Genomic DNA, 53,167 nt, shown 5'->3' on the forward strand with positions numbered 1-53,167 from the left:
GCAAGTTTCATCGCGATCTCGCCGGAGCATCCGGTGAGCCGTGAACTGGCGAAGAACAATCCCGAACTGGAGGCGTTCATCGCGGAGACGCGCAAGATGGACACCACCGAGGCCGCGATGGAGAAGGCCGAGAAGAAGGGGATCGACACCGGGATCACGGTGCGGCACCCGGTCTGGCCGGAGCGGGAGCTGCCGGTCTGGGTCGGTAACTTCGTGTTGATGGATTACGGCACGGGTGCTGTCTTCGGTTGCCCGGCGCATGACCAGCGGGACCTGGACTTTGCGCGGAAATACGGCCTCGAGGTGCGAAACGCCTTCTACCTGCCCGGTCAGGACAAAGAGGTGGAGACCGAGGCGCTGGTGCCCGCCAAGACCGAGACGGTGATCTATATCGACCACTTCGCCGGCATCGGCGAGGCGACGAGCCAGGAAGGCATCGACGCCACGATCGACTGGTTCGAGGAGAAGGGGCTTGGCACCGGGCAGGTGAAGTATCGCCTGCGCGACTGGGGGTTGTCGCGGCAACGCTACTGGGGCTGTCCGATCCCGGTGGTGCATTGCGACACCTGCGGCGTGGTGCCCGAGAAAAAGGAAAACCTGCCGGTCGAACTGCCCTATGACGAGGGTGGCACGCCGATTGATTTCAGCATTCCCGGCAACCCGCTGGACCGGCATCCGACCTGGCGCGACTGCAAATGCCCGAGCTGCGGCGCGGATGCACGGCGCGAGACCGACACGATGGACACCTTCGTGGACAGCTCCTGGTATTTCGCACGGTTCACGGCCCCGGATGCGGAGACGCCGACGCGGATGGAGGACGCCCAGTACTGGATGAACGTCGACCAGTATATCGGCGGCATCGAGCACGCGATCCTGCACCTGCTCTACAGCCGGTTCTTTGCCCGGGCGATGCATATCTGCGGGCACCTGCCGGAAAAGGCGATCGAGCCGTTCGACGCGCTTTTCACCCAAGGCATGGTGACGCACGAGATCTACCAGACGCGCGACGCCAAGGGCCGCCCGGTCTATCACCTGCCCGAGGACGTGACCGACGGCAAGCTGGCCGATGGCACGCCCGTGCAGATCATCCCCTCGGCCAAGATGTCGAAATCGAAGAAGAACGTGGTGGACCCGGTGAACATCATCGACGCCTTCGGCGCCGACACCGCGCGCTGGTTCGTGCTGTCGGACAGCCCGCCGGAGCGGGACGTGGAATGGACCGCCGCGGGCGCAGAGGCGACCCACAAGCACCTTGCGCGGGTGCACCGCATCGTGTCGGAGATTGCCGGGGACGAGACACCGGCCAATGCCGCCGAGGATGAGGCGCTCGCGAAGGACATGCACCGGGCGATCAGGGACGTGACGGGCGGCGTGGAAAGTTTTGGATTCAACGCGGCGATTGCCAAGCTTTACGGGTTCACCAATGGGTTGGCCAAATCGGGCGCCGGAGCGGAAGCGAAAAAGGCAGCGGCGCAGGTTCTGGCTCAGTTGATGTCGCCCATGACGCCGCATCTGTCCGAAGAGCTTTGGTCGATGCTGGGCGGTGAGGGCCTTGTGGCGCAGGCGCCCTGGCCGGTGGCCGACGAGGCGATGCTGACCGACGACAGCGTGACCCTGCCGATCCAGGTCAACGGCAAGCGCCGGGCCGAAATCAGCGTGCCCAAGGACATGGACAAGGCAGAGGTTGAAAAACGCGCGCTGGCGCACGAAGCTGTGGCAAGGTCGCTGGATGGGGCCCAGCCCAAGAAGGTCATCGTCGTCCCCGGGCGGATCGTGAATGTCGTCGTTTAACCGTCGTTTCATCGTGCTGGGCCTGCCCGCGGGGCTGGCCGCCTGTGGATTCGCGCCGGCCTATGCGCCGGGCGGCGCGGCCCACAATTTGCAGGGCGCGGTGCTGGTGGAGGCGCCGAACAGCCGGCCAGGTTACCTGCTGACCCGCCATATCGAAGAGCGGCTGGGCCGCGGCGAGCGGCAGGTCTACGGGCTGGGCTATTCGATCATTCTGACGGAAGAGGCGGTCGCGATCTCGCGCGCCAACGTGAACACGCGCTACAACCTTCTGGGCAAGGTGACATACGCGCTGCGCGATCTGCGCAGCAACGCGGTCGTGCTGAGCGGACAGGCGGACAGCTTTACCTCATACTCGGCCTCGGGCACCACCGTGGCGACGCAGGCGGCGCAGCGCGACGCCGAGGCGCGGCTGATGGTGATCCTGGGGGACCAGATCCTGAACCGGCTGACCGCCGAGGCCGGCAAGCTGCCGGCATGAAGCTGTCGCCCCGCGATGCGCCGGCCTATTTCGCGCGGCCCGATCCCGACAAGACCGGCCTGTTGATCTATGGCACCGACGCGATGCGCGTAGCGCTGAAGCGGCAGGAGGTGATTGCCGCGCTGATCGGCCCGCAGGGCGAGGAGGAGATGCGGCTGACGCGGATCCCCGCGTCGGAGTTGCGCAAGGACCCCGCGATGCTGCTGGACGCGGTCAAGGCGCAGGGCTTCTTTCCGGGGCCGCGCGTGGCGTTTGTCGAGGATGCGAACGAGACCGTGGCGCCGGTGGTGACGGCGGCGCTGGAGGATTGGCAGCCGGGCGATGCGCAGGTGGTGGTGATCGCCGGCAGCCTGAAGGCGACGTCGAAGCTGCGCAAGCTCTTCGAGGGGCACAGGAATGCCTATGCCGCGGCGATCTATGACGAGCCGCCGGGGCGGGCCGAGATCGAGGCGATCCTGTCCAAGGCGGGGCTGCGCGATGTGCCGCGCGACGCGATGACGGACCTGAACGCGCTGGCGCGCGCGCTCGATCCGGGCGATTTCCGCCAGACGATGGACAAGCTGGCGCTGTACAAGCGGGGCGACGACACGCCCCTGAGCGCCGAGGATATCGCCGCCTGTGCGCCGGTGTCGGTGGAGGCGGACCTGGACGACGTGCTGCACCTGGTGGCCGAGGCCAAGCCGGGCGAGATCGGCCCGGTGATGAAGCGGCTGCGAGCGCAGGGCGTGCAGCCGGTGGGGCTTTGCATGGCGGCGAACCGGCATTTCCGCACGCTTTACGCGGCGGCCAGCGATCCGGGCGGGCCGGGGCAGGGTATTGCCCGCGTGCGCCCGCCGGTATTCGGCCCGCGCCGTGACCGGATGCAGCGGCAGGCGGCGCATTGGGGCGCGGCGAAGCTGGAAGAGGCGCTGGGTGTGTTGACCGACACCGACCTGCGCCTGCGCTCGGCGGGCCAGACCGCGCCGGACATGGCGCTGGTGGAACGCGCGCTGATCCGGCTGGCGACGCTGGCGCAGCGGTAGGGCGGCTCAGGAGATGTCGGCGAACATGGCCAGGGTCTCGGCCTCGGTCATGCGTTTGTGGGTGCCTGCCAGCGCGTAGGCGTCGGGCTTGCGGTCGACGAAGATTTCCTCGGTCAGGGTGATGCCGGAGGGATCGTCCAGCAGGCCAAGGCCTACATGCATGTCGCCCTGCATCGGACCCGGCGCGGTGACCCGGTAGAAGAGGTTGGTGCCGCAGGTGGCGCAGAAGCAGCGCTCGGCCCAGTCGGACGAGGTGTAGGCGGTGATGTTGTCCGCGCCGGTGATCGTGGCATCGCCGGCCCTGACGTGCAGTCCCAGATAGACGCCGCCGGACCATTTGCGACACATCCCGCAATGGCAGGCCCCGGTGCTGTCGGGGGCGTTGGCGATGTCGACGGTCACGGCGCCGCACAGGCAGGTTCCGGATTTGTGCATGATGGATCTCCGCTCCAGTTTGATCGGCAGGATAGGTGACGGGTATGACAGCAAATGTCAGTATGGAAGTGGAAAATCGTTGCGCTGTCGCCCGGGGCGGGCAAGCGTGAGGCGACATATCAGGGAGTTGTGCGATGTACGAAGTGATCGGATCGAAGGCCAGCCGGGCGTTCCGGGTGTTGTGGCTGCTGGAGGAGCTGGGCGTGGATTACGACCACACCCCCGCAGGGCCGCGCAGCGCCGAGGCGGTGGCGGCGAACCCGTCGGGCAAGATACCGGCGTTGCGGGTGGACGGGGCCGTGGTGACCGAGTCGGTGGCGATCATGAGCTTCCTGGCCGATCGGCACGGCGCGCTGACCCACAAGGCAGGCACGCTGGAGCGCGCGCGGCAGGATGCGCTGGCGCACCAGATTCTCGATGACGTGGATTGTGCCCTGTGGATGGCCGCGCGGCATACCTTCGTGCTGCCCGAGGACAAGCGGGTGCCCGAGGTCAAGGAGACGCTGAAATGGGAATACGAGGCCAATATCGCCCGGCTGTCGGAGGCGCTGGAAGGCCCGTTCCTGATGGGCGAGAAGATGACGGTGCCCGATATCCTGCTGGTGCACTGCCTGCGCTGGGCGGAGATCGCGAAGTTCCCCGAGCCTGGCAAGGTGCTGGCGGAGTACCGGGCGCGGCTGGAAGCACGCGAGGCGTTCCGCAAGGTCGCGGAGATGGGGTGAGACAGCCGCCGTTCGGGAGCGGTGGGTTTCACCCACCCTACGGGGGCCAGGGGCAGGGCGTGGCGGGTGCGAGACCCTGAACCGCCGCCTTGCAGCCCGGGGGGGATGGGCGTAAGTGCGGGACATGCCCGGTCAGGGAAACCCGCGCCATGCAACTTTATCTGCCCATCGCCGAGGTCTCGGTCAACGGCCCGCTGCTGCTGTCGGTCGGCCTTGTCGTCGGGTTGCTGTCGGGCATTTTCGGCGTCGGCGGCGGGTTTCTGATCACGCCGCTCCTGTTCTTCATCGGGATTCCGCCTGCCGTCGCCGTCGCGACATCGGCCAACCAGATCGTCGCCTCGTCGTTCTCGGGGATCTTCGCGCATCTGCGACGCCGCACCGTCGATTTCCGCATGGGCAGCGCCTTGATGGCCGGGGGCCTCGCGGGGTCGACCGTGGGGGTCTATGTTTTCAGCCTGCTGCGGCAGCTGGGGCAGGTCGATCTGCTGGTCAACCTGTTCTACGTGGTCTTTCTCGGGCTGATCGGGACGCTGATGTTCGTCGAAAGCCTGAAAGCCATTCGTCGTGCCAAGATGCAGGGACCGAAGCCACGCGCCCGCCGCACGCGGCGCGACTGGGTGCATTCGATGCCGCTGCGCGTGAGGTTCCGAACGTCGGGGCTGTACATCTCGGTCTTTCCGCCGCTGATCGTGGGGTTCTTCGTCGGCGTGCTGTCGGCGATCATGGGGGTCGGGGGTGGTTTCGTGGTGGTGCCGGCGATGATCTATATCCTTGGGATGCCGACGAAGGTGGTGATCGGCACGTCGCTGTTCCAGATCATCTTCGTGTCCGCCTACACGACGATGATGCACGCCTATACGACGCATACGGTGGATACGGTCCTGGCCGCGCTGCTGATTGTCGGCGGCGTGGTCGGCGCGCAATTCGGCAGCATGATCGGGCAGGTCCTGAAAGCGGAACAGTTGCGCATCCTGCTGGCCCTGCTGGTGCTGGCCGTCGGTCTGAAACTGGGGCTGGACCTGGTGCTGGAGCCGTCGAACGTGTTCTCGGTCGCCGGGGTGCGCGAGGGCTGAGCAATGTGCAGGCGCGGCTGGCCTAGGGGCTGGCGGCCACCGTCGCGAAGCGGGCGGCGGCACGACCGGCCCAGAGGCCGGAGGCCAGGCAGGCGGTCAACAGGTAACCGCCGGTTGGCGCCTCCCAGTCCAGCATTTCACCGGCGGCGAAGGTTCCGGGGCGGGATTTCAGCATCAGGTCGCCGGTGAGGGCATCGAAGCGCAGGCCGCCGGCGGTCGAGATCGCCTCGTCCATGGGGCGCGGCCCGGCGAGTGGGATTGGCAGCGCCTTGGTGACCGGGGCGAGGTCGTCGGGCAGGGGTCGGGCGCATTCGTTCAGCAGGGCTTGTTCCACGGGTGCGAGGCGCAGAGTCTTGCGCAGGTGGTTCGACAGGCTGGCCTTGCCGCGCGGACGCCCCAGGCGCTTTCGGATCGCATCGAGCGACAGGTCCGGGCGCAGGTCGAGCGTGAGCGCCGCGCCTTCGCGCAGGGGGCGGGAGAGGGCATAGATCCCCCCGCCTTCGATGCCCCTCGCGGACAGGACGATCTCGCCGCGCGAGATATGCGCACCGGCATGAAGCGCGATGTTCTTCAGCGGCCGGCCGAAATGGCGCTGCATGTGGTCGGACCAATCGACGGTGAAGCCCATGTTGGCGGGCTGGAACGGGGCGGTCTGGCCGGGCAGATGGGCCGCCCAGCTGCCGTCGGAGCCGAGACGCGCCCAGCTGGCGCCGCCACAGGCCAGCACGGTGACTGTGGGAGTCAGCTGGCGCGAGCCACCCGGCGTGTCGAACCCCGCGGCATCGCCGTCCCAGCCGGTCCAGCGCCAGCGGCGGTGCAGTGTCACCCCCAGCCCTTCGAGGCGGGAGAGCCAGGCGCGCAGGAGCGGCGAGGCTTTCATGGCGGTGGGAAAAACGCGTCCGGTGGAGCCGGTGAAGGTGGGCTGCCCCAGCCCCTCGGCCCAGCGGATGACATCGTCCGGCCCGAAGGCGGCAAGCATCGGGCGCAGGTGCGGCGCGGCCTCGGCATAGGCGGCGAGGCAGGTTTCGAGGTCTTCGGACTTGGTGAGGTTGAGGCCGGACTTTCCCGCCATGAGGAACTTGCGGGCCGGGGACGGCTTGGCCTCGGCCACGGTGACGGGCACGCCCGCCGAGGCCAGCGCGTCGGCGGCCATGAGGCCCGCCGGCCCTGCACCGATGACCAGCGCGCCCGTCATGGGGCGGGCGATGCCGCCGCGCCCGGGCTGCTGGGACGCATGACCTGCTGCGGAACGGGAATTTCGATCTCATGCGCCTTGAGCGCGTTCCGGGTGGCAAGGAGCGCTTGCGGAGTGTCGCGGGTCCTGGCGTCGCTGGTGGCGTGGCCCCGGTATTCGACGGCGATTTCGGCGGCGATTCGGCGCGTGGCCGGGCGCAGCACGTCCTGCGACCGGATATGAGTGGCGGATCGCTGGGACGGGCGCGGGCGCGGGCGCCGCGTGGCAAGCCCCGCCAGCGCGAACGCTGCCACGTGGATCGCGTGTTGCGACCAGGCTGCCGGGCTGAGCGCCCATGTCTGCGCGATATCCGGGCCCTGGTGCGCTTGGCCCATGCCTTGCGCGACGATCTCGGGCGGGTTGTCCCAATCCATGGCAGCCCCCTTGCCATTCTTCGTGGTGCGTCCATCCTCTTGCCTGTCGTGGACGAAAGATCAAGGGAAAGCCATGGACGACCCGGTGTGTCCGCTGTGCGGGCGGCCCATTCCGCCCGAGGCCAGGCAGAGCCTGCACCACCTTGTGCCCAAGCTGAAAGGCGGCAAGGGCGGGCCGGTCGTGCTGTTGCACCAGATCTGTCACAATGAGATCCACGCCACGCTGACCGAGGCCGAGCTGGCGCGAAGCTATGCCACGGTCGAGGCGTTGCGGGCGCATCCGCGGCTGGAGAAGTTCATTCGCTGGGTGGCCAGGCGTCCGCCGGGATTTCATTCGAAAACGCCCGGACGGCGTCGGCTGCGTTGATCCTGCGCAATGCGAGGCGTGCCGGAATACGGTATGCTTGGCGCGGGAGGATCGCATCATGACCGTTGAGTACGAAGAAGACGCCGAAACGAAAACTGTCGAGCTGACCGTGGCGGGAAAGGTCACGCGGGAGGATTACGACAGGATCGTGGACCGGATGCAGGGCTTTATCGACGCCCAGGGCACGGTGAAGCTGATCGAGGTGATCGAGAGCCTCGACGGGTTCGCGCCATCGGTGATCTGGCCGGGAATCAAGTTCGATTTCAAAAACCTGCGCCATATCAGCCATGTGGCGGTGGTGTCGGATATCGGCTGGATCGGGCCGGTGGCCAAGGCGGCGGGCGCGCTGGTGTCGACCAAGCTGCGGACGTATGACCTGGACGACCTGGATGCGGCGCGGGAGTGGATCGCGTCAGAGTGACTTGACCATGTGCCGGGATGGGCCACTCTTGCGGGCGTGGCAAGATGCGAGGGCAAGATGGATCCGACGCGGCGGGACGTGATGGCGCTGGCCGGCGGGCTGGCCGGGGCGCAGGTGGTACCGGGGTTGGCATGGGCCGGTGCGCCGGGGCACCGCCTGACCGCCGCGCCCGCCGAGGTGCAGCTGGCGCCCGGGGACTACCCGAAGACGCGGGTCTGGGCCTATGACGGGCGGGTGCCGGGTTCGGTGCTGCGCCGGCGGCAGGGCGAGACGTTCGAGGCGCGGCTGGTCAACGGGCTGGACCAGCCGACGACGGTGCATTGGCACGGCCTGCGCCTGCCCAACGCCATGGACGGCGTGCCGGGCATGACGCAGGCGGCGGTGCGCCCCGGCGAGAGTTTCGACTATCGCTTTGTGCTGCGCGATGCGGGCACGTTCTGGTATCACCCGCATGCCAATTCGCTGGAGCAGATCTCGCGCGGGCTGGCCGGGGTGCTGGTGGTGGACGAGGCCGAGCCGCCCGAGGTGGATGCCGAGGAGATCCTGGTGCTGGACGACTGGCGGTTGACCGAGGACGCGCAGCTGCATCCCGAGTTCGGCAACCGGCACGACATGTCCCATGCCGGGCGGCTGGGCAATTACATCACGGTCAATGGCGCGGGCGAGCTGCGGCGAAGCTATCCGCGGGGCACGCGGCTGCGGGTGCGGCTGGTGAACGCGGCGACGGCGCGTATCTTCCGGCTGGTGTTCCGGGGGATGGATGCGTGGGTGGTGGCGCTGGACGCGATGCCGCTTGAGGCGCCGGAGCGGATCGAGCAGGTCGAGATCGGACCGGCGCAGCGCGTCGATCTGATCGTAAATGTCAGCGCCGGGACCGGGGAGGAGGCGATCATCGGATCGGTGGAGCGGGACGGCACCTATGCGACGGTGTCCGTGTCGGTCGCGGGCCAAGAGCAGGCGATGCGGGCCGCGCCGCACGCCCTGCCGCCCAACGACCTGCCGACGCTGGCGCTGAAGGATGCGCGACAGGTGCCGCTGGTCATGGAAGGCGGCGCGATGCGGGGCCTGCCGGAGCGCGTCCGGTGGCAGGGCAGCAAGCGCGAGGCGCGGGCGCTCTACGAGGCGGGGCAGTTCTGGGCCTTCAACGGGCAGGCGGGGATGGACGGGGCGCCGCTGATCGAGGCAGGCATGGGCGAGACGGTTCGGGTGCCGATGGAGAACCGGACCGCGTTTTCCCACGCGATGCACCTGCACGGGCAGCATTTCCGCGAAGTTCTGCCCGAGGGGCGTCTTGGGCCGTGGCGCGATACGCTGGTGGTCCATCCCGACGAGACACGCGAGATTGCCTTTGTCGCCGAGAACCCCGGCGACTGGATGTTTCATTGCCACATGGCTGCGCACCAGATGTCGGGCATGATGAACTGGATACGGATCACGTAGGCGCCGTTTTCCGCGCGGAAAACGGGATAGAAAATGCGTATTTTCAATCCCGGAATTTACGTAAATTCCGGCGCGCTCAGGGGCGGCAGACGTGCTTGATGCCTGCTGCGTGGTCGGGCGCAGCTCCGAGCGCGTCGGTGGCCAGCGTGCGCGCGGTGTCGAGCAGCCCGTCAGGTTCCACAATCTGGTCGATCAGGCCCCAGTGATGTGCGGTGTCGGTGTCGATCTTCTGGCCTGCCATCAGGATCATCTTCGTCCGCGACGGGCCGATCAGCCGCGTCAGGCGCCCCGGATCGGAGGGTTGTGGCAGGAAGCCCAATTTCATCACGGGATAAAAGATCTTGGTGCCGGGCACCGCGATGCGCAGGTCGCAGGCCAGCACCATACCCATCGCACCGCCCGCCACAGTGCCGTTGAGCGCGGCAATCGTCAGGCAGGGAAGGACCGAAAGCGCGCCCGACAAGCGCTCCCACACCGGGTCGGTCGGCAGGCCGGACCTGGCGGCCTCGAGGTCCATGCCTGCCGAGAACGCCTTGCCGCGGCCGGTCAGAACCAGCGCGCGGGCCTCGGTGGCGGCCTCGGCGATGTCGGCCAGCTCGGTCAGCATCGCGTGCGTGAGGGAATTGGCCTTGTCGGGCCGGTTGAGGGTGACGGTCCAGAGGCCGTCATCGGATTTGTCGAGGTCGATCATTCGAGGCCCACCGCGAGGCGGATGTCCTCGTTGCGCAGGCTGATGTCCTGGCCGAGCCAGCCATCGGCGTCCGCCGTGCACATCCACGCCAGCGCCCGCGCGGGCCAGTCCGGCGGGATATGGTCGGACCAGTCGAGCTGGGCCACGGGGTTCATGCCGCTGGCCTTGATCTGGTGCTGCATGTCGGTGGCCACGGTGCCGGGCGAGAGGCCCAGAACGCGGATGCCGTGATCGCGGTTTTCCTTGTCGGCGGCGCGGGTCAGCATCAGCGCGGCGGCCTTGGAGGCGCAATAGTGGCTCCAGCCTTCGAGCGCGCTGGTGGCGGCGCCGGAACTGATGGTGATGATGGTGCCGGAGCCGGCCTGTTTCATCACCGGCAAGGCCGCGCGCATTCCGTGAAAGACGCCCTTGAGGTTGATGTCGATGACCTTGTCCCATTCGTCCGGGTCGACGTCGGAGAGATGCGCGATGGGCTCGATCACGCCGGCGTTGCCGATCAGAACGTCCAGCCCGCCGAAGCGTTCCGTGGCGGCGGTGACGGCGGCCTTGACGTCATCGTAGCGGCTGACGTCGCAGGACACCGCGAGGGCGCGGTCGCCGATACCCGATGCGATCTCCTCGACTGCGTCGGTACTGCGGGCGGCGAGCACCACGTTGGCGCCGAGCGCGGCGAAATGACGGGCGGTGGCCGCGCCGATGCCGCGACTGGCGCCGGTGATGAGAACGGTCGTGTCTTTCATGGATTGAACCTTTCGCGCCGATATGGGTACAGATGCTCAAACGAGAGCTATCGCGCGGTGCGACCGAGGTCCAGCGCAAGACGGGAATAACCCCCCTTGACCACGCTTTCGCGAGGGCGGAAGCTGCGTGGGATCAAGGATTTCAACACGAAAGGATTCTTCATGAAACTGCTCGATATGACGGACCGGGCCAGGTTCGGAATGACGACGGCGATCGGCCTTGTCTTATCGGCGGGCGCGGCACAGGCGGATGTGACCGCGGCGGATGTCTGGGCGGACTGGAAAGGGTATCTTTCGTCGTCCGGCTACGAGGTGGCGGGCGACGAGAGCCAGTCGGGCGACACGCTGACCGTATCCGACGTGACGATGACGATGGCGATCCCCGAAGAGGACACGACCGTGTCGGTCAACCTGGGTGAGATGACCTTTACCGAGAACGGCGACGGCACGGTGTCGGTGGGCATGCCGGCGGAAATGCCGATGCAGGTGCAGGTTGAGTCGCCTGACGCCGAGGAGGTCTCGGTCGGCCTGCAATACAACACGTCCGATTTCGACATGACCGCGTCGGGCGAGCCGAACGACCTGCTTTACAACTACAGCGCCAGCGAGATCGCGGTGATCGTAGATGACGTGACCGTCGAAGGCAAAAGCGTCGACCTGGGGACCGTGGAATTCCGCATCGCGGACGTCACCGGGACGACCACGATGCAAGTGGGCGAGTTGCGGAAATCGGACCAGAAGATGAGCACCGGCCCGGTGAACTACACGATCGACGTGGCCGACCCCGAGGGCGGCACCGGCCAGTTCATGATGAAGGGCCAGTTCGCCGGCATGACGGTCGCGGCCGAGGGCGCCATGCCGCTGGAGATGGACCCCGCCGATTTCGCGGCGTCGATCAATGACGGTTTTTCCGCGGATCTGACGATGACCTATTCCGAGGGCTCGTCGGAGTTCAAGGTCGTCGATCCGCCGCAGACCACGGAAGGCACGACCAAATCGGACGGTGGCGAGTTCACCGTCGCGATGGGCGCCGAGGGCCTGACCTATGACGTGTCGTCGAAGAACATGCAGCTCAACATGGCCGGCGGTGATATCCCGCTGCCGATCGAAGTGGCATTCGGCACGGCCGCGTTCAACCTGACCACCCCCATCGCCAAGAGCGAGGAGGCGCAGGATTTCGCCATGGGCGTGACGCTGGGCGATTTCACGATGTCGGACATCATCTGGGGCATTTTCGACCCGGCGGGCGAACTGCCGCATGATCCTGCGACGATCGACGTGGACCTGACGGGGACGGCCAAGCTGTTCTTCGATCTTTTCGACCCCGAACAGATGGAAGCGGCGGAAACCGGCGAGCTTGGTGTGCCGGGCGAGTTGAACACGCTGGACATCAACACCCTGACGGTCAGTGCCGCCGGAGCCGAGCTGACCGGGGACGGCGCGTTCACCTTCGACAATACCGATCTGGAAACCTTCAACGGGATGCCCGCGCCGGACGGTTCGGTCGACCTCAAGCTGACGGGCGCCAACGGTCTTCTGGATTCGCTGATCGCGATGGGGCTGGTGCCCGAAGAACAGGCCATGGGCGTGCGCATGATGATGGGCATGTTCGCGGTTCCCGGCGAGGGCGAGGATGCGCTGACCTCGAAGATCGAGGTCAAGAGCGACGGCCAGGTCCTGGCCAACGGACAGCGTCTGCGCTGATCCGGGCGACGCCTGAATACCATGCGGGGGGCCGGGCGATCCGGCCCTTTCGCGTTCGATCCATACCGTTTGATGAAAGGTGATGCGATGCATGCCATCCGTATAGTTCCCGTTTTCCTTGGTGCCGCCGCGTGGCTGCCCACCGCGGCGCAGGCCGATGTGACCGCCGACGACGTGGTGACCAACATGCTGGCCCCGGCCCGCGCATTCGGTTTCGAGGTGACCGCAGAGCCGGTGCGCGACGGCGACACGGTGCGCATCGACAGCGTGGTGATGACCTATGCCCTGCCGCTGGAGCTGGGCGAGGCACGGTTGACGACCAACGGCATGACCCTGACCGAGCAGGGCGACGGCAGCGTGGCGTTGCGGTATACCGACGCGATGGAGATGCAGGTCGCGTTCTCGACGCCCGAAGAGGGCGAGGTGTTTTCCGCAACCGTGGTCTACGAGGGGTTCGACACGCCGACCATCGCCACGGGCACGCCGGGGCAGGTGGTCTACGAGGGCGCTTTTGACGGGGCGCGGTTCTCTTTGAGCGATTTTTCGGTAGAGGACGAAGACGAGGAATTCGACATCGCGGTCAGCGGAAGCGTCAGCGGGACGAGCCGCTACGAGATCACCGAGGGCGATATCGTGACAGTGGCGCTGTCGACCACCTCGGACAGCATGCAGTTCGACACAACGTTTTCGGATGCCACCGGAGCGGGATCCGAAGGGCGGCAGACGATGACGGGCGGCACTTCGGAACTGGAGTTGGCCATTCCGGCGGGCCAGGTGGACCTTCTGAACCTCGACGATGCGCTGCGGGCGGGGTTGAAGATGGTGGCGAAGACCGGCGGCATGCAGGTCGAGGGCACGACGGTCACGACCGCCGAGGAGGTCGAGATGCGCCAGACCACCAGCTACATGATGGAAAGCAACGACCTGACGCTCGGGGCTGACGGCTTGTCCCTGGCCGGTGCCTACACCGATTTTGCGTTCGAGTTGCAGATGCCGTCCGAGCTGCCGTTTCCCATCGCCGGCCAGATCGCGCGCAGCGAGGGTCACTTGAATTTTCCGGTCACCGAAACGGACGGCGCGGTGCCGGTCGCGCTGCGGATGACGCTCGAGGACCTGACGATGGCCGAGGAGATCTGGGCGCTCTTCGATCCGGAGACGCAACTGCCGCGGGATCCGATGACATTGGTGGTGGACATGTCGGGCGATGCGGCGCTGGCGCGCGAGCCGCTGGATATCATGCGGATGATGGAGGTCGGCCCGGACGAAGAGTCCCTGGGTCGCTTCGAGAGCTTGACGCTGAATGACTTCCTGCTGAACGCCGTGGGCGCGCAGGTCACGGGCGAGGGCGCGTTCGAGATCGACAACGAGGATCACGAGACTTTCCCGGGCATGCCGGCCCCGTCGGGCAGCATCGACCTGCAGGTGACCGGCGCCAACGGATTGCTGGACACGCTGGTGGCGATGGGCCTTTTGCCCGAGGAACAGGCGATGGGAACCCGGATGATGATGGGCATGTTCGGCACGCCGGGCGAGGGTGAGGACGTGATCAACTCGACCATCGAGGTGACCGAGGACGGGCAGGTGCTGGCCAACGGCCAGCGGATCCGCTGAGCGGATGGCCCTGCGCCCGATACTGCTTGCTGCGGCGCTTTCGGCGCCGCAGGTTGCGCTGGCGGACCTGACCGTCGAGGCCGCCTGGGATGTCTGGACCACGCAGTTCGAGGCGCTGGGCCTTGAGTGGCAGGCCGAGACGAAGCGGGACGGCGCGGCGCTGGCGGTCGGGCCGATCTTCCTGACCCTGCGGGTTCCGGGCACGGCGCTGGATGTGAACCTGCAACTGCCCGGCCCGCGTTTCGTGCCGGACGGTCCGGAGATCGACGTTCGGTTACCCGTGTCCGAGGCGATGCCGTTCAGCATGTCCACCGTCGAGGACGGCGCGGCAGGGTTCACCTCCTCCGGCGCGTTCGCGTGGCGGATGGAGGATGTCACCGTGCGGATGCGCGAGACGGAGGCCGGCATCGAAACGCGCTGGCGGGGACAAAGCTTCGAGATCGCCCTGACCGAGTTCGGTCTGTTCGGAACGCCCTATCCCGCCGCGTACCGCTATCTGCAATCGGGATTCGACATCACGCAGACGAGCGATGTCGGCGATGGCTGGCTGGACTTCACGCGCCGGGGCGAGGCCGAGCAGGTTCTGGTCGAATACGGTTATGGGGACGAGACCACCGCCGAGGGCCTGGAGGGCGTGCTGGACCGGCACGCGGTGGAGACCGTGACCGAACTGCGCCTGCCGCCGGAAGGTCCGGTGTTGCAGAGCCTGTCCGAGCAGGCGGCGGACGGCATGGCGTTTCGGCATACCATGGCTGCCGAGCGCGGGATCGACCGCGACAAGGATTGGCTGAACGGCGCGCTGATTGCCACCAGCCAGACCGACTGGAGCGAGATCAAGGGCGACTTCGCGCTGGACCGGGAGGGGCTGCGCATCGTCTCCGGTGCGCAGCAGACGGCGATGCAGCTGTCCGACGAAATGCTTGGTGTGCATTTCGATGTCGAGGCGTCGCGGGTTCTGCTGGACCTGGCCCTGCCGGTATTGCGGAACGTCGCTCCGCAGGACTTCGCGCTGCGGTTCGAACTGGACGGGTTGACCATGTCCGAAGAGAGCTGGGCGCAGTTCTTCATGGCCGAGGATTTTCCGCGCCAGGCCGCGGATGTTGAGTTCGACCTGGGCGGTGAGGTGATCCTGGTGGAAACCCTGTTCGACCTGGACGCGATGAGTGCCGCGTTCGGCGGCGCCCTGCCGTTTTTTGTCGAAACGCTCGATCTTCGGTCGCTGGGGCTGCGCTTGCCGGAGGCCGAGGTGACGGGCAGCGGCGTGTTCCGCTTCGATCACATGGATTACGAGACGCTGGACGGGATTCCGGCGACGGAGGGCCGTGCCGTCTTCGACGTGACCGGGGCGCAGGCGCTGCTTGACAGGCTGGTGTCGGCAAAGGTGCTGACGACCGAGGATGCGATGTCGGCGCGGATGATGCTGGGAATGTTCACGCGCCCCGTCGAAGGGCAGGATGAAACCGCCCGTTCGGAGGTCGAGATCACCGCCGAAGGCCAGGTTCTGGTGAACGGGCAGCGGATGCGCTGAACCGGGGCTTGCCTTGCGCCTGTTCCGGCGTCGCAGTACATCGAACCCGTGCCGATCCCCGACGCCGCGCCTTGCGATGCCTGACCAGGAGAACTTCATGCCTCTCGACCCCCAGACCCTGACCGAAGTGCTGCTCTCTGCCGCCCGCAAGGCCGGGGCCGAGGCGGCGGATGCCGTGGCGGTGGAAACGCGCGCCCAGAGCATCAATGTCCGGGCGGGCACGCTGGAACAGGCGGAGCGGTCTGAAAGTATCGAGGTCGGGCTGCGGGTTTTCATCGGCCAGCGGCAGGCCTGTGTGGGCGCGTCGGACACGCGCGAGGAGACGCTGGCGATGCTGGCGGAACGCGCGGTGGCGATGGCCCGGGAAGCGCCCGAAGACGCCTATGCCGGGCTTGCCGCGCCCGAGCAACTGGCGCGGGACTGGGATGTGGCGGCGCTGGAGCTGCACGATCCCGGGCCCGAACCCGCGGCGCCCGACATGCAGGAGGCGGCGCTTGCGCTGGAGGCGGCGGCGATGGGCGTCAATGGTGTGAGCCAGGTGCAGGCGGCGGCCGATCACGAGGTCGAGCGGATGCACATGGCGGCCACCAACGGGTTTTCCGGCGGGTTCACCAGCAGCGCCCGAAGCCTGAGCGCCGTGGCGATTGCCGGGCAGGGCACGGGGATGCAGCGCGATTACGATGCGGATACGCGTGTCTTTGCCGCCGATCTGCGCACGCCCGAGGAGATCGGGACGCGGGCGGGGGAACGCGCCGCGTCGATGCTGGACGCGAAGAAGCCCTATACCGGCTCCTATCCGGTGCTGTTCGACGAGCGCGTGGCGTCGACGCTGATCGGGCACCTTCTGTCTGCGATCAACGGCGGGTCGGTGTCGCGGGGGGCGTCGTGGCTGATGAATCGGATGGGCGAGCCCGTGCTTCCCGAGGCGCTGTCGCTGATCGACGATCCGCTGCGCCCCCGCGCGCTGGGGTCCCAGCCTTTCGATGCCGAGGGCCTGCCGGTGGCAAAGCGTGCCCTGGTCGAGAACGGTGTGCTGACGTCGTGGATCCTGGACCTTTCCACGGGGCGCAAGCTGGGCCTGCCGTCCACGGGACATGCAAGGCGGGCGCCGTCCTCGGTGCCGTCGCCTTTGTCGACGAACGTGGCGCTGACGCAGGGCGACAAGAGCCGCGAGGAACTGATGGCCGAGATGGGCACGGGCCTCTTGGTGACCTCGATGATCGGCTCGACGATCAACCCCAATACGGGCGACTATTCGCGGGGCGCGTCGGGGTTCTGGATCGAGAACGGCGAGATTGCCTTTCCGGTGAACGAATGCACCATCGCGGGCAGCCTGCCGGAGATGCTGCGGGGGATCGTCCCGGCCAATGACGCGCGTCCCTGGAAGTCGCGCGTCGTGCCGTCGCTGCTGGTCGAGGGGCTGACCCTTGCCGGCAACTGAGCTGGACCTTCTGATCTCGGCGGCAAGGGCGGCGGGCGAGGTGGCCTGCCGCTATACCGGGCCCGAGGCGCGGGTCTGGGACAAGCCGGGCGGCGCAGGACCGGTGACCGAGGCCGACCTGGCGGTGAACGAGGTTCTGTTCGAGCATCTGCGCGGCGCGCGGCCCGACTATGGCTGGCTGTCGGAGGAAAGCGCCGACACGCCCGAGCGGCTGTCGCGCGACCGGGTGTTCATCGTCGACCCCATCGACGGCACGCGCAGTTTCATCGAAGGCACGCGGACCTGGGCGCACGCGCTGGCGGTGGTCGAGCGGGGCGAGGTGGTGGCGGGCGTGGTCTACCTGCCGATGCGCGACATGATGTATGCCGCCGCCGCCGGGCAGGGGGCGACGCTGAACGGCGACCGCCTGGGTGTAAGCGATGCGGCGGTACTGGACGGCAGCAGCATGTTGGCGGCGAAACCGAATTTCGACGCGCGGCACTGGCGGGCCGGGCGGCCGCCAGCGATGGATCGGGGGTTTCGCCCGTCGCTGGCCTATCGGCTGGCGCTGGTGGCCGAGGGGCGGTTCGACGCGATGATGACCCTGCGCGGCGCGTGGGAGTGGGACATCGCGGCGGGAGATCTAATCCTGCGGGAGGCCGGCGCGGTGACCTCGGACCGCGAGGGGCGTCCGCTGCGGTTCAACAACCCGATGCCAAAGCTGGACGGTGTACTGGCCGCGAATCCGGCAGTGCATGGCGCGCTTCTGGAGGCGCTGGCGCCCGGGGCTGCGATCTGATCCGGTTGTGCGGCTGCGCCGCGCAGGTTTGGTTTGTTCGAGTATTTACCGAACGATGAAACTCGGGTTCGAGCGACAGATTGGCGCGTCTTGTCCGGGGCGGTAGAAGCGCGCGCAGCGCCGCCTAGATAACCGTTTCCAGAAGGGAGACGGGATATGGACGGACAGACGATAGAACAGGATGCGCGCAGTGCGGAATACCTGCGTCAGAGGGAGATCTTCGAGCGCAGCATGGCAGAGTTGCAGACGGAGCGGCGCAGGCGGGAGGCCAGCGGATACGCGGTGATGGCAATGGCCTACAGCCTTGAAGGGGCCACGCGGAAAGAGACCCGGTTGGGCAAGGTCGTGACCTTCGCGACATACGCGCTTGTCACCTTTGTGGCGGTTCTGCCGAACCTGGCGATGATCCTGATGCTGGCGGGCTGACGCGCTTGCCGCTTGTACCGGGTGCGGCGCCGGTCTAGAGCCGGGGCATGACCCGTTCCGACAACCTGACCGGCGCCCTGCTGATGATGGCGTCAATGGCGTGTTTCACGTTCAACGACACCGCGATGAAGGCGATGGCGGGGGACGTGCCGCTGTTCCAGTTGCTGCTGCTGCGGGGATTGATCACGACGGTCCTGGTGGCTGCAATCGCCTGGCGCATGGGCGCGTTGCGCGCGCGCCTGCCGCGGCGGGATTGGGGGCTGATGGCGCTGCGCACGGCGGCCGAGGTGGGCGCGGCGTATTTCTTTCTGACGGCGCTCTTCAACATGCCGCTGGCCAACGTGACGGCAATCCTTCAGGCCCTGCCGCTGACCATCACGCTGGCCGCGGCACTGTTCCTGCGCGAGCCGGTGGGCTGGCGGCGGATGGTGGCGATCCTTGTGGGCTTTGCCGGCGTGCTGCTGATCGTGCGGCCCGGGACGGATGACTTCAACTTCTACGCGGTCTATGCGCTGTTGGCGGTGGGCTGCGTCACGGTGCGGGACCTGTCGACGCGGCGGTTGTCGAAGGACACACCGTCGATGTTCGTCACGCTGCTGACATCCATCGCGACGATGACGATTTTCGGGCTCCTGAGCCTCGGCGTGGACTGGGCGCCGATGGGCGTACGAGAGGCCGGACTGGTGGGAACCGCCTCGCTGCTCATCATCGGCGGGTATCTGTTTTCCATCATGGTGATGCGGGTGGGCGAGATCAGTTTCATCGCGCCGTTCCGCTATACCGGCCTGCTGTGGGCGATGCTGCTGGGCTTCGTGGTGTTTGGCGAGTGGCCCGCGACACTGACATTGCTGGGCGCTGCGATCGTGGTCGGCAGCGGTCTGTTCACGCTTTACCGGGAGTCGCAATTGGGGCGGAAAAGGCCGCTTGCACAGCCGCCTCGTCGACATTGAAACGCTCCTTGAAAAAGGCGCGCTGATCGTCGGTCAGGGGGGCGAGGCCCTTGGTGCTGGTGCGCGCGTGGCTGTCGTTATCGTCGTGCAGGGCGCGCAGGTACATGTGGGTCTCGGGTTCGATCAGGGTCGGCATGGTGTGATGCAGCTTGTGATGGCCGTAGTTCATCACCGTCCTGGGGTCGCCGGGGCGGAAGAGCACCGCCAGGCCGCAGGCCAGGAACTGTCCTTGGATTTCCCGCGCTTGGATGCCGTCGGGCATCAGCTTGACGGAGTAGCCACGGGAATATTCGATCACCATGTTGCGCCATCCGGCGCTGAGTTTGCCGGCCAGCCGCGCGGTGCGGCGGATGCCGCGGATGAAGTTGATGCCCACGGCGTCGTCATCGTCAAGCCGGAACTGGAGGGACATATCGTCGTCGCCCTGTGCAAGCTCGTGCTGGATGGCCAGTTGCATGGCCGTGCGGTGCTTCATCGGTTCGGCGGTGACGATCTTGATGGCCTCGACCGGGGCGCAGATGTCGTTGAGCCGGTCCCAGAAAGGCCTGGGCATCCGCTCTCCGGTGAGGACGATGAAGGTGAAGCGCTTGTCCTTCTGTGCGGCGATGGAGGGCAGGGTGAGCGTTTCGAAATGCCGGAAGCGCAATTCCATGCGCTCGCGGGCATAGAGATAGGCCTCGCGTTCCTCGACCGTGTCGTGCATTCGCTTGAAGCCGCCAAGCGCGGGGTAGGAAAAGCGGCATATACCGATTGCGCGCATGGGGCGGGTACCTTTGGACCAAAATCAGCGCGAGAATTACAAATGAGCATGGCGCGAACAAGGCCAAAGAAAGAGAGGTGCTGATGGGACCGGACGCGAGAGGAAACATGGTGCGCTATCATTTCGCAGACCCGACCGCGCCTGTCGCGCTGCCCCGGATTGCGCCGCCCTACAAATGCGTGGTGCTGATCGAGCGGCAGGTTTCTGCGGAGGCGCGGTGGCAGGTCAGCAAGGACCTGGTGGCGACGGGGTGTCAGTACATGCTTGCCTGGGGGCTGGATTGCAGCCTTTGGGACGACAGCGTGGACATGGCCAGCCTGGAGCAATTCGGGTACGACGACGTCCTTCCCGAGCATTTCGTGATGACGACATGGCACAGCGACGAGACATTGCGCGAGGTGTTGCACTTTGCCAGGTGGCATGCCACGCAGTCCTACGACGATGTCGCACTGGACCGCTGCCTGATCCTCGATTTCTGCGCCGCCCCGCGCGAGCCGGAAATTCGCGCTCTCTATGCCGCGGACCAGCCCTGAGGAAACCCGGCGCTTGGCGGTGCTCAACCTATATCCGCGGGGCTGTTGACAGCCGTCCCGACTCCCCCTATACGCCGCTCATCTCGACGTCGGGGGTCGCCCCGTGTGTCGAACTCAAAATTCTAGTGGACAAGATCCGGGCCGTTTGAGTGCCCCGATCCTCTGGGAACCCGCCGCGTCGTTTACCTCGGAATGGAAACGATTGCGGTATTTGCGCATTGCGGACGCGTGATGTGCGGAAAGAACTGAAACCGCGCGGGGGTGACCCGGTGCAAACACATGTGTTGAAAGACGGGAAAGAGACCCTATGCCAACGATCCAACAGCTGATCCGCAAGCCGCGGCAGCCGAAAACAAGAAGCCAGAAGTCGATGCACCTGCAAGGGTGCCCGCAGAAGCGCGGCGTTTGCACGCGCGTCTACACCACCACGCCCAAGAAGCCGAACTCGGCCATGCGGAAGGTTGCCAAGGTGCGCCTGACCAATGGCTTCGAGGTCATCAGCTATATCCCCGGCGAAAGCCACAACCTGCAGGAACACTCGGTGGTCCTGATCCGTGGCGGCCGTGTGAAAGACCTTCCCGGTGTGCGTTACCACATCCTGCGCGGTGTCCTGGATACCCAAGGCGTCAAGGACCGCAAGCAGCGTCGTTCGAAATACGGCGCCAAGCGTCCCAAGTAAGAGGAATTCGAGATGTCTCGTCGTCACGCCGCTGAAAAACGTGAAATCCTGCCCGACGCCAAGTATGGCGACCGGGTTCTGACCAAGTTCATGAACAACCTGATGATCGACGGCAAGAAGTCGGTCGCGGAGAAAATCGTCTACAACGCGCTGGATCGCGTCGAAGACAAGGTCAAGCGCGCCCCCGTGGAGATCTTCCACGAAGCGCTGGACAACATCAAACCGTCGGTCGAAGTCCGCTCGCGCCGTGTCGGTGGTGCCACTTACCAGGTTCCGGTCGAGGTTCGCCCCGAGCGCCGCGAGGCGCTGGCGATCCGCTGGCTGATCACCGCCTGCCGTGGCCGCAACGAGAACACGATGGAAGAACGCCTGGCCGGCGAGCTTCTGGACGCCGTGAACTCGCGCGGGACCGCCGTCAAGAAACGTGAAGACACCCACAAGATGGCCGAGGCGAACAAAGCCTTCAGCCATTACCGCTGGTAAAACCCTAGAGGCATTTGCATCATGGCACGCGATTATCCGCTCGAACGCTACCGCAACTTCGGCATCATGGCCCATATCGACGCAGGCAAGACCACCTGCTCGGAACGGATCCTGTTTTACACCGGCAAGTCCCACAACATCGGCGAGGTGCACGATGGTGCGGCCACGATGGACTGGATGGAGCAGGAGCAGGAACGCGGCATCACCATCACGTCGGCGGCCACCACCACCTTCTGGCAGTGGCAGGAAGACCCGACGAAAGAGGGCACCGACGACACCAAGTTCCGCATGAACATCATCGACACGCCCGGCCACGTCGACTTCACCATCGAAGTCGAGCGTTCGCTGGCCGTGCTTGACGGTGCCATCTGCGTGCTGGATGCAAACGCTGGCGTCGAGCCCCAGACCGAGACCGTCTGGCGCCAGGCCGACCGCTACAAGGTGCCGCGCATCGTGTTCGTCAACAAGATGGACAAGATCGGTGCCGACTTCTTCAACTGCGTCGAGATGATCGAGGCCCGGACCGGCGCGAAGGCCGTTCCGATCGCCATGCCGATCGGTGCCGAGAACGAGCTGGAAGGCATCATCGACCTGGTGACCATGGAAGAGTGGACCTGGAAAGGCGAGGATCTGGGCGCGTCCTGGACCCGTCAGCCCATTCGCGATGACCTCAAGCAACTGGCCGACGACTGGCGCGCCAAACTGATCGAGAACGCCGTCGAAATGGACGACGACGCGATGATGGAATACCTGGAAGGCAACGAGCCCGACATCCCGACCCTGCGGAAACTGATCCGCAAGGGCACCCTGTCGCTGAGCTTCGTGCCGGTTCTGGGCGGTTCCGCGTTCAAGAACAAGGGTGTGCAGCCGCTGCTGAACGCGGTGGTCGACTACCTGCCGAGCCCGCTCGACGTTGTCGATTACATGGGCTTTGCCCCCGATGACGAGACCGAGACCCGCAACATCGCCCGCCGCGCGGACGATTCCATGCCGTTCTCGGGCCTGGCGTTCAAGATCATGAACGACCCGTTCGTCGGCTCGCTGACCTTCACGCGCATCTACTCGGGCGTGCTGAACAAGGGCGACACAGTCCAGAACTCGACCAAGGGCAAGAAAGAGCGCATCGGCCGCATGATGATGATGCACTCGAACAACCGCGAAGAGATCGAAGAGGCATTCGCCGGCGACATCATCGCGCTGGCCGGTCTGAAGGACACCACCACGGGTGACACGCTGTGCGACCCAAAAGAGCAGGTGGTTCTGGAAACCATGACCTTCCCCGATCCGGTGATCGAGATCGCGGTCGAGCCGAAGACCAAGAACGACCAGGAGAAGATGAGCCAGGGTCTGGCCCGTCTGGCCGCCGAGGACCCGTCCTTCCGCGTCGAGACCGACATCGAGTCCGGTCAGACCATCATGAAGGGCATGGGCGAACTTCACCTCGACATCCTGGTCGACCGTCTGAAGCGCGAGTTCAAGGTCGAAGCCAATATCGGTGCGCCGCAGGTGGCCTATCGCGAGACCATCAGCCACGAGATCGAACACACCTACACCCACAAGAAACAGTCGGGTGGGTCGGGTCAGTTCGCCGAAGTGAAGCTGATCATCTCGCCGACCGAGCCGGGCGAAGGCTACTCGTTCGAGAGCCGCATCGTCGGTGGTGCCGTGCCGAAGGAATACATTCCCGGCGTCGAGAAAGGCATCGAGAGCGTGATGGACAGCGGCCCGCTGGCCGGCTTCCCGGTGATCGACTTCAAGGTCGCTCTGATCGACGGCAAGTTCCACGACGTGGACTCGTCGGTCATGGCGTTCGAAATCGCGGCACGGATGGGGATGCGCGAAGGTCTGCGCAAGGCCGGCGCGAAACTGCTGGAACCCGTCATGAAGGTCGAAGTGATCTCGCCGGAAGAATACACCGGCAACGTGATCGGCGATTTGACCTCGCGTCGCGGGCAGGTGTCGGGCCAGGAGCCGCGCGGCAACGCCATCGCGATCGCCGCGAACGTGCCGCTGGCCAACATGTTCGGCTACATCAACACGCTGCGTTCGATGTCGTCGGGCCGCGCCCAGTTCACGATGCAGTTCTCGCATTACGAGCCCGTCCCGTCGAACATCTCGGAAGAGATTCAGGCGAAATACGCATAACCCGGGTGGCGGGGTGAACCCCGCCCTACCCACCACCGTAGGGTGGGGTTTCACCCCACCATCCGACAAGAAAAAGAGGAGCCAAACCCATGGCAAAGGAAAAGTTTGACCGTTCGAAACCGCACGTGAACATCGGGACCGTTGGTCACGTTGACCACGGCAAGACGACGCTGACGGCGGCGATCACGAAGTATTTCGGTGACTTCCGCGCGTATGACCAGATCGACGGCGCACCGGAAGAGAAAGCGCGCGGGATCACGATCTCGACCGCGCACGTGGAATACGAGACCGAGAACCGTCACTACGCTCACGTCGACTGCCCCGGCCACGCCGACTACGTGAAGAACATGATCACGGGTGCGGCGCAGATGGACGGCGCGATCCTGGTGGTGAACGCCGCCGACGGCCCGATGCCGCAGACCCGCGAGCACATCCTGCTGGCGCGCCAGGTGGGCGTGCCCGCGCTGGTGGTGTTCCTCAACAAGGTCGATCAGGTCGACGACGAGGAACTGCTGGAACTGGTGGAGATGGAAGTGCGCGAGCTCCTGAGCTCGTACGAGTTCCCCGGCGACGACATTCCGATCGTCGCGGGCTCGGCGCTTGCGGCGATGGAAGGGCGTGACCCGGAGATCGGCGAGAACAAGATCCGCGAGCTGATGGCGGCGGTGGACGACTACATCCCGACGCCGGAGCGCGCCGTGGACCAGCCGTTCCTGATGCCGGTCGAGGACGTGTTCTCGATCTCGGGCCGCGGCACGGTTGCCACCGGCCGGATCGAGCGTGGCCTGATCAAGGTCGGCGAAGAGATGGAGATCGTGGGCCTGAACAAGAACAAGAAGACGACCTGCACGGGCGTCGAGATGTTCCGCAAGCTTCTGGATCAGGGCGAGGCCGGCGATAACGTGGGTCTGCTGCTGCGCGGTATCGAGCGTGACGGTGTGGAGCGTGGCCAGGTGCTGTGCAAGCCGGGGTCTGTGAACCCGCACACCAAGTTCGAGGCCGAGGCGTATATCCTGACCAAGGAAGAGGGTGGCCGTCACACGCCGTTCTTCGCCAACTACCGTCCGCAGTTCTACTTCCGCACGACGGACGTGACGGGCACGGTGACGCTGCCGTCGGGCACCGAGATGGTGATGCCGGGCGACAACCTGAAGTTCGAGGTCGAGCTGATCGCGCCGATCGCGATGGAAGACGGCCTGCGTTTCGCCATCCGCGAAGGCGGCCGCACCGTCGGCGCCGGCGTTGTGTCCAAGATCCTCGAGTGATCTGACGCGGCGCGTCATCCCGGGCCGCGGTCCGGGGTGATCCAGAATTTCCGGGTGCTGACTGCGGTCGGCACCCGGCCCCACTTTGGGCGCGATGAAGGGCGGCAATTCCGCTTCTCTTCCTCTCCGCTGGAACCCTGTTAGGGATAATAAAAATGGCCGTAGCTAGCCAAAACATCCGTATCCGCCTGAAGGCGTTCGATTATCGCGTGCTGGACGCCAGCACGCAGGAGATCGTGAACACCGCCAAGCGGACCGGCGCAGACGTGCGCGGGCCCATCCCGCTGCCGAACAAGATCGAGAAGTTCACCGTTCTGCGTGGCCCCCACGTGAACAAGAAATCGCGCGATCAGTTCGAGATCCGGACGCACAAGCGTCTCTTGGACATCGTTGATCCCACGCCCCAGACCGTCGACGCGCTGATGAAGCTCGACCTGGCTGCCGGCGTGGACGTGCAAATCTCGGTTTAAGGAGGGCAGGATATGTTGCGCTCTGGTGTAATCGCAAAGAAAGTCGGCATGACCCGGCTTTTCATGGAAGACGGCAAGCAGATCCCTGTGACCGTTCTTCAACTGGACAAACTGCAGGTCGTCGCCCAACGCACGCCCGAAGAGCACGGCTATGCCGCTGTTCAGCTGGGCGCAGGGACCGCCAAGGCGAAACGCACGTCGAAAGCCATGCGTGGCCATTTCGCCGTCGCCAAGGTGGAACCCAAGCGCAAGGTCGCGGAATTCCGCGTGGCGCCCGAGAACATGATCGACGTGGGCGAGGAAATCACCGCGAACCACTATTTCGAAGGTCAGTTCGTGGACGTTTCCGGCACCTCGATCGGTAAGGGCTTTGCCGGTGCGATGAAACGGCACAACTTCGGCGGTCTGCGGGCCAGCCATGGTGTGTCGATCAGCCACCGCTCGCACGGCTCCACCGGCCAGTGTCAGGACCCCGGCAAGGTGTTCAAGGGCAAGAAGATGGCCGGTCACATGGGCGCCGCCCGCGTGACGACGCAGAACCTGCAAGTGGTGAAAACCGACGCCGACCGTGGCCTGATCATGGTCAAGGGCGCGGTTCCCGGCTCCAAGGGTGGCTGGGTGACGATCAAAGATGCGGTCAAGAAGCCGTTCCCCGAGAGCGCCATTCTGCCCGCCGCTCTGAAGTCGGCCGCCGCCGAAGCGGAGAAAGCCGCGGAAGAAGCCGCAGCCGCCGCAGCCGCAGAGGCCGAGGCCGAAGCACAGCGCCTGGCCGAAGAGCAGGCCGCCCAGGAAGCTGCCGCGCTGAAAGAGGCCGAAGCCGAAATCGAGGCTGAAAAGTCCGATGATGCCGGCGAAGAGAAGAAGGACGGTGAGGAATGAAACTCGACGTGATCAAACTCGACGGCGGCAAGGCCGGTTCGGTCGAGCTCTCGGGCGAGATCTTCGATCTCGATCCGCGTGCCGACATCCTGCACCGTGTCGTCCGCTGGCAGCGCAACAAGGCGCAGCAGGGCACCCACAAGGTGAAAACCCGGTCCGAGGTCAGCTATTCGACCAAGAAGATCTACCGCCAAAAGGGCACCGGTGGCGCACGTCACGGCGACCGCGGCGCGCCGATCTTCCGCAAGGGCGGCATCTACAAGGGTCCGGTCCCGCGCAGCCACGCGCATGACCTGCCCAAGAAGGTGCGCCAGCTGGGCCTGAAGCACGCGCTGTCGGCCAAGGCCAAGGCGGGTGAACTGGTCGTGATCGAGGCCGCCGAAGGTGCCGCCAAGACCAAGGAACTGGCCAAGCAGGTCAAGGACTTGGGCTGGAAGCGCGCGCTGATCATCGACGGCGCCGAGGTGAACGAGGGCTTTGCCCGCGCCGCGGCCAACATCGACGGTCTGGACGTGCTGCCCAGCATGGGCGCGAACGTATACGACATCCTCAAGCGCGACACGCTCGTGCTGACCAAGGCGGGTGTCGAAGCACTGGAGGCTCGGTTGAAATGAGCGCGAAAGCAGAACATTACGATGTGATCCGCAAGCCGGTGATCACCGAGAAGGCCACGATGGCGTCGGAAGCGAACGCCGTTGTCTTCGAGGTGGCCATGGACGCCGCGAAACCCCAGATCAAGGAGGCCGTCGAGGCGCTCTTCGGTGTGAAGGTGAAAGCGGTCAACACGTCCATCACCAAGGGCAAGCAGAAGCGGTTCCGTGGCATCATGGGCCGCCGCAAGGACGTCAAGAAAGCCTACGTGACGCTTGAAGAGGGCAACACGATCGACGTGACGACCGGCCTTTGAGGCGTGGTGGGGTGAAACCCCACCCTACGAGATTGAGACCCCCGTCGAGAGATCGGCGGGGGTTTTTCTTTTGGCGCGCCCCGGCATTTTGTCGCCCGAAATCAACGGCTGGGAGGGAGCCCCCGCTAATTTTCATTGACGGGAATCACCTGAACGCCCATATGGGCGGTGCACGTTACTACCTATCGACCCTTTCTCCTTTACGGCGACTGGCTTTCGATCTTGTCATGACGCCGCCAAGCTGCCGCATACTGCGGGCAGCAACATCTAAAGGAGACACGGGAAAATGGCCAACGGCACCGTGAAATGGTTCAACACCACCAAAGGCTACGGCTTTATCGCACCGGAATCGGGCGGCAAGGACGTTTTCGTTCACATCTCGGCCGTCGAGCGTTCGGGCCTGACCGGCCTGGCCGACGATCAGAAGGTCACCTATGACCTGGAATCCGGCCGTGACGGACGCGAAAGCGCCGTCAACATCGCGCTGGCATAAGGCGCTCAGGCGGTATTTCCGCCGGCCTTTGAAAATCGTGAACCCCGGGCGCAGGCGTGGCCGGGGTTTTTCTTTGGGAGAAAGGCTTGACCCCAAGGGTGGTCTTTCGTAAACGACCCCATCCGCAAGGCCCCGGATTCGTCCGGGGCTTTGCCGTTGCGGCGCGGGCGCCGTCCCGGACCTGATCCGGGATCTCGTGGAAACGAGGCCCAGACCGTACCTGAACCGGGCACCTAAGGGGGCCTATAACCATGGTGGGTTTTTACCCACCCTACATAGGCGGAACTGGACATTCCGGTTTCGCCGTTTGCTAAACGGAAGACAGAAAGCATGGCACTCAAGTCGTACAAGCCGACGACGCCGGGCCAGCGCGGGCTGGTGCTGATCGACCGTTCGGAGCTGTGGAAAGGACGTCCCGTCAAAGCCCTCACCGAGGGTCTGACGAAATCGGGCGGCCGGAACAACACCGGGCGGATTACCTCGCGTCGTCGCGGGGGTGGCGCCAAACGCCTTTACCGGATCGTTGATTTCAAACGCAACAAGATCGACGTGGCCGCAACCGTCGAGCGGATCGAATACGACCCGAACCGGACGGCCTTTATCGCGCTGATCAAATACGAAGATGGCGAGCAAGCCTACATCCTGGCGCCGCAGCGCCTGGCCGTGGGCGACAGCGTCATCGCCTCGCCCAAGGCCGACATCAAGCCCGGCAACGCGATGCCGTTTCAGGGTATGCCGATCGGCACGATCGTTCACAACATCGAGCTGAAACCCGGCAAGGGCGGCCAGATCGCACGTGCTGCCGGCACCTACGCCCAGTTTGTGGGTCGCGACGGTGGTTATGCCCAGATCCGCCTGTCCTCGGGCGAGCTGCGCATGGTGCGTCAGGAGTGCATGGCGACCGTGGGTGCCGTCAGCAACCCCGACAACAGCAACCAGAACTACGGCAAGGCCGGCCGGATGCGTCACAAGGGCATTCGCCCGTCGGTGCGCGGCGTGGTCATGAACCCGATCGATCACCCCCATGGTGGTGGCGAGGGCCGGACCTCGGGTGGTCGTCACCCGGTGACGCCCTGGGGCAAGCCGACGAAGGGTGCGCGCACCCGTAACAAGAACAAGGCGTCGCAGAAGCTGATTATCCGCTCGCGTCACGCCAGGAAGAAGGGCCGTTAACACATGAGCCGCTCTGTATGGAAAGGCCCCTTCGTCGATGCCTACGTGCTGAAAAAAGCCGAAGCATCGCGCGAGTCGGGGCGCAACGAAGTCATCAAGATCTGGTCGCGCCGTTCGACGATCCTGCCCCAGTTCGTGGGCCTGACGTTTGGCGTGTACAATGGTCACAAGCATATCCCCGTCAACGTGTCGGAAGATATGATCGGTCAGAAATTCGGTGAATACGCGCCGACCCGTACCTATTACGGGCACGCCGCCGACAAAAAAGCGAAGCGGAAGTAAGTCATGGGCAAGGAAAAGAACCCCCGCCGCGTGGCTGACAACGAAGCGATGGCAAAACTGCGCATGCTTCGCACCAGCCCGCAGAAACTCAACCTGGTGGCCGCGTTGATCCGTGGCAAGAAGGTGGACAAGGCGCTGAACGATCTGACCTTCTCGAAGAAGCGGATCGCGCAGGACGTGAAGAAATGCCTTCAGTCCGCCGTGGCCAACGCCGAGAACAACCACAACCTCGATGTCGACGATCTGATCGTGGCAGAGGCCTATGTGGGCAAGAACCTCGTGATGAAACGCGGCCGTCCGCGTGCCCGTGGCCGGTTTGGCCGGATCATGAAGCCGTTCTCAGAAATCACCATCAAGGTGCGTGAAGTCGAGGAGCAAGCCTAATGGGTAACAAAGTCAATCCGATCGGCATGCGCCTGCAGGTGAACCGCACCTGGGACAGCCGCTGGTACGCCGACACGAAGGATTACGGTGATCTTCTGCTGGAAGACATCGCGATCCGTGATTTCATCAAGAAAGAGTGCAAGCAGGCCGGCATCAGCCGCGTGATCATCGAGCGTCCGCACAAGAAGTGCCGCGTCACGGTGCATACCGCGCGCCCCGGCGTGATCATCGGCAAGAAAGGCGCCGATATCGAGACCCTGCGCAAGAAGCTGGCGGCAATGACCGACAGCGAACTGCACCTCAACATCGTCGAGGTTCGCAAGCCGGAACTGGACGCGGCCCTGGTGGGGGAAAGCATCGCCCAGCAGCTTGAGCGTCGTGTGTCGTTCCGCCGCGCGATGAAACGTGCCGTGCAGAACGCCATGCGCATGGGGGCCCTGGGTATCCGGGTCAACGTCGCGGGCCGCCTGGGCGGTGCCGAGATCGCACGGACCGAATGGTACCGCGAGGGCCGGGTTCCGCTGCACACGCTGCGTGCCGACATCGATTACGCCAATATCGAGGCCAGCACGCCCTACGGGATCATCGGCATCAAGGTCTGGATCTTCAAGGGCGAGATCATGGAACATGATCCGGCAGCCCGGGATCGCAAGGCGCAGGAACTTCAGGACGGCCCGGCACCTCGTGGTGCTGGTGGCGGCCGCCGCTGAGGAGGGATGAGAAATGCTTCAACCAAAGCGCACTAAATTCCGCAAGATGTTCAAAGGCCGGATCAAGGGCGAGGCCAAGGGCGGCTCTGATCTGAACTTTGGCACTTACGGCCTGAAAGCGACCACGCCCGAGCGCGTGACCGCCCGTCAGATCGAAGCGGCACGTCGTGCCATGACGCGTCACATGAAGCGTCAGGGCCGCGTCTGGATCCGGATTTTCCCGGACACGCCCGTGACCTCTAAGCCCGTCGAAGTTCGGATGGGTAAAGGTAAGGGCTCGGTCGATTTCTGGGCCTGCAAGGTCAAGCCCGGCCGCGTGATGTTCGAGATCGACGGCGTCGGCGAGGCGGTTGCCATGGAGGCCCTGCGCCTCGCGGCGATGAAACTGCCGGTCAAGACCCGCGTCGTCGTACGTGAGGATTGGTAACGTCATTCGCTCGCGAATGACGCCGGTGAAGAAAAAAGAACCCCCGTCGAGAATTCGGCGGGGGTTTTTCTTTGCTCCGGTGCGCGTGGGTTTTCACCCACCCTACGGGAGGTCCCGGGGCAAGCCCGGGACGGGTGGAGCGATGCGATGTCAGCCGCCCAGGATGCCCCGCACCTGCCGCGCGTAGGCCTCATACGTCATCGTTGCCTTGTTGCCGGCGACCCCGTGGTAATAGCTGCGGCCCGAGGGGATCGGCAGGCCGGCCCAGATTCTGGCGAGGTTCAGCATGAATGTGTCCACGCTCATTTCGCCCGCCTTGACCTTCATCAGGCCTGCGTCGCCCAGCAACAGGTCGGCAAGTCGGTCCTGCACCGCAGGGCTGAACCGGGTGTTGGCGGGCAGGTCGAGGCGCGCGGCGGAGTGGCGCAGCGTGGGCGGGATGAACTGGTAGCGCCCGATGGCGTGGGGCTGGCCGGGGGTGGCCTCGATCCAGTCGTAGATCTCCTGAAGGGTCATATCGGTGGGGCGGCGGGGTGGTTTCACCCGCGCGCCATGCTGGACGGCGTCATAGCCCGCGCGTCCGGCCTCGGCCCGGGCGATCAGGTCGCGCAGTCGGGCGGCCTTGGTGCCGCCGTGGCGCAGAGGCGCATCGAGGCGGCCGGGCAGGGCGGCGAATAGTCCGCCCTCGGCCCTGCCCACGAAGAGGCTGGCGGAGGACACGGCGTCACGGGGTCTCGACTGCATCGAGAAAAGCGGCTGACGCGCGGCGAAGAGGCTGCCGGTGGCCGGGTCCGCCGTAACGGGGCCGGCAAGGGCCAGGCCGACGCAGAGGCCGGACGCCGCGATGGTTCGGATCATGCTTGCCCCCTTCTGGTCCAAGGGGCGTTATGCGGCACAGGCATGAAGAAATCCTTGCCTTCGGCCCATCGCGCGGTAAGACGCGGGGCATGGCTGATATCAAATCCCTCTTCGTGACCCGCCTTTACCGTGCTGCCCTGTCGGAGCATGGCCCCAAGATCGACTCTGACGAGATGGAGGCGTCCTGTTACGCCATCGCCGAGGATGACGAGGCGGGGCAGGAGTGGTGCGAGGAAAACGGGTATCCGGGCTATACCTCCTATGCCTCGCTGACCGACCTGCCGTGGCGGTTTCCGATATTCGCGGACCTCGTCAAATCGCTGGATGCGCATGTGGCGGCTTTTGCCGAAGACCTGGAGTTCGACCTGGACGGGCGGGAGCTGAAGCTGGAGGATATCTGGATCAACATCCTGCCCGAAGGCGGCACGCATTCATCGCATCTGCATCCGCATTCGGTGATTTCCGGCACGACCTACGTGGCGATGCCGGATGGCGCCAGCGCGCTGAAGCTGGAGGACCCGCGCTCGGCCCGGATGATGGCGGCGCCGGGGCGCAAGAAGGACGCGCGGGAAGAATTGCGGACCTTCATCTATGCCACGCCCGCGGTGGGCGACGTGCTGCTGTGGGAAAGCTGGCTGCGGCACGAGGTGCCGATGAACATGTCCGAGGACGAACGGATCAGCGTAAGCTTCAACTACGCCTGGGGCTGAGCGGTCAGACCACCGGTTCGGGGGGCAGCAGCACCGTTACGTATGACAAAACGTCGGTGCCGACGGCGGCGGATCCGAGGGCGATGCTGCGCTCGAAATCCTCGCCGTCCTTGTTCAGCAGGATCTTGAGTTGCGTTTCGCTGCTGTCGGGGGCGTCTTCGGTCTCGACGCCGCGGATGACCGTGCCGGGGTCGATATCCGTCAGGTCCAGGACCAGTTCGTCCTCGGCGGGATCGAAGTCGTCCATGCGGACGACTTCGTCCGTATCCTCGAAGGGAGCGCCGCCAAAGCCCGGGGACTCGCCGGTCGGCCCGTTGAAGTCCAACGTGAAGGAGTCCGCGCCGTCGCCGCCTCTCAGGAACGCGCCGCCGCCTTCGCTGTAATATTCGATGTCGCTGATATGGGTTATCGTATCGTCGCCATTGCCGCCCTCAACGATACTGGTATTGTCCACCGGGGTGCGCTGCACCGTGATGTCGTCATCGCCAGCGCCACCGATGAGGTTATAGCTGTTCACGCCGCTCAACACGTCGTCACCGGCGCCGCCCAGAATGTAGCCGTATTCGCCTTCGTGGTTGATGGTGTCGTTACCGTCCTCGCCCTGGATCAGCAGGCCATCCTGATCCAGCTGGGCAAGGTCGTCGCCGTCACCGGCCAGAACCTGCAGCACGCCCGTGCCGGTTTCCGCGGCCGCATCGACATGCACATCTTTGATCGTGTCGTCGCCTTCGGTGCCGATCAGGTTTATGAAGGGCCGCAAGTCACCGCGTGGTTCTTCCTCGACGGTGAAGCCGGCTTCGGTCAGGATATCCTCGGGCTGGTCGCCCGGATCCGGCGTGCCCGGGTCTTCTTCTTCCGGGTCGGCGATGTCGGGCGTGTCCTCTTCGGTCGCTGTGCCGGAGTCACTGTCGTCGTCGACGAATTCATCGATCAGGAAGGCGGTCGCGCCAATACCCAGGAGTGAAAGAAGTGCTATGGTCAACATTGAAGCGCGCCCCCCGGCAACTCAACTATACGCCTATTGGATAGCAGGTTCTTCCCTGCGGGCAGAAGAAATGCGGGAAATTGACTGTTTCATCATGACCCATGCTGTGCCCCGCCGGTTTTTCCGACGGGGCCAGAGCGTCAGGCGGCAGGCTGGGGCCAGCTGAAGTCGGGGCGCAGGCCCTCATACACCGGGCGGCCGTCATCGGGCTTGGCGTAACCTTTGCTTTCGTCCCAGAACGCGTGATACGTCGCATCGGGGAACGCGGCGTCGTCATAGCCCATGACGTTGGGCACGGCCACGCGGATACGTTTCTGCTTGTCGTCCAGCATCAGCGCGGCGCCGCAATCGGCGCAGGTGCAGAGCTCGAGCGGGCCGTCGGGATTGTCGGCATTGAAGGGCTGGCGGTTCATCGATCCGCCCTCGGCCTTGAGGTCGTCATGGTTGAAGAAGGCCACGTGGGTCGTGTGCTGGCCGGTGACGTTCTTGCAGACGTTGCAGTGGCACTCGTGATTGTCGATCGGTTCGGCGCTGGCGGTCACCTTGACGTGATCGCAGCCGCCGGAATACGGGCTGGACATGGGGTTCTCCTCCTCTTTCGTCGGGTGCTGATTGAGCGCACCCGATGCTTATCTGACGCGGGCGGAGCGGGGTCTGGCAAGATAGACCTTGGTGTTGCGGTGCCTTGTGTAGGGGGTGTTATGGTGTCACTTTCATGCCGGTCGGAAACGCTTGGTAAAGGGACACGTGCGATGCTGGATGATCATTACGTCGGCCCGGCGCGGGCGGGGTCGACCGCGCGGTGGCGGCGCCCATGAGCTGGGAAGAAAACAAGGACGTTCTTGCCGCACAAAACGACTGGATCAATGCACAACTGAAGGCATGGCAGGTCGCATGGCACGACGCTTTCGATCGGGACGCCGCGCTGCTGGCGACCAGGGAGTTCGACCGGGACGATGTGTTGCCCGAAGACCTGTGTGCGGACGTTCGCCTGACCTTCGGTTTCTCGCAAGCGTCGGTCGAAACGCGAGCGCGCTGTTTTGCCCTGCTGCCCGAGGGGGCCGAGATGCACCGCCGGTTCGAGCATTACATGAGCGGCGCGCGTGAAACATTGGACGAGCCGGCCGCGCGGGACCTTCTGGTCGAGCTTGGCCGTGCCGCCGAGGCCTGCGAGCCGAACGAGGTGGTGAACTGGGGCGAGGTCGTGGTTATGGATCTCTCGGAGTTTCAGGCGAGCGATACATGGCGCAAGACGTCCAATATTGGGTGGCTCTTTGAGCGGTCGCTGTTCGATCCGCTTTCCGATGAGATGCTGCCGCGCGTGGCCGCGGAACTGTTCCTGGGCGAGCCGCTTTACGCTAGCTGTGGGAACCAGTTCGAGCTGCGTGACTGGGTGACCGGCGCGATGTTCCGGCCCGAACTGGACCGGGTGCGGACATTGTGCTTTCGCCTGTGGGACGGCGGCTGGCAGCCGCTTTTGTTCGGGGACGGCGTCATGTTGGTGCGCGATGACAGGCGTTGAGATCGGCTAACGCAATTTCCCCAAACTTTCCCTTGCCCTGAACCCGCACCTCCCTTATACGGCCCCAATCCAAGGGGTCCCCGCGTTTCGCGGGGATTCGTTTTTGAAATTCATCCACCGGGGAAACCGTGTGACCCTGAGCCATCGAGCAGGGGCCGGCCGGTGTTTTGAGAAGGGACGATGGCCATGAACGCCACCGAATTGCGTGACAAGACGCCGGACCAGCTTCGCGAGGAGCTGTCCAACCTGAAGAAAGAGCAGTTCAACCTGCGCTTTCAGGCAGCGACCGGGTCGCTGGAAAACCCTGCGCGGATCAAGTCGGTCCGTCGCGACGTGGCGCGGATCAAGACCGTGCTGAACGAAAAAGCCGCCTCGGCTGCTGAATAAGGAGAGCCTCGAATGCCCAAGCGTATCCTGCAAGGCGTCGTGACCTCCGACGCAAACGCCCAGACCGTCACCGTTTCGGTCGAGCGTCGCTTCAAGCACCCGGTGCTGCAGAAGACCATTCGTAAGTCCAAGAAATACCGGGCTCACGATGAAAAGAACGCTTTCAAGGTCGGCGACCAAGTTCGCATCATCGAATGCGCGCCGAAATCGAAAACGAAACGCTGGGAGGTTCTTGAGGCCTAGGCCAAAGAACCTTTCGGTTTGATCGAAACCATGGGGCCAACACGCCGGAAAGGCTGACCCCTTAGGTCGGGAGAAACCTAATGATCCAGATGCAGACCAATCTGGATGTTGCTGACAACTCCGGCGCACGCCGGGTGCAGTGCATCAAGGTCCTGGGTGGTTCCAAGCGCAAATATGCGTCCGTGGGCGACATCATCGTCGTCTCGGTGAAGGAAGCCATCCCGCGCGGCCGCGTGAAGAAAGGTGACGTCCGCAAGGCCGTCGTCGTGCGCACCGCCAAAGAGATCCGCCGTGAAGACGGCACCGCCATCCGCTTTGACCGCAACGCTGCCGTGATCCTGAACAACGCAGGTGAGCCGGTGGGTACGCGTATCTTCGGGCCGGTGGTTCGTGAACTTCGCGCGAAGAACTTCATGAAGATCATCTCGCTCGCCCCGGAGGTGCTGTGACATGGCTGCCAAACTGAAAAAAGGCGACAAGGTCGTCGTCCTGTCCGGCAAGGACAAGGGCAAGGAAGGCACGATCACGTCTGTCGATCCCAAGGCCGGCAAGGCCGTGGTCGACGGTGTGAACATGGCCATCCGCCACACCCGCCAGAGCCAGCAAAGCCAGGGCGGACGCTTGCCCAAGGCGCTGCCGATCGACATTAGCAACCTGGCCTTTGTCGACGCCAACGGCAAACCCACCCGCGTCGGCTTCAAGATGGAAGGCGACAAGAAGGTGCGTTACGCCAAGACCACGGGGGACGTGATCGATGCTTGATACTGAAAATTACACCCCGCGTCTGCGCCAACAGTTCCGCGACACGATCAAGGCGGCGCTGAAGGAAGAGTTCGGCTATACCAACGACATGCAGATCCCGCGCCTGGACAAGATCGTCCTGAACATCGGCTGCGGTGCCGAGGCGGTGAAGGATTCCAAGAAGGCCAAGTCGGCCCAGGAAGACCTGTCCACCATCGCCGGCCAGCATGCCGTGATCACGTCGGCCAAGAACTCTATCGCCGGCTTCCGTGTTCGTGAAGGCATGCCGCTGGGCGCCAAGGTGACCCTGCGCGGCAACCGCATGTACGAATTCCTTGACCGTCTGATCACCGTGGCCATGCCGCGGATCCGCGACTTCCGCGGTGTGTCGGGCAAGTCGTTCGATGGCCGCGGCAACTATGCCATGGGCATCAAGGAGCACATCGTTTTCCCCGAAATCAACTTCGACAAGGTCGACGAAGTCTGGGGGATCGACGTCATCATCGCAACCACGGCGCCGACCGACGCTGAAGCCAAGGCGCTGTTGAAGCATTTCAACATGCCTTTCACCAGCTAATCGCGAGGAATTTGAAACATGGCTAAGAAAGCAATGATCGAACGCGAGAAGAAGCGTCAGCGCCTGGTGAAGCAATACGCTGCCAAGCGGGCGTCTTTGAAAGCGATCATCAACGACCAGGAAAAGCCGATGGAAGAACGCTTCCGGGCCTCCCTGAAACTGGCGCAACTGCCGCGCAACAGCTCGGCCACCCGCCTTCATAACCGCTGCCAGCTGACCGGCCGGCCGCATGCCTATTACCGCAAGCTGAAGATCAGCCGGATCGCCCTGCGCGACCTTGGTTCGAGCGGTCAGCTGCCCGGTATGGTCAAGTCGAGCTGGTAAGGAGGGATATGAGATGAACGATCCTATCGGCGATATGCTCACCCGCCTGCGGAACGCGGGCATGCGTGGCAAATCCACCGTCATGGTCCCCGCCTCCAAGATGCGCGTGCGCGTTCTGGAAGTGCTGGCCGACGAAGGCTACATCCGCGGGTTTGAGGACACCAAGGACGAGCGTGGCCACCCGGCCATCGAAGTGAGCCTGAAGTATTTCGAAGGCGCCCCCGTGATCCGCGAGATGAAGCGGGTCTCCAAGCCCGGCCGCCGGGTTTACATGGGCGTCAATGACATCCCCAGCGTCCGTCAGGGCCTGGGCGTGTCGATTGTCTCCACCTCCAAGGGTGTGATGTCGGACGCGAACGCGCGCAGCCAGAACGTTGGCGGCGAAGTGCTTTGCACGGTATTCTAAGGAGGCCCCTGTAATGTCTCGTATCGGTAAACAACCCGTGGCCCTGCCCGATGGCGTCACCGCCAGCGTGTCGGGCCAGACCATCGAGGTCAAAGGCCCCAAGGCGACCAAGAGCTTCACCGCGACCGACGACGTGTCGATCGAAGTGGGCGACGGCGCCATCACCGTGACGCCGCGCGGCAAGTCCAAGCGCGCGCGTCAGCAGTGGGGCATGACCCGCACCATCGTGGCGAACCTCGTGCACGGCTCGCGCGAGCCCTTCAAGCAAGAGCTCGAGATCCGCGGCGTGGGCTATCGTGCCCAGGTGCAGGGCAACATCCTGAAGCTGAACCTGGGCCTGAGCCACGACGTCGATTTTCAGGTTCCGGAAGGTGTGACTGTCACGGCGCCCAAGCCCACGGAACTGATCGTGGAAGGCCATGACAAGCAGCTCGTCGGACAGGTCGCGGCCAATATCCGCGACTGGCGGCGCCCTGAGCCCTACAAGGGCAAGGGCATCCGTTACAAGGACGAGTACATCTTCCAGAAGGAAGGCAAGAAGAAGTAAGGACGCGAGAAAATGGCAAACAGCAAGAGACAACTGTTCCAGAAACGCCGTATGCGCGTCCGGAGCAAACTTCGCAAGGTCAATGCCGGCCGTCCCCGTCTTTCGGTGCACCGTTCGTCCAAGAACATGAGCGTGCAGCTGATCGACGACGTGAACGGCACGACACTGGCCTCGGCCTCGACCCTGGAAAAGGATCTGGGCTTTGTCGGCAAGAACACGTTGGAAGCGGCGGCCAAGATCGGCGCGACCATCGCGGAACGCGCCAAGAAGGCAGGCGTGACCGAGGCGCAGTTCGACCGTGGTGGGTTCCTCTACCACGGCCGGATCAAGGCGCTGGCCGATGCCGCCCGCGAGGGTGGCCTGAAGATCTAGGTGGGATGAAATCCCACCCTACGCGACCTGCGTAGGGTGGGGCTTCGACCCACCCTGACGTTGCAGGCGGGTGATCCGCCTCGATGATCCGGACGCCGGTTGGCGGACTTGGATTGGGAAAATCAAAGGGCAGATGCCCGCAGAAAGGACGCCGCGTATGGCAAGAGATGACAACCGCCGTGGGGGTCGCGACCGCGACGAAACCCCGGAATTCGCCGATCGCCTGGTTGCGATCAACCGTGTTTCGAAAACCGTGAAGGGTGGTAAGCGCTTCGGCTTTGCCGCGCTGGTCGTCGTGGGCGACCAGAAGGGCCGCGTCGGGTTCGGCAAGGGCAAGGCCAAGGAGGTCCCCGAGGCCATCCGCAAGGCCACCGAGCAGGCCAAGCGCCAGATGATCCGCGTGCCGCTGCGCGAAGGCCGCACGCTGCACCACGACATGGAAGGCCGCTGGGGCGCCGGCAAGGTCGTCATGCGTACCGCGCCCACCGGTACCGGTATCATCGCCGGTGGTCCGATGCGGGCCGTGTTCGAGATGCTGGGCGTGCAGGACGTTGTTGCGAAGTCCACGGGCTCGCAGAACCCCTACAACATGATCCGCGCCACCCTGAACGGCCTGCAAAAGGAAAGCAGCCCGCGCATGGTCGCGCAGCGTCGCGGCAAGAAGGTCGCCGACATTCTGCCCAAGCGTGACGAGGCCCCGGCCGAGTCGTCCCACGTCGCAGAGGAGGCGTAAACCATGGCAAAGACCATCGTCGTCAAGCAGGTGGGAAGCCCCATCCGCCGCCCCGAGATCCAGCGCAAGACGCTGATCGGCCTGGGCCTGAACAAGATGCACAAGACCCGCGAGCTGGAAGACACGCCGTCGGTCCGCGGCATGATCAACAAGATCCCGCACCTCGTGGAGATCGTTGAAGAGAAGGGCTGAGGCCCCGGTGGGTTTTCACCCACCCTACGAACCCGGTGGGGTGTAACCCCACCCTACGGAATTGACGCCCCGGTCAGAGATGGCCGGGGTGTTTTCGTTTTGGCGCTGTTAACCTTTGTTGGGCAAAGGTTAACGGGTGTCGTTTTTTGCGCCTTGCTGCGCGGAACCGTTTTCTTGAAAAGAAAACGGAGCGGAAACTTTTGAAGTTTCCGAAAGCGCGGTCAGGGGGGCGGACCCGACTACGCTTTTCCGGGAGATTGAAACACCAGCGGGTTTGCGGAACTGTTAACGCTGCGGTCCGTGCTAGCCGATCAGCGCACAGCCCAGCGTCTGGCGCAGCGCCTCGGTCAACTCGTCCACCGTGTCGGTCGCCACGTACATGCCGCCTGTCTGGTCCGAGATGCAACGGGCGATGGAGGAGCCGTCGGTGTAGATCCCGGCCTCGGGGCTGTCCCAGGCGAAAGGGTCGGCCACCACGCGGAAGCCGATCACATGGACCGTGAGATTGGCGGAGGTGGCGGCGAGGTCGGCCCCCAAAGCACAGGGACGGCCGCCGCAGGTCTCGTTGCCGTCGGTGACCAGCACGATGATGCCCGGTGTGGTGGTGTGGTTCAGCACGCGGGCGGCCTCGGCCACGGCCTCTGTCAGGGGGGTGAGGCCGATCGGGTCCATCAGGTCGATGGCGTCGATGATGGGTTGGGCGGCGTCCGCGACGGGGGGAAACTTGAGGTTGATGCCGTCGCAGGAGCCTTCGGGGCCGGGGCCGTAGGTCAAGAGGCCCACGCGACGCACCGGCGCGATCTCCGGCAGGGCGCGGCGCAGGGCGGTGCGGGCGTCCTCGATCCGGGTGGGGGCGGTCTGGTCGAAGCCGAGCTCGGCCATGGAGGCCGAGCCGTCGAAAACCAGCATCGCGTCGCGGCTGCACTCCTGCGCCACGGCACGCGGCGCCACCGGCAGCGCAGAGGCCAGTACGGTTAACGTTGTCAGCAGGGCGCGTTTCATATTCAGATGAGATATCGCGGCGGGTTCGAAATCAAGCCTGACCCTTTTGAGGAGACAAAGGATGTTCGTTAAAACGTTGGAAGACGTGATTGGTACAGAGGACCACGCCAAGGGCGAGACCTTTGAAAGCAGGCGGCTTTTGCTGGCCCGCGACGACCTGGGTTATTCGTTTCACGACACGATCGTGAAGGCCGGGACGGTGCAGCTCCTGGAATACAAGGAGCACATCGAGGTCAATTACTGCATTGAGGGCAAAGGCGAGGTGGAGAACGAGACCACGGGCGAGATCTGGCCGCTGGAGCCTGGCGTGATGTACGTGCTGGACCAGAACGATCCGCATATCGTGCGGGCGGAGACGAATCTGCGGTTCATCTGCATCTTCACGCCTGCGCTGACGGGGCGCGAGGATCAGAACAAGGCCGAGACGGCGCCCGACCCGGAGTGACCGATGACGTCAGTCACAGAGGCGCGTATAGCTTTCGCGGGCGTAGTCGTAGCGCGGAGCGATGCCGTAGGGCGAGGTGTAACCGTCTGATTTGTCACGCGGTTCGCAGGTGTCGTCGCCCAAGGGGCAATTCGGCGTGATCTCGGTGCGGGACACCTGGCAGTAGACCTGTTCGCGCACCTGTGGCGCAAGGGCGGTGTCCTGGCCCAGGTTCATGTCCGTCAGGTCGACCAGGTGCCCCGCCTTGCGACCGATACCACGGGTTTCGAAGGTGAGCGGCTTCGTCAGGCGAAAGCTCCGCTGGCCTGCGAACTGCTCTTCTTCGCTGTCCCAGGCGGTGCCGTAATCGAAGCGGAGCCGGAAGGTGCCGGGGGGCACGAGCACGCGAAAGAACGTGCCGCCGCGGATGTAGGCGGCAAGGGCCGGCTCATCGGTCTCCATGTTTGTGAGGGTGACGACAAAATCCGCGCCGGACGCGGTTTTTACTTGCAGGGGAAAGACCAGGGGCAGGCCCGTGCGGTTCCACATCAGGCCCGGGGCGGGACGGTCGGAGGCCAGTGCGGCCAGGGGCAACAGGGCCAGAAGGGCGAGAACGAGACGCATGGGGGTAATGTAGTCCCGGCCGGCGCGCAGGGCAAAGGCAAGCCGCGCGCCAAGGGTTAAGGAGGCCGCGACTCGCCAAAACGGCACGTCGGTCTCGCGTCGGTATCCGGGCGGTATCGCGACGGTGCGACTTTCGCGGAATGCGGGCGTTAAGGCATCGTGCGCCGGCCCGCCCGAGGGGTGAACGCGGCGTTAGGGCATCGTGCGCTGGTCCGCCGGAGGGGTGAACGCGGCGTTGACGCATCGTGCGCGCAACACCGCCCGCGCCCGCGCCTGCGTCACCGGCCCGGTGTCGGCTTTTCGCCGATGTCCCAGAACACGCCCGCCATCACCCGCAGCGCATCCTGGCAGACGGATTTCAGGACGTGTTCGTTGGGCGCATGTTGCGAGCAGCCGCGATAGGAGTGCGGCACCCAGATCGTGGGCACCTCGAGGATATCGGTGAAGCTGTCGTTGGGTAGGGAGCCGGCGAGGTTGGGCAGGACGTGCAGCTGGCCCGAGGTCTCGCGGATCGACTGGCCGACGAACTGCGCCCAGGGGTGGGTGGGATCGAGCCGGGTGGCGGCGAAGAAGCCACGGTCATGCGGGCGGATCTGGACCCGGTCGAAGCCGTGCGCGTCGAGATGGCGGCGCAGGGCGGGGACCACATCCTGAGGATCGGTGCCGACGACGAAGCGCAGCTGGCAGGTGGCCCGCGCCCAGCCCGAGATCGCGTTGACCGGCGCGTCGGGCACGCCCGAGACCATGGCGAGCACGGCAAAGCTGTTCCAGCCGAAGACGCGCTCGGCGGGGGTCAGGCTTTCCTCGCCCCAGTCGGGGTCGACATCGGGGCCTTCGCCGCCTTGCACGGGCAAGTCGCGCAGGGCCTCGCGAACGGTGTCGGTCAGGCTGTCGGGGCGCCATTCGGGCACCTTGATCTGGCCGCGCGCATCGGTGATGCAGGCCAGCGCGTGGGCGAGGATCATCGCCGGGTCCGCCAGCAGGCCGCCCCAGTTGCCGGAATGGTGCGCCCCTTCGTGGGTTTCGACCACGAGGTCGAAGGTGGTGCCGCCGCGCGAGCCCATGAACATGGTGGGCACCTCGGGTTGCAGGCGCGGCCCGTCCGAGGCGATCAGCACATCCGCCGTCAGCCGGTCCTTGTAGGTGCGGAAGATCTCGGGCAGGCCGACCGAGCCGACTTCCTCGCTCATCTCGATGACGATGCGGGTGTTGAAGCCGAGGCTGCCGCGCGCGGCGAGAACGGATTCAAGCGCGGCGATGTTGATCAGGTGCTGGCTTTTGTTGTCGGCGGTGCCGCGCCCGTAGAGGCGGTCGCCTTCTTCGGTGATCTTCCAGGGCTGTAGCCCGTCGCGCCACATGCCCTCTTGTCCCAGCACGGTATCGCCGTGGCCATAGGTCAAGACCGTGGGCAGGTCGTCGCCCTCGACCCGTTCGCCCAGCAAGAGCGGCCCGCCCTTGGGGTTGGGGTTGGCGACGATCTCGCAGGCAAAGCCCATGGCCTCCAGCCGGGGTTGCATCGCCTCGACCAGGTAGCGCTGCGCCTCGGCGCGGGCCTCGGGGGCGGGGTTCTGGCTTTCGCTGCGGAAGGCCACGAGGGTCGCCAGGTCGGACTGGAACGTGCCGGCGTTGAAATACTCGGTGGCGTTGGAGATGGCGGTGTCGCGGGTCATTCAGGGTCTTCCAGGACTGCGTCACCCCAGGGTGACATGATTTCGGTACATCCCGTGTTCACGGCATCATCACGCATGACGCCGGCGGGACAGGCAAAGGCATAGGGCAGGACGGTGCGCCGGGTGGTCTGCACCGGCATCACCTGTTCGATGGCCGACAGAACCGAGGCGGGCAGCGTGTCGTCGGCGATGGCGGTGCCGCCGCCCGAGACGTCGATGCGGGGCGCGTGGAACGCGGCCCCGATATCCATGCCGCGATCGGTGATGAAGGAGGCCATCTGCGAGACCGCCGAGACGATCTTGCGCCCGCCAGAGGCGCCGAGCGCGAAGTGGCGCGGGCCCTGGTGGCCGAGGATGGGACAGACGTTCATCAGGCAGGCCTTGTCCGGGGCCAGCGAGTTGGGTTTGCCCTGCTCTGGATCGAACCACATGATGCCGTTGTTCATCAAAAGGCCGGTCGAGGGCGAGACCACGCGGCTGCCGAAGATCGACAGCAGGGTCTGGGTGTTGGCGACCATGTTGCCGGCACGGTCGACGACCGAGAAATGCGTGGTGCAGCCGGGCGCCTCGGGCACTTCGCCGGTGTCGCCCATCTTGCCCAGACGCTCGGCATAGGCGCGGTCAAGGGCGCTTGCATAGGCCGGGAAGGCGCGCTCGGGGGTCGAAAGGTCCTGATCCGTGAGTTGCTCCATCACGCGGGCGAAAGTGGGACCGGCCGTTAGGCCGGGCATGACGTGAAAGAGCGCGTCGCGGTAGGGCACGCGTTGCGCCTCCCCCATCCAGGCGCGGTAGCCCGCAAGGTCGCCCGTGGCGAGGCTGCCGCCCTTGGCCTGAACGTCGCCCGCAAGGGCCTGCGCGATATCGCCGTCGTAAAAGCTGCGCGGGCCGCCGCGGGCCAGCGCCTCCAGCATGTCGGCCATGGCGGTCTGGTCGAGCCGGTTGTCGGGGATCGCGGTCCAGCCCGAGCCCTTGGGCCAGGTGCCGTCATCGAGAAAGAGCGCGGCGGCGTCGGGGTCGGCGGCGAGGTTGCGGGCGACGGACGCAATCACGAGCGCGGCGTACCAGTCGACCAGCATCCCCTCGCGGGCGTGGGCGATGGCGGGGGCCAGGAGATCGGCCCAGGGCAAGCGGCCCCATCTTTCATGGGCCTGGCCGATGCCGTCCACGACGCCGGGCACGGCGATTGCTTTGGGGCCTTCGACATTGCGGTCCTCGACGACCCGTTCCCAGGGGAAAAGGTCGCCGGCCTTGCCTTCGCCGGACAGGGGATAGTCGGCCACATCGAGCGCCTTTGGAGAGCGCATCCCGAAATTGATCGCCACCGCCTCGCCGGTGTCGGCGCGCCAGTGGAGCGCCGCGCCGCCGCCGGCGGGGCCGCTCATCCACGGTTCCAGCACGCCGATGGCGAACGAAGTGGCCACGGCGGCATCGACCGCGTCGCCGCCCGCGCGCAGGGCTTCGGCGCCCGCCTCGGCCGCCAGGCGGTGCTGGGCGGCGACCACGCCGCCGGGCGTTTCGATGACGTGCTTGGCGACCGTCTGGGTTCTGGACAGTGCGCTCATGCCGCGCCTTTCTGGTACATCGGGCTTTCGGGGTCGTGCAGGTGGCATTCGACCAGCCCGGTTTCGGTTTGCAGTGGCCGGGGCGCCTGGGCCGCGCAATGTTCCGTGGCGTGCGGGCAGCGCGGGTGAAAGGCGCAGCCCGAGGGCGGGTCAATCGGGTTGGGATAGGCCGTGCCGAGCGAGGTTTCGGGCACGCCCTGCGTCGGGTCGGGCGTCAGGACCGAGCTGAGAAGCGCCTGGGTGTAGGGGTGGCGCGGACGCTCGAAAAGGTCGGCCACAGGGGCCTCCTCGACGATGCGGCCAAGATACATCACCGCAACGCGGGTGGCGAGGTGTTCGACCACCGCAAGGTCGTGCGAGATGAAGAGATAGGTCAGCCCGAAGTCACGGCGCAGATCGGCCAGCAGGTTGAGGATCTGGCTTTGCACCGACACGTCCAGCGCCGAAGTGGGCTCGTCACAGATGACGATCTCGGGCTTCATCACCAGCGCGCGGGCGATGGCCACGCGCTGACGCTGGCCGCCCGACATCTGGCTGGGATAGGTGTTGATGACGCGGGCGGGCAGGCCCACGATGTCGAGGATCTCCTCGACCGCCTTGCGCTGGCTGGCGGAGTCGCCGATGCGGTGGACCCGCAAGGGCAGCGAGATCAGGTCGTAGATCGACTTGCGCGGGTTGAGCGAGGAGTAGGGATCCTGGAAGATCGGCTGAAGCCGTCCGGCCAACGCGCGCCGGTCAAGATCCTGCATGTTCTCGCCTTCGACCAGTACCTCGCCATCGGTCGGTTTTTCGAGACCGAGCAACAGCTTGGCCAGGGTGGACTTGCCGCAGCCGGATTCGCCGACGAGGCCCAGCACCTCGCCCTTGCGGATCGAAAGCGTGACGTCGTTGACCGCCGAGAGCGGCTTGCGCTTGCCGAAAAGGCCCTGCTTGACGCTGTAGGTCTTCTTGACGTGGTCGAGGGTGAGGATATCGCTCATGCGGCGTCTCCTTCCTTGGAGAGGGCGCCATCGGCATGGACGCAGCGAAAGTCGTGGTTGTCGGTGCCGCGCAGGGGAATCGCCTCGCGGCAGGCGGGCACGGCATGGGGACAGCGGGTGCGGAAGGCGCAGCCGGTGACGTCGCCCACCAGCGAGGGCACGATGCCGGGAATTGTGCCGAGCGCCGCACCGCGTTCGGTCTTGCCCGGTTGCGGGATGCAGCGCAGCAGGCCGCGTGTATAGGGGTGGCTGGGCGTGGCGAAGACGGCCTCGGCCGGGCCGGTTTCGACCAGTTCGCCGGCATACATCACCGCCACCTTGTCGGCCACGCGCGCCACGACGCCAAGATCGTGGGTGATCAGGATCATCGCCATGTTCATCTCGCGCGTGAGGTCGACCAGAAGGCGCAGGATCTGGGCCTGGATGGTCACGTCGAGCGCGGTGGTGGGCTCGTCCGCGATCAGGAGGTCGGGTTCGCACATCAGGGCCATCGCGATCATCACGCGTTGCCGCAAGCCGCCGGACAGCTGGTGCGGATATTGCGACAGGCGGCTTTCGGCGGCGGTGATGCCGACCTTTTCCAAAAGTTCCACGGCACGGGCGCGGGCCTTGGCCTTGCTGACATCGCGGTGCAGCAGCAGAGTTTCCATAAGCTGGTCACCGATGGTGTAGGCCGGGTTGAGCGAGGTCATCGGCTCCTGGAAGATCATGGCGATGCGATTGCCGCGCAGGTCGCGCATGACGCGGTTGTTCGCGTTCAGAAGGTCGATGCCGTCATAGCGGATCTCGTCCGCCGCGCGTTTGATCGACTTGCCCAGAAGGCCCATCACTGCCAACGAGGTCAGCGACTTGCCCGAGCCGCTTTCGCCGACGATCGACAGCGTCTCGCCGCGCTTCATCTCGAAGTCGATGCCGCGCACCGCGTGCAGCGTGCCGCTGCCGGTGGGGATGTCGAGCGTGAGGTTCTTTACGGAAAGCAATGTCTCGGACATGTCGTCAGCTCCGTCCTTCGGGGGCGGTGACGTCGCGCAGGCCGTCGCCCATCAGGTTGATCGCCAGCACGAGCGCAAAGAGCACGGCGCCGGGGATCAGCACCAGCCACGGCTCGAACAGCATCATGTTCTTGCCCTCGGACACCATCAGGCCCCAGGAGGGGATCGGCGGCTGGACGCCCAGGCCGAGGAAGCTTAGCGCGGCTTCCAGCAGGATGGCGTGGGCCATTTCCAGCGTCACGATGACGATAAGGTTGTTGAACACGTTGGGCATGATCTCGGTCAGGACGATGCGCGGGGTCGAGGCGCCGATCACCTGTGCGGCGGCCACGTAATCGCGCCGGCTGATCTGCAGCGTCGAGGCGCGCATGACCACCGCGAAACGGTCCCACAGCAGGAGGCCCAGCACGCAGATCACCACGGTGAGCGAGCCGCCCAGGATGGCCACCACCGCCAGCGCCACCAGCACGACCGGCATGGCGAGGCGCACGTTGATCAGGAAGGTCACGACGGTGTCGACCTTGCCGCCGAAATAGCCGGCGGCGACGCCCATCGCGGTGCCGATGAAGCCCGAGATCAGCGCCGCGACCGCGCCGATCAGCAGCGACACGCGGGCGCCGTAGATCAGCCGCGACAGGTAGTCCCGGCCCAGGTGGTCTGTGCCCAGCGGATGTTCCCACGTGCCGCCCATGAAGACCGGGGGGACCATGCGTTTCATCAGGCTTTGGGCGTAGGGATCGTGCGGGGCCAGCAGCGGCGCGAAGATCGCCACCAGCACCAGCAGGCCCACCACGACCAGGCCGAAGATCAGCCCCCGGTGCGACAGGGCGCGGGCCTTGAGCATCTGGCGGGGGGAGGGCCCCTGGATTTCGCGCGAGAGTGGATCGGTCGTATCGGTCACGTCAGGCACTCCGCATTCTGGGGTCCAGCCAGGCGTTCAGGACGTCGGCGAGGAAGGTGAAGACGATGTAGAACATCGAGAAGACGAGGATCAGCGCCTGCACGGTGGGCAGGTCGTTGCGAGCAATGCTTTCCCACGCGAGATAGCCCGCGCCATGCAGCGCGAAGACGCTTTCGACCACGATGGAGCCGCCCAGCATGAAGCCCATCTGCACGGCGGCGAGGCTGACAACCGGGATGATGGCGTTGCGCAGCGCGTGCTTGAAGAGCACGCGGGATTCGCCCGCGCCCTTGGCTCGCGCGGTGCGGATATAGTCGGAGTTCAGCACGTCGAGCATCCCGGCGCGCGTCAGGCGCATGATGGCGGGCATGGCGTAATAGCCCAGCACGATGGTGGGCATGATGAAGTGCCGCCAGCTGTCGGCGCCCGAGGGCGGCAGCATACCCAGCTGGATCGCGAAGATCACGATCAGGATCAGGCCGAACCAGAAGGACGGCATCGCCTGGCCCGCGACCGACAGGAAGAGCGCCACGCGGTCGATGATCGAGTTGGGGCGGATCGCCGCGACCACGCCCAGCGGCACGGCGGTGATCAGGGCGAAGAGGATGCCGCAGACGCCCAGGGTCATGGTGACCTGGAGGCGCTCGGCAATCAGGCTGGCGACGGGCAGCTTGAAGTAATAGCTTTCGCCGAAATCCCCCTGAAGCGCCGAGAACAGCCAGTCGCCGTATTGCACCAGCATCGGGCGGTCGAAGCCGTAGAGGCGGCGCAGCGCCTCGACGTCCTCGCCGCTGGCGGTTTCCCCGGCCAGCGCCGCGGCGGGATCACCGGACAGAAACAGCAGCGAGAAGCTGATGAAGCTGACCGTGAAAGCGACCAGCACCGCCAGTCCGAGACGTTTCAGTATGAATGTGAGCATGGCGGACCTTTTGCGTGACGCGCCGGATGCGCGTTGCGGGGAAAGGGAAAGCTTGGCGTGAAGGTCGGGCGGGCGAGGGGCCGGGGCCGGCCCCTCGCCTTGGGCTGTATCAGTTCCAGCTCATGTCGACGAAGCGCAGCACCTCGTCGGGCGTGGGCGTGTAGGCGACTTCATTTTTAAACACGTAGTTGGTGTTGTAGGTGAACATCGGCGCCCAGTAGGCCTCTTCGGTGATGCGCTGCAGGGCCTTCGTGTAGTACTCCACCCGCTCGTCCGGGTCGGTCGAGCTGTCGGCGATGTCCAGCCATTCGAGTACCTGGTCGTCGCGCGTGCTGTCGAGCGAGCCGTGCTTGAAGAACTGGCTGACCATGGCCGAGGCGTCGTTGATCGAGTAGCTGCCCCAGGTCTGGAACGAGATCGGCACCTCGCCCTTCATGTTGAGTTCGCGCAGGGCGGAATATTGCAGCATGTTGAAGTTGGTCTGGATGCCAACGGCGTTCAGGTACGAGGTGATCGCCTCGGCGTACTGACGGTCGCGATAGGCGTAGAAATCGACGGTGAAGCCATCGGGATATCCCGCCTCTGCCAGCAGTTCCTCGGCCTTTTCGGGGTCGTACTCGTACTCGGTCACGTCTTGGTTGCAGCCGAACTGGCTGGGGAAGCAGGGGGTGTAGACCACCTTGGACGCGCCTTGCAGCAACGCATCGACCAGTTCCTGGCGGTTGATGGCGTAGTTGACGGCCTCGCGCACCAGCTTGTTGGTGAACGGGTTTTCGCCCGAGCGGCCGGCGGCATCCATCTGCAGGTAGCCCACGCGCATGGTGGATTCATTGGCGACGGTGAACTGGTCCATCGTGGCCAGCTTGTTGGCCTGGTCGGCGGGCACCTGCCAGATCAGGTCGAGCGAACCGGAGAAAAGCTCGGCCATCTGGGTGTTCACGTCCGGAATGGTGCGGATGTCGATCTTTTCGATCTCGGGCTGACCCTTGGGGCTGTCGTGGTAGTTCTCGTTGGCCTCGAGCACGAAATGCTGGCCAGGCGTGACCTCGACCGCCTTGTAGGGGCCGGTGCCGACGGGCTTGAGCCCCATGCCGGAGGGGCCGGCCTCGGCGTAATATTCATCGGGGTACATCGAGACCGGGCCGGACAGAAACTCGATCGCCGCCGGGAACTTGTCCTTGAGGTTGATGCGGACGGTGTACTCGTCGATCTTCTCGGCCGATTCCATCCAGTTGACGTTGCGCTGGGTCTTCACGCCGCTTTCTTCCTTGGCGACGAAGTTGACCGTGTAGACCACGTCATCGGCGTTGAACGCCTCGCCGTTGTGGAAGGTGACGCCCTCGCGCAGCTTGAATTCCAGCGTGGTGTCGTCGATCCACTCCCAGTCGGTGGCGAGGTTGCCGACATATTCGTTGGTTTCGGGGTCGCGGTAGATCAGCCCGTCCCAGATGGCGCGTTGCAGCACGACACCCTCGCGCGACGAGTTGAAGTAGCTGTCGACGTTCTCCAGCTCCTTGGTGAAGGCGACGTTGAGCGTGCCCGAGGCCTTGTCGGCGAGGGCAGGCATGGCCACGCCGGCCACCAGGACCGAGGCGAGGAGGGTTGCGGTGGTTGTGGTCTTTCCGAGCATGGGGACTCCCTGTTGCGTTATGGCGGTTATCATTATTTGATATTGCCGATTGTTATTTGATGAGTATAGCAATGGTGTGCGGGTTGACGTCAAGAGCCGGGTGTATCCGGCGAGGCAGGTACAGCCGCAGCGGGAGGAAAAGCATGGAAAAGAAGCGGGATAGCCTTTATGCCAGCACGCTGGCACGGGGGTTGCAGATCCTGCGGGCGTTCGACGAATCACACGTCGCGCTGTCGCTCACGGACCTGGTGGCGCGCACCGGGCTGGAGAAGAGCGCGGTGCAGCGGATGGCGCACACGCTGCACGTGGAGGGGATGCTGGAGCGCGACCCGAAATCGCGCCTGTACCGCCCGAGCCACGCGTGGCTGGAGCTGGCCTATGCCTATTACTGGTCCGACCCGGTGATCGCCCGTGCCCTGCCCAAGCTGATCGAGTTCAGCCGCGCGAGGGGCGAGACGGTGAACCTGGCGCAAATGTCGGGGGATCACATCATCTATTCGCTGCGGCTGCCCAACCAGCGGACGCATTTCGCCGCCAGTATCGTGGGGCGGCGGCTGCCGGCGCTGAACACCGCCTCGGGGCGGGTGATGCTGGCCACGAGGAGCGACGCCGAGATCGAGGCGGCCTGTGCCACCTGGCCGCTGGTGCAAGGCACGGAAAAGACCGTGATGGACCGTGCCGAGATCGCCTGCAGCATCAAGGCGGCGCGGACGGACGGGTACTGCATCACGCGCGACCAGATGCTGTTGAACGAGATCAGCCTGGCCGCCCCGGTGCGGGGCAACGAGGGCCATGCCCATGCGGCGGTGCAGGTGTCGATCTCTGGCATCACGTTCGACGAAAGGCAGGTGCTGGAGCAGTTCCTGCCGCATGTCCTGGACACGGCGGCGGGCATACTGGGCTGAGCCTGGCGCGGACGCGCCCGGCGCCCTGCGCCCGCCGCTCTTCGACCTGTGCGGCCGGACCGGGCCGGATTAAGCCTTCCTTCACCGCAGCACGTTAAGACGTGGACGGTGCAGCACCGGGCCGGCCAGCGATGCGCCGCTTGCCCGCGCACGGTGCGAACGCGGAGGCATTCGGGCGATGGCGACGATCCATGACCTGATCGAGGTCACCAGTATCAGTGCGAACACGACCTATTCCAACGCGGATGGAACTCTTATTGGCGTGGTGGACGGCGCCAGCGGGCCGGACCTGAACGACGGGGAGTTCGATGAAGGCGACCTGATCGCCATCGGCGGGACGACCTATACCATCGACTTGATCCGGGAGCCGTCATCCTCGGGCAGTTTCCTGCGCGGCGACGGCAGCACGAGCACCTTCGGCCCGCAGCATGAAAGCAACCTCGACGTGGTGTTCCTGACCGTGTCGAGCGGGGGCACGACGCGGTATTTCATCCTGCCCAACGACAGTTATGGCGATCTGAATGTCCAGTCGGTGACGACCGGCGGGATCACCGATGTGGGCGGCCACGACGCGGCGGTGATCGGAACCACCGACGACGCCGTGAACGTGGTCTGCTTTGCCGCGGGCACGCGGATCGCGGCGGTGTCGCCGGAGGCGGAAATTGCCGTGGAGGCGCTGGCGGCGGGAGACCTGGTGCTGACCGCCGACCACGGACCGCAGCCGGTGCGGGCCATCGAGCGTCACGCGCTGAGCGCCGCGACGCTGGCGCGCAACCCGCATGTGCGCCCGATCCGCATCGCGACGGGGGCGCTGGGGCCGGGGCTGCCGGTGGAGGACCTGGTGGTGTCGCCGCAGCATCGCATCCTCGTCCGCTCGAAAATCGCGCACCGCATGTTCGGCCAGACCGAGGTGCTGTTGCCGGCCAAGCTCCTGCTGTGCGTCGCGGACGTCGCGGTGGACATGCGCGAGGGAGGGGTCGAGTATTACCATGTGGTGATGGACCGGCACGAGGTGCTGCGGGCCAACGGGATCGGCGCCGAGAGCCTGTATCGCGGGCAGGAAGCGATGAAGGCGCTGAAGACTGCGCAAAGCGCCGGTCTGGCCATGCCCGGTGCCGGTCCGATCGCCGGGCAGGACGTTCCGGCGCGGCTGTTCGTGAAGGGCGGGCGCGGGCGGCGGCTGGTGGATCGGCATGTGAAGAACCACCGCGCGTTCGGCTGAAGGAGGCGGTGGCGTGCTTGTCACCCGGCGCACGGTGGGGTTTCACCCGACGGGCGGTGGGGCTTAACGCGACGGGCGGTGGGTTTTCACCCGACGGGCGGTGGGTTTTCACCCACCCTACGGGGACTTGTCGGGTTTCGAGGCAATGACGCCAAAATCGCGCGACGAGGAGCCGTCGCCGGCGATGGAAAAGTAGCCTTCGGCCGCAAGTCCGCGCTTCAGCAGTTCGCGCACGGCGGCGGCGCGGCTGGGCATGTGGGACTTGAAACGCCAGTCGTCCAGCGCCTTTAGCTCCTCTTCGGAGATCATGACTTGCAGTCTTTCCAGTCGTTTAGAGCCGGAATCGGGCATGAGGTGCTCCACCACGGGATGTCAGGCCGAAGACCATTCGGAAGATGCACTGATACCAGATTGCGCACCTTGGATTCAACAGCTTACTCATAATGAGTGTGTTGAGTGGCGTGAGCATTATAGGGCAGTGAAATCGTTATGATATATTGAGCTGGTCCTTATATGATGACGTATGACAACGCGATCCTACACACAGACCTTTCGACCTGATCCCGACCTTTCGAACGCGGCCGGCGAGTTGGGGGGTATGACCGACCCCGCACCGACCAGCGCGCGCGACCTCGCGAAAGCGCCCGGATCGGCGTGGCGCGTCCTGGTGGTCGAGGACGACGTTCTGATCCGCACCGATATCGAGGGGACGCTCGATGATGGCGGCTTTGCCGTGGTAGGCGCGCCCACCGATCTGAAATCGGCCATGACCTTTGTCGAGACGCGGTCGCGGCTGATCGACTGCGCGTTGATCGACGTCGATCTGGGCGGGCACAGCTGTCGCCCGCTGGTGGCGGCGATGGAGAAGCTGCGCATTCCCTACCTGCTGGTGACCGCGCATAGCGAGGATACGGTGCGCGACA

66 protein-coding genes (2 of these 66 only partly in view) are annotated in these 53,167 nt (G+C 65.1%); 47 read left to right on the forward strand and 19 right to left on the reverse strand.

Going from position 1 to position 53,167, the window contains the following annotated elements; genetic code table 11:
* The 3 genes in view from leuS to holA are tightly spaced (each overlapping or abutting the next) and all read left to right on the forward strand, a layout consistent with a single transcriptional unit that may run on beyond the window.
* A protein-coding gene (gene leuS, locus FIU85_RS15420; protein WP_152497529.1) for a leucine--tRNA ligase crosses the window boundary here: on the forward strand, positions 1-1,791 show its 3' portion. The gene continues 762 nt to the left of window position 1, outside the view; the window shows 1,791 of its 2,553 coding nt (coding positions 763-2,553); its start codon lies off the left edge, out of view; it ends in the stop codon at positions 1,789-1,791.
* Positions 1,778-2,269 (forward strand): LPS assembly lipoprotein LptE, encoded by a 492-nt coding sequence (lptE, locus tag FIU85_RS15425; protein WP_152497530.1) that lies wholly within the window; start codon positions 1,778-1,780, stop codon positions 2,267-2,269. The genes leuS and lptE overlap by 14 nt, the downstream gene beginning before the upstream one ends.
* On the forward strand, positions 2,266-3,291 hold the full coding sequence (gene holA / locus FIU85_RS15430; RefSeq protein WP_152497531.1) for a DNA polymerase III subunit delta: 1,026 nt from the start codon (positions 2,266-2,268) through the stop codon (positions 3,289-3,291). Before lptE ends, holA begins: the two co-directional genes overlap by 4 nt.
* 6 nt (positions 3,292-3,297) lie before the next feature.
* Here the strand turns inward: holA and FIU85_RS15435 are convergent, their stop codons facing one another.
* Positions 3,298-3,726 carry a GFA family protein gene (locus FIU85_RS15435; protein WP_254702919.1) on the reverse strand — a complete coding sequence of 143 codons (429 nt, stop codon included), beginning with the start codon at positions 3,724-3,726 and terminating at the stop codon, positions 3,298-3,300.
* A gap of 134 nt (positions 3,727-3,860) precedes the next feature.
* Between FIU85_RS15435 and FIU85_RS15440 the strand changes: the two genes are divergently transcribed.
* Positions 3,861-4,448, forward strand: coding sequence for a glutathione S-transferase family protein (locus tag FIU85_RS15440; RefSeq protein ID WP_152497532.1), 588 nt, complete (start codon positions 3,861-3,863; stop codon positions 4,446-4,448).
* Between the two features lie 149 nt (positions 4,449-4,597).
* Positions 4,598-5,521 carry a sulfite exporter TauE/SafE family protein gene (locus tag FIU85_RS15445; protein ID WP_152493576.1) on the forward strand — a complete coding sequence of 308 codons (924 nt, stop codon included), beginning with the start codon at positions 4,598-4,600 and terminating at the stop codon, positions 5,519-5,521.
* 22 nt (positions 5,522-5,543) lie between these two features.
* Here FIU85_RS15445 and FIU85_RS15450 read toward each other — a convergent pair whose 3' ends face one another.
* Positions 5,544-6,716, reverse strand: coding sequence for a TIGR03862 family flavoprotein (locus FIU85_RS15450; protein WP_152497533.1), 1,173 nt, complete (start codon positions 6,714-6,716; stop codon positions 5,544-5,546).
* Positions 6,713-7,129, reverse strand: a complete 417-nt coding sequence (locus tag FIU85_RS15455) for a hypothetical protein (RefSeq protein WP_152497534.1) — start codon at positions 7,127-7,129, stop codon at positions 6,713-6,715. The genes FIU85_RS15450 and FIU85_RS15455 overlap by 4 nt, the downstream gene beginning before the upstream one ends.
* 73 nt (positions 7,130-7,202) lie before the next feature.
* Between FIU85_RS15455 and FIU85_RS15460 the strand changes: the two genes are divergently transcribed.
* Genes FIU85_RS15460 through FIU85_RS15470 form a run of 3 tightly spaced genes read left to right on the forward strand, consistent with a single transcriptional unit; the run spans position 7,203 to position 9,357 of the window.
* Positions 7,203-7,496, forward strand: coding sequence for an HNH endonuclease (locus tag FIU85_RS15460; protein ID WP_152493573.1), 294 nt, complete (start codon positions 7,203-7,205; stop codon positions 7,494-7,496).
* Positions 7,497-7,554: 58 nt separating this feature from the next.
* Positions 7,555-7,917, forward strand: coding sequence for an STAS/SEC14 domain-containing protein (locus tag FIU85_RS15465; protein ID WP_172978897.1), 363 nt, complete (start codon positions 7,555-7,557; stop codon positions 7,915-7,917).
* A 36-nt stretch (positions 7,918-7,953) separates the two neighbouring features.
* Entirely contained in the window at positions 7,954-9,357 is a 1,404-nt protein-coding gene (locus FIU85_RS15470) for a multicopper oxidase family protein (RefSeq protein WP_254702920.1), read from the forward strand.
* Between the two features lie 76 nt (positions 9,358-9,433).
* On the opposite strand, the gene FIU85_RS15475 is transcribed toward FIU85_RS15470, so the two are convergent.
* Positions 9,434-10,048 (reverse strand): enoyl-CoA hydratase/isomerase family protein, encoded by a 615-nt coding sequence (locus tag FIU85_RS15475; RefSeq protein ID WP_152497537.1) that lies wholly within the window; start codon positions 10,046-10,048, stop codon positions 9,434-9,436.
* Positions 10,045-10,788 (reverse strand): SDR family oxidoreductase, encoded by a 744-nt coding sequence (locus FIU85_RS15480; RefSeq protein WP_152497538.1) that lies wholly within the window; start codon positions 10,786-10,788, stop codon positions 10,045-10,047. The genes FIU85_RS15475 and FIU85_RS15480 overlap by 4 nt, the downstream gene beginning before the upstream one ends.
* Positions 10,789-10,950: 162 nt before the next feature.
* On the opposite strand from FIU85_RS15480, the gene FIU85_RS15485 reads away from it, so the two are divergent.
* The 7 genes from FIU85_RS15485 to FIU85_RS15515 all read left to right on the forward strand — a co-directional run bounded on the left by FIU85_RS15485 (position 10,951) and on the right by FIU85_RS15515 (position 19,226).
* Complete coding sequence (locus FIU85_RS15485; RefSeq protein WP_254702921.1) at positions 10,951-12,492, forward strand: DUF2125 domain-containing protein; 1,542 nt, start codon at positions 10,951-10,953, stop codon at positions 12,490-12,492.
* Between the two features lie 87 nt (positions 12,493-12,579).
* Complete coding sequence (locus FIU85_RS15490; protein ID WP_172978898.1) at positions 12,580-14,103, forward strand: hypothetical protein; 1,524 nt, start codon at positions 12,580-12,582, stop codon at positions 14,101-14,103.
* Positions 14,104-14,107: 4 nt separating this feature from the next.
* Positions 14,108-15,631 carry a hypothetical protein gene (locus FIU85_RS15495; RefSeq protein WP_152497540.1) on the forward strand — a complete coding sequence of 508 codons (1,524 nt, stop codon included), beginning with the start codon at positions 14,108-14,110 and terminating at the stop codon, positions 15,629-15,631.
* Positions 15,632-15,728: 97 nt separating this feature from the next.
* Entirely contained in the window at positions 15,729-17,072 is a 1,344-nt protein-coding gene (locus FIU85_RS15500) for a TldD/PmbA family protein (protein WP_152497541.1), read from the forward strand.
* Positions 17,059-17,850: a 3'(2'),5'-bisphosphate nucleotidase CysQ gene (locus tag FIU85_RS15505; protein WP_152497542.1), complete on the forward strand. Its 792-nt coding sequence runs from the start codon at positions 17,059-17,061 to the stop codon at positions 17,848-17,850. Before FIU85_RS15500 ends, FIU85_RS15505 begins: the two co-directional genes overlap by 14 nt.
* Positions 17,851-18,006: 156 nt before the next feature.
* Complete coding sequence (locus FIU85_RS15510) at positions 18,007-18,276, forward strand: hypothetical protein (RefSeq protein WP_152493565.1); 270 nt, start codon at positions 18,007-18,009, stop codon at positions 18,274-18,276.
* A 47-nt stretch (positions 18,277-18,323) separates the two neighbouring features.
* A complete protein-coding gene (locus FIU85_RS15515) occupies positions 18,324-19,226 on the forward strand; it encodes a DMT family transporter (protein WP_152497543.1) in 903 nt (300 codons plus the stop codon).
* Here the strand turns inward: FIU85_RS15515 and FIU85_RS15520 are convergent.
* Entirely contained in the window at positions 19,159-19,986 is an 828-nt protein-coding gene (locus FIU85_RS15520; RefSeq protein ID WP_152497544.1) for a glycosyltransferase, read from the reverse strand. The two genes, FIU85_RS15515 and FIU85_RS15520, sit on opposite strands and share 68 nt — an antisense overlap.
* An 83-nt stretch (positions 19,987-20,069) precedes the next feature.
* On the opposite strand from FIU85_RS15520, the gene FIU85_RS15525 reads away from it, so the two are divergent.
* The 15 genes from FIU85_RS15525 to rplP all read left to right on the forward strand — a co-directional run bounded on the left by FIU85_RS15525 (position 20,070) and on the right by rplP (position 30,816).
* A complete protein-coding gene (locus FIU85_RS15525) occupies positions 20,070-20,519 on the forward strand; it encodes a hypothetical protein (protein ID WP_152497545.1) in 450 nt (149 codons plus the stop codon).
* Positions 20,520-20,826: 307 nt separating this feature from the next.
* Positions 20,827-21,198, forward strand: coding sequence for a 30S ribosomal protein S12 (gene rpsL / locus FIU85_RS15530; protein ID WP_103762132.1), 372 nt, complete (start codon positions 20,827-20,829; stop codon positions 21,196-21,198).
* Positions 21,199-21,210: 12 nt separating this feature from the next.
* Positions 21,211-21,681: a 30S ribosomal protein S7 gene (gene rpsG, locus FIU85_RS15535; protein WP_057796812.1), complete on the forward strand. Its 471-nt coding sequence runs from the start codon at positions 21,211-21,213 to the stop codon at positions 21,679-21,681.
* A 21-nt stretch (positions 21,682-21,702) separates the two neighbouring features.
* On the forward strand, positions 21,703-23,826 hold the full coding sequence (gene fusA / locus FIU85_RS15540; RefSeq protein WP_152497546.1) for an elongation factor G: 2,124 nt from the start codon (positions 21,703-21,705) through the stop codon (positions 23,824-23,826).
* Positions 23,827-23,915: 89 nt separating this feature from the next.
* Positions 23,916-25,091 (forward strand): elongation factor Tu, encoded by a 1,176-nt coding sequence (tuf, locus tag FIU85_RS15545; protein ID WP_152497547.1) that lies wholly within the window; start codon positions 23,916-23,918, stop codon positions 25,089-25,091.
* Positions 25,092-25,246: 155 nt separating this feature from the next.
* Complete coding sequence (gene rpsJ, locus FIU85_RS15550; RefSeq protein WP_103762134.1) at positions 25,247-25,561, forward strand: 30S ribosomal protein S10; 315 nt, start codon at positions 25,247-25,249, stop codon at positions 25,559-25,561.
* A gap of 12 nt (positions 25,562-25,573) precedes the next feature.
* Positions 25,574-26,440 carry a 50S ribosomal protein L3 gene (rplC, locus tag FIU85_RS15555; RefSeq protein ID WP_152497548.1) on the forward strand — a complete coding sequence of 289 codons (867 nt, stop codon included), beginning with the start codon at positions 25,574-25,576 and terminating at the stop codon, positions 26,438-26,440.
* On the forward strand, positions 26,437-27,054 hold the full coding sequence (gene rplD, locus FIU85_RS15560) for a 50S ribosomal protein L4 (RefSeq protein ID WP_152473794.1): 618 nt from the start codon (positions 26,437-26,439) through the stop codon (positions 27,052-27,054). Before rplC ends, rplD begins: the two co-directional genes overlap by 4 nt.
* Positions 27,051-27,347, forward strand: coding sequence for a 50S ribosomal protein L23 (locus FIU85_RS15565; RefSeq protein ID WP_103762137.1), 297 nt, complete (start codon positions 27,051-27,053; stop codon positions 27,345-27,347). The genes rplD and FIU85_RS15565 overlap by 4 nt, the downstream gene beginning before the upstream one ends.
* 286 nt (positions 27,348-27,633) lie before the next feature.
* Positions 27,634-27,840, forward strand: coding sequence for a cold-shock protein (locus tag FIU85_RS15570; protein ID WP_057794967.1), 207 nt, complete (start codon positions 27,634-27,636; stop codon positions 27,838-27,840).
* Positions 27,841-28,170: 330 nt separating this feature from the next.
* Positions 28,171-29,013 (forward strand): 50S ribosomal protein L2, encoded by an 843-nt coding sequence (rplB, locus tag FIU85_RS15575; RefSeq protein ID WP_152497549.1) that lies wholly within the window; start codon positions 28,171-28,173, stop codon positions 29,011-29,013.
* Between the two features lie 3 nt (positions 29,014-29,016).
* On the forward strand, positions 29,017-29,295 hold the full coding sequence (gene rpsS, locus FIU85_RS15580; RefSeq protein ID WP_057794973.1) for a 30S ribosomal protein S19: 279 nt from the start codon (positions 29,017-29,019) through the stop codon (positions 29,293-29,295).
* 3 nt (positions 29,296-29,298) lie between these two features.
* On the forward strand, positions 29,299-29,679 hold the full coding sequence (rplV, locus tag FIU85_RS15585) for a 50S ribosomal protein L22 (RefSeq protein ID WP_152493556.1): 381 nt from the start codon (positions 29,299-29,301) through the stop codon (positions 29,677-29,679).
* Complete coding sequence (gene rpsC, locus FIU85_RS15590; RefSeq protein ID WP_103762140.1) at positions 29,679-30,389, forward strand: 30S ribosomal protein S3; 711 nt, start codon at positions 29,679-29,681, stop codon at positions 30,387-30,389. The genes rplV and rpsC overlap by 1 nt, the downstream gene beginning before the upstream one ends.
* 13 nt (positions 30,390-30,402) lie before the next feature.
* Positions 30,403-30,816, forward strand: coding sequence for a 50S ribosomal protein L16 (gene rplP, locus FIU85_RS15595; protein ID WP_103762141.1), 414 nt, complete (start codon positions 30,403-30,405; stop codon positions 30,814-30,816).
* A 150-nt stretch (positions 30,817-30,966) separates the two neighbouring features.
* Here the strand turns inward: rplP and FIU85_RS15600 are convergent, their stop codons facing one another.
* Positions 30,967-31,674 (reverse strand): hypothetical protein, encoded by a 708-nt coding sequence (locus FIU85_RS15600; protein WP_152497550.1) that lies wholly within the window; start codon positions 31,672-31,674, stop codon positions 30,967-30,969.
* 89 nt (positions 31,675-31,763) lie between these two features.
* Here FIU85_RS15600 and FIU85_RS15605 point away from each other — a divergent pair, with 89 nt between their 5' ends.
* Positions 31,764-32,384: a 2OG-Fe(II) oxygenase family protein gene (locus FIU85_RS15605; RefSeq protein ID WP_152493554.1), complete on the forward strand. Its 621-nt coding sequence runs from the start codon at positions 31,764-31,766 to the stop codon at positions 32,382-32,384.
* Positions 32,385-32,388: 4 nt separating this feature from the next.
* Here the strand turns inward: FIU85_RS15605 and FIU85_RS15610 are convergent, their stop codons facing one another.
* Positions 32,389-33,369 (reverse strand): calcium-binding protein, encoded by a 981-nt coding sequence (locus FIU85_RS15610; RefSeq protein ID WP_152497551.1) that lies wholly within the window; start codon positions 33,367-33,369, stop codon positions 32,389-32,391.
* Positions 33,370-33,509: 140 nt separating this feature from the next.
* Positions 33,510-33,950, reverse strand: a complete 441-nt coding sequence (locus tag FIU85_RS15615; RefSeq protein WP_152493552.1) for a GFA family protein — start codon at positions 33,948-33,950, stop codon at positions 33,510-33,512.
* A 233-nt stretch (positions 33,951-34,183) separates the two neighbouring features.
* Here FIU85_RS15615 and FIU85_RS15620 point away from each other — a divergent pair, with 233 nt between their 5' ends.
* From FIU85_RS15620 to rpmD, 12 genes are all read left to right on the forward strand, one after another.
* On the forward strand, positions 34,184-34,891 hold the full coding sequence (locus FIU85_RS15620; RefSeq protein WP_152493551.1) for a hypothetical protein: 708 nt from the start codon (positions 34,184-34,186) through the stop codon (positions 34,889-34,891).
* 186 nt (positions 34,892-35,077) lie between these two features.
* A complete protein-coding gene (rpmC, locus tag FIU85_RS15625) occupies positions 35,078-35,278 on the forward strand; it encodes a 50S ribosomal protein L29 (protein ID WP_152497552.1) in 201 nt (66 codons plus the stop codon).
* 12 nt (positions 35,279-35,290) lie between these two features.
* Positions 35,291-35,521 (forward strand): 30S ribosomal protein S17, encoded by a 231-nt coding sequence (rpsQ, locus tag FIU85_RS15630; RefSeq protein WP_152493549.1) that lies wholly within the window; start codon positions 35,291-35,293, stop codon positions 35,519-35,521.
* Positions 35,522-35,601: 80 nt separating this feature from the next.
* A complete protein-coding gene (rplN, locus tag FIU85_RS15635) occupies positions 35,602-35,970 on the forward strand; it encodes a 50S ribosomal protein L14 (protein ID WP_103762146.1) in 369 nt (122 codons plus the stop codon).
* Position 35,971: 1 nt separating this feature from the next.
* Positions 35,972-36,283: a 50S ribosomal protein L24 gene (gene rplX / locus FIU85_RS15640; protein ID WP_057794992.1), complete on the forward strand. Its 312-nt coding sequence runs from the start codon at positions 35,972-35,974 to the stop codon at positions 36,281-36,283.
* Positions 36,276-36,839 carry a 50S ribosomal protein L5 gene (gene rplE / locus FIU85_RS15645; protein WP_152493548.1) on the forward strand — a complete coding sequence of 188 codons (564 nt, stop codon included), beginning with the start codon at positions 36,276-36,278 and terminating at the stop codon, positions 36,837-36,839. The genes rplX and rplE overlap by 8 nt, the downstream gene beginning before the upstream one ends.
* A gap of 18 nt (positions 36,840-36,857) precedes the next feature.
* Positions 36,858-37,163 (forward strand): 30S ribosomal protein S14, encoded by a 306-nt coding sequence (gene rpsN / locus FIU85_RS15650; RefSeq protein WP_152493547.1) that lies wholly within the window; start codon positions 36,858-36,860, stop codon positions 37,161-37,163.
* A gap of 13 nt (positions 37,164-37,176) precedes the next feature.
* Complete coding sequence (rpsH, locus tag FIU85_RS15655; RefSeq protein WP_057794998.1) at positions 37,177-37,569, forward strand: 30S ribosomal protein S8; 393 nt, start codon at positions 37,177-37,179, stop codon at positions 37,567-37,569.
* 13 nt (positions 37,570-37,582) lie between these two features.
* Positions 37,583-38,116 (forward strand): 50S ribosomal protein L6, encoded by a 534-nt coding sequence (rplF, locus tag FIU85_RS15660; RefSeq protein WP_152493545.1) that lies wholly within the window; start codon positions 37,583-37,585, stop codon positions 38,114-38,116.
* 12 nt (positions 38,117-38,128) lie between these two features.
* Positions 38,129-38,488 (forward strand): 50S ribosomal protein L18, encoded by a 360-nt coding sequence (rplR, locus tag FIU85_RS15665; protein WP_057795005.1) that lies wholly within the window; start codon positions 38,129-38,131, stop codon positions 38,486-38,488.
* 157 nt (positions 38,489-38,645) lie between these two features.
* Positions 38,646-39,221, forward strand: coding sequence for a 30S ribosomal protein S5 (gene rpsE, locus FIU85_RS15670; RefSeq protein ID WP_057795007.1), 576 nt, complete (start codon positions 38,646-38,648; stop codon positions 39,219-39,221).
* Positions 39,222-39,224: 3 nt separating this feature from the next.
* The gene (gene rpmD, locus FIU85_RS15675) at positions 39,225-39,413 is read left to right on the forward strand and encodes a 50S ribosomal protein L30 (RefSeq protein WP_152493544.1); all 189 of its coding nucleotides are present in this window, start codon (positions 39,225-39,227) and stop codon (positions 39,411-39,413) included.
* Positions 39,414-39,716: 303 nt separating this feature from the next.
* Here the strand turns inward: rpmD and FIU85_RS15680 are convergent, their stop codons facing one another.
* Positions 39,717-40,415, reverse strand: coding sequence for a VWA domain-containing protein (locus FIU85_RS15680; RefSeq protein ID WP_254702922.1), 699 nt, complete (start codon positions 40,413-40,415; stop codon positions 39,717-39,719).
* Positions 40,416-40,476: 61 nt separating this feature from the next.
* On the opposite strand from FIU85_RS15680, the gene FIU85_RS15685 reads away from it, so the two are divergent.
* Positions 40,477-40,860 carry an ectoine synthase gene (locus FIU85_RS15685; RefSeq protein WP_152493543.1) on the forward strand — a complete coding sequence of 128 codons (384 nt, stop codon included), beginning with the start codon at positions 40,477-40,479 and terminating at the stop codon, positions 40,858-40,860.
* Between the two features lie 9 nt (positions 40,861-40,869).
* Here FIU85_RS15685 and FIU85_RS15690 read toward each other — a convergent pair whose 3' ends face one another.
* The 8 genes from FIU85_RS15690 to FIU85_RS15725 form a co-directional block, all read right to left on the reverse strand.
* Positions 40,870-41,463: a hypothetical protein gene (locus FIU85_RS15690; protein WP_172978899.1), complete on the reverse strand. Its 594-nt coding sequence runs from the start codon at positions 41,461-41,463 to the stop codon at positions 40,870-40,872.
* A 278-nt stretch (positions 41,464-41,741) separates the two neighbouring features.
* Positions 41,742-43,133: a M20 family metallopeptidase gene (locus FIU85_RS15695; RefSeq protein WP_152497554.1), complete on the reverse strand. Its 1,392-nt coding sequence runs from the start codon at positions 43,131-43,133 to the stop codon at positions 41,742-41,744.
* The gene (locus FIU85_RS15700) at positions 43,130-44,695 is read right to left on the reverse strand and encodes a gamma-glutamyltransferase (RefSeq protein WP_152497555.1); all 1,566 of its coding nucleotides are present in this window, start codon (positions 44,693-44,695) and stop codon (positions 43,130-43,132) included. The genes FIU85_RS15695 and FIU85_RS15700 overlap by 4 nt, the downstream gene beginning before the upstream one ends.
* A complete protein-coding gene (locus FIU85_RS15705) occupies positions 44,692-45,675 on the reverse strand; it encodes an ABC transporter ATP-binding protein (RefSeq protein WP_152497556.1) in 984 nt (327 codons plus the stop codon). The genes FIU85_RS15700 and FIU85_RS15705 overlap by 4 nt, the downstream gene beginning before the upstream one ends.
* Positions 45,672-46,667 carry an ABC transporter ATP-binding protein gene (locus FIU85_RS15710; protein ID WP_152497557.1) on the reverse strand — a complete coding sequence of 332 codons (996 nt, stop codon included), beginning with the start codon at positions 46,665-46,667 and terminating at the stop codon, positions 45,672-45,674. The genes FIU85_RS15705 and FIU85_RS15710 overlap by 4 nt, the downstream gene beginning before the upstream one ends.
* Positions 46,668-46,671: 4 nt before the next feature.
* Positions 46,672-47,568 (reverse strand): ABC transporter permease, encoded by an 897-nt coding sequence (locus FIU85_RS15715; protein ID WP_152497558.1) that lies wholly within the window; start codon positions 47,566-47,568, stop codon positions 46,672-46,674.
* Position 47,569: 1 nt separating this feature from the next.
* The gene (locus FIU85_RS15720) at positions 47,570-48,487 is read right to left on the reverse strand and encodes an ABC transporter permease (protein WP_152497559.1); all 918 of its coding nucleotides are present in this window, start codon (positions 48,485-48,487) and stop codon (positions 47,570-47,572) included.
* A gap of 109 nt (positions 48,488-48,596) precedes the next feature.
* On the reverse strand, positions 48,597-50,117 hold the full coding sequence (locus FIU85_RS15725; RefSeq protein ID WP_152497560.1) for an ABC transporter substrate-binding protein: 1,521 nt from the start codon (positions 50,115-50,117) through the stop codon (positions 48,597-48,599).
* A gap of 143 nt (positions 50,118-50,260) precedes the next feature.
* Here FIU85_RS15725 and FIU85_RS15730 point away from each other — a divergent pair, with 143 nt between their 5' ends.
* Together FIU85_RS15730 and FIU85_RS15735 are read left to right on the forward strand one after the other, a co-directional pair.
* A complete protein-coding gene (locus tag FIU85_RS15730; protein WP_152497561.1) occupies positions 50,261-51,022 on the forward strand; it encodes an IclR family transcriptional regulator in 762 nt (253 codons plus the stop codon).
* A gap of 178 nt (positions 51,023-51,200) precedes the next feature.
* Positions 51,201-52,244, forward strand: coding sequence for a Hint domain-containing protein (locus tag FIU85_RS15735; protein WP_152497562.1), 1,044 nt, complete (start codon positions 51,201-51,203; stop codon positions 52,242-52,244).
* A 117-nt stretch (positions 52,245-52,361) separates the two neighbouring features.
* Here the strand turns inward: FIU85_RS15735 and FIU85_RS15740 are convergent, their stop codons facing one another.
* On the reverse strand, positions 52,362-52,553 hold the full coding sequence (locus tag FIU85_RS15740) for a hypothetical protein (RefSeq protein WP_254702923.1): 192 nt from the start codon (positions 52,551-52,553) through the stop codon (positions 52,362-52,364).
* Positions 52,554-52,842: 289 nt separating this feature from the next.
* Here FIU85_RS15740 and FIU85_RS15745 point away from each other — a divergent pair, with 289 nt between their 5' ends.
* Positions 52,843-53,167, forward strand: the 5' portion of a protein-coding gene (locus FIU85_RS15745) for a response regulator (protein ID WP_172978900.1). Its footprint extends 98 nt past the window's final position; only the first 325 of its 423 coding nucleotides appear in the window; the start codon lies at positions 52,843-52,845; its stop codon lies beyond the right edge, outside the window.

Source organism: Roseovarius sp. THAF8, from assembly GCF_009363735.1.
Lineage (GTDB): Bacteria > Pseudomonadota > Alphaproteobacteria > Rhodobacterales > Rhodobacteraceae > Roseovarius.

Bases quoted from the DNA above. Each gene is read 5' to 3' on its own strand.
- FIU85_RS15700 (WP_152497555.1), bottom strand. From the start codon at position 44,695: ATGAGCGCACTGTCCAGAACCCAGACGGTCGCCAAGCACGTCATCGAA.
- rpsE (WP_057795007.1), top strand. From the start codon at position 38,646: ATGGCAAGAGATGACAACCGCCGTGGGGGTCGCGACCGCGACGAAACC.
- FIU85_RS15460 (WP_152493573.1), top strand. From the start codon at position 7,203: ATGGACGACCCGGTGTGTCCGCTGTGCGGGCGGCCCATTCCGCCCGAG.
- FIU85_RS15440 (WP_152497532.1), top strand. From the start codon at position 3,861: ATGTACGAAGTGATCGGATCGAAGGCCAGCCGGGCGTTCCGGGTGTTG.
- rplP (WP_103762141.1), top strand. From the start codon at position 30,403: ATGCTTCAACCAAAGCGCACTAAATTCCGCAAGATGTTCAAAGGCCGG.
- rpsC (WP_103762140.1), top strand. From the start codon at position 29,679: ATGGGTAACAAAGTCAATCCGATCGGCATGCGCCTGCAGGTGAACCGC.
- FIU85_RS15495 (WP_152497540.1), top strand. From the start codon at position 14,108: ATGGCCCTGCGCCCGATACTGCTTGCTGCGGCGCTTTCGGCGCCGCAG.
- tuf (WP_152497547.1), top strand. From the start codon at position 23,916: ATGGCAAAGGAAAAGTTTGACCGTTCGAAACCGCACGTGAACATCGGG.
- FIU85_RS15565 (WP_103762137.1), top strand. From the start codon at position 27,051: ATGAGCGCGAAAGCAGAACATTACGATGTGATCCGCAAGCCGGTGATC.
- FIU85_RS15615 (WP_152493552.1), bottom strand. From the start codon at position 33,950: ATGTCCAGCCCGTATTCCGGCGGCTGCGATCACGTCAAGGTGACCGCC.
- FIU85_RS15720 (WP_152497559.1), bottom strand. From the start codon at position 48,487: ATGCTCACATTCATACTGAAACGTCTCGGACTGGCGGTGCTGGTCGCT.
- FIU85_RS15610 (WP_152497551.1), bottom strand. From the start codon at position 33,369: ATGTTGACCATAGCACTTCTTTCACTCCTGGGTATTGGCGCGACCGCC.
- rplR (WP_057795005.1), top strand. From the start codon at position 38,129: ATGGCAAACAGCAAGAGACAACTGTTCCAGAAACGCCGTATGCGCGTC.
- rplX (WP_057794992.1), top strand. From the start codon at position 35,972: ATGGCTGCCAAACTGAAAAAAGGCGACAAGGTCGTCGTCCTGTCCGGC.
- FIU85_RS15435 (WP_254702919.1), bottom strand. From the start codon at position 3,726: ATGCACAAATCCGGAACCTGCCTGTGCGGCGCCGTGACCGTCGACATC.
- FIU85_RS15695 (WP_152497554.1), bottom strand. From the start codon at position 43,133: ATGACCCGCGACACCGCCATCTCCAACGCCACCGAGTATTTCAACGCC.
- rpsG (WP_057796812.1), top strand. From the start codon at position 21,211: ATGTCTCGTCGTCACGCCGCTGAAAAACGTGAAATCCTGCCCGACGCC.
- FIU85_RS15740 (WP_254702923.1), bottom strand. From the start codon at position 52,553: ATGATCTCCGAAGAGGAGCTAAAGGCGCTGGACGACTGGCGTTTCAAG.
- fusA (WP_152497546.1), top strand. From the start codon at position 21,703: ATGGCACGCGATTATCCGCTCGAACGCTACCGCAACTTCGGCATCATG.
- rpsJ (WP_103762134.1), top strand. From the start codon at position 25,247: ATGGCCGTAGCTAGCCAAAACATCCGTATCCGCCTGAAGGCGTTCGAT.
- FIU85_RS15500 (WP_152497541.1), top strand. From the start codon at position 15,729: ATGCCTCTCGACCCCCAGACCCTGACCGAAGTGCTGCTCTCTGCCGCC.
- rpsN (WP_152493547.1), top strand. From the start codon at position 36,858: ATGGCTAAGAAAGCAATGATCGAACGCGAGAAGAAGCGTCAGCGCCTG.
- rpsL (WP_103762132.1), top strand. From the start codon at position 20,827: ATGCCAACGATCCAACAGCTGATCCGCAAGCCGCGGCAGCCGAAAACA.
- rpsH (WP_057794998.1), top strand. From the start codon at position 37,177: ATGAACGATCCTATCGGCGATATGCTCACCCGCCTGCGGAACGCGGGC.
- lptE (WP_152497530.1), top strand. From the start codon at position 1,778: ATGTCGTCGTTTAACCGTCGTTTCATCGTGCTGGGCCTGCCCGCGGGG.
- rpmC (WP_152497552.1), top strand. From the start codon at position 35,078: ATGAACGCCACCGAATTGCGTGACAAGACGCCGGACCAGCTTCGCGAG.
- rplD (WP_152473794.1), top strand. From the start codon at position 26,437: ATGAAACTCGACGTGATCAAACTCGACGGCGGCAAGGCCGGTTCGGTC.
- rplF (WP_152493545.1), top strand. From the start codon at position 37,583: ATGTCTCGTATCGGTAAACAACCCGTGGCCCTGCCCGATGGCGTCACC.
- FIU85_RS15525 (WP_152497545.1), top strand. From the start codon at position 20,070: ATGGGACCGGACGCGAGAGGAAACATGGTGCGCTATCATTTCGCAGAC.
- rplN (WP_103762146.1), top strand. From the start codon at position 35,602: ATGATCCAGATGCAGACCAATCTGGATGTTGCTGACAACTCCGGCGCA.
- FIU85_RS15725 (WP_152497560.1), bottom strand. From the start codon at position 50,117: ATGCTCGGAAAGACCACAACCACCGCAACCCTCCTCGCCTCGGTCCTG.
- FIU85_RS15570 (WP_057794967.1), top strand. From the start codon at position 27,634: ATGGCCAACGGCACCGTGAAATGGTTCAACACCACCAAAGGCTACGGC.
- rpsS (WP_057794973.1), top strand. From the start codon at position 29,017: ATGAGCCGCTCTGTATGGAAAGGCCCCTTCGTCGATGCCTACGTGCTG.
- FIU85_RS15705 (WP_152497556.1), bottom strand. From the start codon at position 45,675: ATGAGCGATATCCTCACCCTCGACCACGTCAAGAAGACCTACAGCGTC.
- FIU85_RS15490 (WP_172978898.1), top strand. From the start codon at position 12,580: ATGCATGCCATCCGTATAGTTCCCGTTTTCCTTGGTGCCGCCGCGTGG.
- FIU85_RS15600 (WP_152497550.1), bottom strand. From the start codon at position 31,674: ATGATCCGAACCATCGCGGCGTCCGGCCTCTGCGTCGGCCTGGCCCTT.
- rplC (WP_152497548.1), top strand. From the start codon at position 25,574: ATGTTGCGCTCTGGTGTAATCGCAAAGAAAGTCGGCATGACCCGGCTT.
- FIU85_RS15515 (WP_152497543.1), top strand. From the start codon at position 18,324: ATGACCCGTTCCGACAACCTGACCGGCGCCCTGCTGATGATGGCGTCA.
- holA (WP_152497531.1), top strand. From the start codon at position 2,266: ATGAAGCTGTCGCCCCGCGATGCGCCGGCCTATTTCGCGCGGCCCGAT.
- FIU85_RS15480 (WP_152497538.1), bottom strand. From the start codon at position 10,788: ATGAAAGACACGACCGTTCTCATCACCGGCGCCAGTCGCGGCATCGGC.
- FIU85_RS15680 (WP_254702922.1), bottom strand. From the start codon at position 40,415: ATGAAACGCGCCCTGCTGACAACGTTAACCGTACTGGCCTCTGCGCTG.
- FIU85_RS15690 (WP_172978899.1), bottom strand. From the start codon at position 41,463: ATGCGTCTCGTTCTCGCCCTTCTGGCCCTGTTGCCCCTGGCCGCACTG.
- rplB (WP_152497549.1), top strand. From the start codon at position 28,171: ATGGCACTCAAGTCGTACAAGCCGACGACGCCGGGCCAGCGCGGGCTG.
- FIU85_RS15605 (WP_152493554.1), top strand. From the start codon at position 31,764: ATGGCTGATATCAAATCCCTCTTCGTGACCCGCCTTTACCGTGCTGCC.
- FIU85_RS15710 (WP_152497557.1), bottom strand. From the start codon at position 46,667: ATGTCCGAGACATTGCTTTCCGTAAAGAACCTCACGCTCGACATCCCC.
- FIU85_RS15520 (WP_152497544.1), bottom strand. From the start codon at position 19,986: ATGCGCGCAATCGGTATATGCCGCTTTTCCTACCCCGCGCTTGGCGGC.
- FIU85_RS15450 (WP_152497533.1), bottom strand. From the start codon at position 6,716: ATGACGGGCGCGCTGGTCATCGGTGCAGGGCCGGCGGGCCTCATGGCC.
- FIU85_RS15620 (WP_152493551.1), top strand. From the start codon at position 34,184: ATGAGCTGGGAAGAAAACAAGGACGTTCTTGCCGCACAAAACGACTGG.
- FIU85_RS15445 (WP_152493576.1), top strand. From the start codon at position 4,598: ATGCAACTTTATCTGCCCATCGCCGAGGTCTCGGTCAACGGCCCGCTG.
- rplE (WP_152493548.1), top strand. From the start codon at position 36,276: ATGCTTGATACTGAAAATTACACCCCGCGTCTGCGCCAACAGTTCCGC.
- FIU85_RS15685 (WP_152493543.1), top strand. From the start codon at position 40,477: ATGTTCGTTAAAACGTTGGAAGACGTGATTGGTACAGAGGACCACGCC.
- rpsQ (WP_152493549.1), top strand. From the start codon at position 35,291: ATGCCCAAGCGTATCCTGCAAGGCGTCGTGACCTCCGACGCAAACGCC.
- FIU85_RS15510 (WP_152493565.1), top strand. From the start codon at position 18,007: ATGGACGGACAGACGATAGAACAGGATGCGCGCAGTGCGGAATACCTG.
- FIU85_RS15735 (WP_152497562.1), top strand. From the start codon at position 51,201: ATGGCGACGATCCATGACCTGATCGAGGTCACCAGTATCAGTGCGAAC.
- rpmD (WP_152493544.1), top strand. From the start codon at position 39,225: ATGGCAAAGACCATCGTCGTCAAGCAGGTGGGAAGCCCCATCCGCCGC.
- FIU85_RS15485 (WP_254702921.1), top strand. From the start codon at position 10,951: ATGAAACTGCTCGATATGACGGACCGGGCCAGGTTCGGAATGACGACG.
- FIU85_RS15455 (WP_152497534.1), bottom strand. From the start codon at position 7,129: ATGGATTGGGACAACCCGCCCGAGATCGTCGCGCAAGGCATGGGCCAA.
- rplV (WP_152493556.1), top strand. From the start codon at position 29,299: ATGGGCAAGGAAAAGAACCCCCGCCGCGTGGCTGACAACGAAGCGATG.
- FIU85_RS15475 (WP_152497537.1), bottom strand. From the start codon at position 10,048: ATGATCGACCTCGACAAATCCGATGACGGCCTCTGGACCGTCACCCTC.
- FIU85_RS15730 (WP_152497561.1), top strand. From the start codon at position 50,261: ATGGAAAAGAAGCGGGATAGCCTTTATGCCAGCACGCTGGCACGGGGG.
- FIU85_RS15465 (WP_172978897.1), top strand. From the start codon at position 7,555: ATGACCGTTGAGTACGAAGAAGACGCCGAAACGAAAACTGTCGAGCTG.